At 42.2% G+C, this 57,671-nt stretch carries 53 protein-coding genes and 3 pseudogenes (1 of these 56 running past the window's edge); 19 read left to right on the top strand and 37 right to left on the bottom strand.

All coding sequences use genetic code 11. From position 1 onward, the window contains the following. Nucleotides 1-225, bottom strand: partial view of a ribonuclease H gene (gene rnhA / locus J2T13_RS22055; RefSeq protein ID WP_429374517.1) — the 5' end (the start) only. The gene continues 423 nt to the left of window position 1, outside the view; 225 of the gene's 648 nt are visible here — the first part of the coding sequence; its start codon is at nt 223-225; its stop codon lies beyond the left edge, outside the window. Between the two features lie 229 nt (nt 226-454). Between rnhA and J2T13_RS22050 the strand changes: the two genes are divergently transcribed. Then, complete coding sequence (locus tag J2T13_RS22050) at nt 455-643, top strand: sporulation protein Cse60 (RefSeq protein ID WP_429374516.1); 189 nt, start codon at nt 455-457, stop codon at nt 641-643. 262 nt (nt 644-905) lie between these two features. Here J2T13_RS22050 and J2T13_RS22045 read toward each other — a convergent pair whose 3' ends face one another. The 5 genes from J2T13_RS22045 to J2T13_RS22025 all read right to left on the bottom strand — a co-directional run bounded on the left by J2T13_RS22045 (nt 906) and on the right by J2T13_RS22025 (nt 3,434). Then, entirely contained in the window at nt 906-1,361 is a 456-nt protein-coding gene (locus J2T13_RS22045) for a GreA/GreB family elongation factor (RefSeq protein ID WP_429374515.1), read from the bottom strand. 177 nt (nt 1,362-1,538) lie between these two features. Then, on the bottom strand, nt 1,539-2,183 hold the full coding sequence (locus tag J2T13_RS22040; RefSeq protein ID WP_429374514.1) for a stalk domain-containing protein: 645 nt from the start codon (nt 2,181-2,183) through the stop codon (nt 1,539-1,541). Nucleotides 2,184-2,361: 178 nt separating this feature from the next. Further along, a complete protein-coding gene (locus tag J2T13_RS22035) occupies nt 2,362-2,568 on the bottom strand; it encodes a lipocalin-like domain-containing protein (RefSeq protein WP_429374513.1) in 207 nt (68 codons plus the stop codon). An 80-nt stretch (nt 2,569-2,648) separates the two neighbouring features. Further along, nucleotides 2,649-2,876 carry a DNA-binding protein gene (locus tag J2T13_RS22030; RefSeq protein ID WP_429374512.1) on the bottom strand — a complete coding sequence of 76 codons (228 nt, stop codon included), beginning with the start codon at nt 2,874-2,876 and terminating at the stop codon, nt 2,649-2,651. A 249-nt stretch (nt 2,877-3,125) separates the two neighbouring features. Then, nucleotides 3,126-3,434 (bottom strand): aspartyl-phosphate phosphatase Spo0E family protein, encoded by a 309-nt coding sequence (locus J2T13_RS22025; protein ID WP_429374511.1) that lies wholly within the window; start codon nt 3,432-3,434, stop codon nt 3,126-3,128. A gap of 243 nt (nt 3,435-3,677) precedes the next feature. Between J2T13_RS22025 and J2T13_RS22020 the strand changes: the two genes are divergently transcribed. The 4 genes from J2T13_RS22020 to J2T13_RS22005 are packed head-to-tail and all read left to right on the top strand — an operon-like array spanning nt 3,678 to nt 5,619. Further along, complete coding sequence (locus tag J2T13_RS22020) at nt 3,678-4,010, top strand: PadR family transcriptional regulator (protein WP_429374510.1); 333 nt, start codon at nt 3,678-3,680, stop codon at nt 4,008-4,010. Nucleotides 4,011-4,024: 14 nt separating this feature from the next. Further along, a complete protein-coding gene (locus J2T13_RS22015) occupies nt 4,025-4,708 on the top strand; it encodes a permease prefix domain 1-containing protein (RefSeq protein WP_429374509.1) in 684 nt (227 codons plus the stop codon). After that, the gene (locus J2T13_RS22010; RefSeq protein WP_429374508.1) at nt 4,698-5,258 is read left to right on the top strand and encodes a DUF4825 domain-containing protein; all 561 of its coding nucleotides are present in this window, start codon (nt 4,698-4,700) and stop codon (nt 5,256-5,258) included. Before J2T13_RS22015 ends, J2T13_RS22010 begins: the two co-directional genes overlap by 11 nt. A gap of 55 nt (nt 5,259-5,313) precedes the next feature. After that, the gene (locus J2T13_RS22005) at nt 5,314-5,619 is read left to right on the top strand and encodes an MGMT family protein (protein WP_429374507.1); all 306 of its coding nucleotides are present in this window, start codon (nt 5,314-5,316) and stop codon (nt 5,617-5,619) included. A 57-nt stretch (nt 5,620-5,676) separates the two neighbouring features. Here J2T13_RS22005 and J2T13_RS22000 read toward each other — a convergent pair. Both J2T13_RS22000 and J2T13_RS21995 read right to left on the bottom strand, forming a co-directional pair. Further along, nucleotides 5,677-7,770, bottom strand: a pseudogene (locus tag J2T13_RS22000) (alpha-amylase family glycosyl hydrolase); the annotation flags it as partial. 322 nt (nt 7,771-8,092) lie between these two features. Then, complete coding sequence (locus tag J2T13_RS21995; protein WP_429374521.1) at nt 8,093-11,347, bottom strand: SNF2 helicase associated domain-containing protein; 3,255 nt, start codon at nt 11,345-11,347, stop codon at nt 8,093-8,095. 264 nt (nt 11,348-11,611) lie between these two features. Here J2T13_RS21995 and J2T13_RS21990 point away from each other — a divergent pair, with 264 nt between their 5' ends. Both J2T13_RS21990 and J2T13_RS21985 read left to right on the top strand, forming a co-directional pair. Then, complete coding sequence (locus J2T13_RS21990; protein ID WP_429374506.1) at nt 11,612-12,559, top strand: phosphodiester glycosidase family protein; 948 nt, start codon at nt 11,612-11,614, stop codon at nt 12,557-12,559. A 1-nt stretch (nt 12,560) separates the two neighbouring features. Next, on the top strand, nt 12,561-13,571 hold the full coding sequence (locus J2T13_RS21985; RefSeq protein ID WP_429374505.1) for a GtrA family protein: 1,011 nt from the start codon (nt 12,561-12,563) through the stop codon (nt 13,569-13,571). Nucleotides 13,572-13,956: 385 nt separating this feature from the next. Here the strand turns inward: J2T13_RS21985 and J2T13_RS21980 are convergent, their stop codons facing one another. The 4 genes from J2T13_RS21980 to J2T13_RS21965 all read right to left on the bottom strand — a co-directional run bounded on the left by J2T13_RS21980 (nt 13,957) and on the right by J2T13_RS21965 (nt 16,623). Next, nucleotides 13,957-14,307 carry a hypothetical protein gene (locus J2T13_RS21980; RefSeq protein ID WP_429374504.1) on the bottom strand — a complete coding sequence of 117 codons (351 nt, stop codon included), beginning with the start codon at nt 14,305-14,307 and terminating at the stop codon, nt 13,957-13,959. 107 nt (nt 14,308-14,414) lie between these two features. Continuing rightward, nucleotides 14,415-15,044, bottom strand: a complete 630-nt coding sequence (locus J2T13_RS21975; RefSeq protein WP_429374503.1) for a copper amine oxidase N-terminal domain-containing protein — start codon at nt 15,042-15,044, stop codon at nt 14,415-14,417. A gap of 256 nt (nt 15,045-15,300) precedes the next feature. Beyond that, a complete protein-coding gene (locus J2T13_RS21970) occupies nt 15,301-15,621 on the bottom strand; it encodes a hypothetical protein (protein WP_429374502.1) in 321 nt (106 codons plus the stop codon). Between the two features lie 204 nt (nt 15,622-15,825). Further along, nucleotides 15,826-16,623 (bottom strand): S1 family peptidase, encoded by a 798-nt coding sequence (locus tag J2T13_RS21965; RefSeq protein WP_429374501.1) that lies wholly within the window; start codon nt 16,621-16,623, stop codon nt 15,826-15,828. Nucleotides 16,624-16,921: 298 nt separating this feature from the next. Between J2T13_RS21965 and J2T13_RS21960 the strand changes: the two genes are divergently transcribed. The 3 genes from J2T13_RS21960 to J2T13_RS21950 all read left to right on the top strand — a co-directional run bounded on the left by J2T13_RS21960 (nt 16,922) and on the right by J2T13_RS21950 (nt 22,202). After that, nucleotides 16,922-18,574 (top strand): SWIM zinc finger family protein, encoded by a 1,653-nt coding sequence (locus J2T13_RS21960; protein WP_429374500.1) that lies wholly within the window; start codon nt 16,922-16,924, stop codon nt 18,572-18,574. Next, on the top strand, nt 18,571-21,516 hold the full coding sequence (locus J2T13_RS21955; RefSeq protein ID WP_429374499.1) for a DEAD/DEAH box helicase: 2,946 nt from the start codon (nt 18,571-18,573) through the stop codon (nt 21,514-21,516). Before J2T13_RS21960 ends, J2T13_RS21955 begins: the two co-directional genes overlap by 4 nt. Before the next feature lie 428 nt (nt 21,517-21,944). Next, nucleotides 21,945-22,202, top strand: a complete 258-nt coding sequence (locus J2T13_RS21950; RefSeq protein WP_429374498.1) for a transposase — start codon at nt 21,945-21,947, stop codon at nt 22,200-22,202. Nucleotides 22,203-22,306: 104 nt separating this feature from the next. Here J2T13_RS21950 and J2T13_RS21945 read toward each other — a convergent pair whose 3' ends face one another. Beyond that, entirely contained in the window at nt 22,307-22,630 is a 324-nt protein-coding gene (locus J2T13_RS21945) for a hypothetical protein (protein WP_429374522.1), read from the bottom strand. A gap of 52 nt (nt 22,631-22,682) precedes the next feature. After that, a complete protein-coding gene (locus tag J2T13_RS21940; RefSeq protein ID WP_429374497.1) occupies nt 22,683-22,859 on the bottom strand; it encodes a V4R domain-containing protein in 177 nt (58 codons plus the stop codon). A gap of 196 nt (nt 22,860-23,055) precedes the next feature. Between J2T13_RS21940 and J2T13_RS21935 the strand changes: the two genes are divergently transcribed. The 3 genes from J2T13_RS21935 to J2T13_RS21925 are packed head-to-tail and all read left to right on the top strand — an operon-like array spanning nt 23,056 to nt 25,918. Further along, nucleotides 23,056-23,265: a heavy-metal-associated domain-containing protein gene (locus J2T13_RS21935; RefSeq protein ID WP_429374496.1), complete on the top strand. Its 210-nt coding sequence runs from the start codon at nt 23,056-23,058 to the stop codon at nt 23,263-23,265. 33 nt (nt 23,266-23,298) lie between these two features. Then, entirely contained in the window at nt 23,299-25,218 is a 1,920-nt protein-coding gene (locus tag J2T13_RS21930; protein WP_429374495.1) for a heavy metal translocating P-type ATPase, read from the top strand. Further along, nucleotides 25,190-25,918: a Crp/Fnr family transcriptional regulator gene (locus J2T13_RS21925; protein ID WP_429374494.1), complete on the top strand. Its 729-nt coding sequence runs from the start codon at nt 25,190-25,192 to the stop codon at nt 25,916-25,918. Before J2T13_RS21930 ends, J2T13_RS21925 begins: the two co-directional genes overlap by 29 nt. Before the next feature lie 5 nt (nt 25,919-25,923). Here J2T13_RS21925 and J2T13_RS21920 read toward each other — a convergent pair whose 3' ends face one another. From J2T13_RS21920 to J2T13_RS21905, 4 genes are all read right to left on the bottom strand, one after another. Then, on the bottom strand, nt 25,924-26,955 hold the full coding sequence (locus tag J2T13_RS21920; RefSeq protein WP_429374493.1) for a LacI family DNA-binding transcriptional regulator: 1,032 nt from the start codon (nt 26,953-26,955) through the stop codon (nt 25,924-25,926). A gap of 220 nt (nt 26,956-27,175) precedes the next feature. Next, nucleotides 27,176-28,012 (bottom strand): carbohydrate ABC transporter permease, encoded by an 837-nt coding sequence (locus tag J2T13_RS21915; protein ID WP_429374492.1) that lies wholly within the window; start codon nt 28,010-28,012, stop codon nt 27,176-27,178. After that, nucleotides 28,012-28,854: a carbohydrate ABC transporter permease gene (locus tag J2T13_RS21910; RefSeq protein ID WP_429374491.1), complete on the bottom strand. Its 843-nt coding sequence runs from the start codon at nt 28,852-28,854 to the stop codon at nt 28,012-28,014. Before J2T13_RS21910 ends, J2T13_RS21915 begins: the two co-directional genes overlap by 1 nt. Nucleotides 28,855-29,007: 153 nt before the next feature. Continuing rightward, nucleotides 29,008-30,420 (bottom strand): ABC transporter substrate-binding protein, encoded by a 1,413-nt coding sequence (locus tag J2T13_RS21905; RefSeq protein WP_429374490.1) that lies wholly within the window; start codon nt 30,418-30,420, stop codon nt 29,008-29,010. A gap of 331 nt (nt 30,421-30,751) precedes the next feature. Here J2T13_RS21905 and J2T13_RS21900 point away from each other — a divergent pair, with 331 nt between their 5' ends. Both J2T13_RS21900 and J2T13_RS21895 read left to right on the top strand, forming a co-directional pair. Continuing rightward, nucleotides 30,752-31,786, top strand: coding sequence for a hypothetical protein (locus J2T13_RS21900; protein ID WP_429374489.1), 1,035 nt, complete (start codon nt 30,752-30,754; stop codon nt 31,784-31,786). 160 nt (nt 31,787-31,946) lie between these two features. Continuing rightward, the gene (locus J2T13_RS21895; protein WP_429374488.1) at nt 31,947-33,620 is read left to right on the top strand and encodes a ribonuclease J; all 1,674 of its coding nucleotides are present in this window, start codon (nt 31,947-31,949) and stop codon (nt 33,618-33,620) included. A gap of 157 nt (nt 33,621-33,777) precedes the next feature. Here J2T13_RS21895 and J2T13_RS21890 read toward each other — a convergent pair whose 3' ends face one another. Next, nucleotides 33,778-34,032, bottom strand: coding sequence for a hypothetical protein (locus tag J2T13_RS21890; protein ID WP_429374487.1), 255 nt, complete (start codon nt 34,030-34,032; stop codon nt 33,778-33,780). 244 nt (nt 34,033-34,276) lie between these two features. Here J2T13_RS21890 and J2T13_RS21885 point away from each other — a divergent pair, with 244 nt between their 5' ends. Together J2T13_RS21885 and J2T13_RS21880 are read left to right on the top strand one after the other, a co-directional pair. After that, nucleotides 34,277-36,247, top strand: a complete 1,971-nt coding sequence (locus J2T13_RS21885) for a VWA domain-containing protein (RefSeq protein WP_429374486.1) — start codon at nt 34,277-34,279, stop codon at nt 36,245-36,247. A 38-nt stretch (nt 36,248-36,285) separates the two neighbouring features. Continuing rightward, on the top strand, nt 36,286-38,718 hold the full coding sequence (locus tag J2T13_RS21880) for a zinc ribbon domain-containing protein (RefSeq protein ID WP_429374485.1): 2,433 nt from the start codon (nt 36,286-36,288) through the stop codon (nt 38,716-38,718). A gap of 192 nt (nt 38,719-38,910) precedes the next feature. Here the strand turns inward: J2T13_RS21880 and J2T13_RS21875 are convergent, their stop codons facing one another. The 8 genes from J2T13_RS21875 to J2T13_RS21840 all read right to left on the bottom strand — a co-directional run bounded on the left by J2T13_RS21875 (nt 38,911) and on the right by J2T13_RS21840 (nt 46,258). Beyond that, nucleotides 38,911-39,108: a hypothetical protein gene (locus J2T13_RS21875; RefSeq protein WP_429374484.1), complete on the bottom strand. Its 198-nt coding sequence runs from the start codon at nt 39,106-39,108 to the stop codon at nt 38,911-38,913. A 142-nt stretch (nt 39,109-39,250) separates the two neighbouring features. After that, entirely contained in the window at nt 39,251-40,123 is an 873-nt protein-coding gene (locus J2T13_RS21870) for an N-acetylmuramoyl-L-alanine amidase (RefSeq protein ID WP_429374483.1), read from the bottom strand. 17 nt (nt 40,124-40,140) lie between these two features. After that, complete coding sequence (locus J2T13_RS21865) at nt 40,141-41,892, bottom strand: VWA domain-containing protein (protein WP_429374482.1); 1,752 nt, start codon at nt 41,890-41,892, stop codon at nt 40,141-40,143. Nucleotides 41,893-42,302: 410 nt separating this feature from the next. Beyond that, nucleotides 42,303-43,649, bottom strand: coding sequence for a DUF4179 domain-containing protein (locus tag J2T13_RS21860; RefSeq protein ID WP_429374481.1), 1,347 nt, complete (start codon nt 43,647-43,649; stop codon nt 42,303-42,305). Beyond that, nucleotides 43,642-44,181: a sigma-70 family RNA polymerase sigma factor gene (locus J2T13_RS21855; protein ID WP_429374480.1), complete on the bottom strand. Its 540-nt coding sequence runs from the start codon at nt 44,179-44,181 to the stop codon at nt 43,642-43,644. The genes J2T13_RS21860 and J2T13_RS21855 overlap by 8 nt, the downstream gene beginning before the upstream one ends. A gap of 380 nt (nt 44,182-44,561) precedes the next feature. Further along, nucleotides 44,562-44,747, bottom strand: coding sequence for a hypothetical protein (locus tag J2T13_RS21850; RefSeq protein WP_429374479.1), 186 nt, complete (start codon nt 44,745-44,747; stop codon nt 44,562-44,564). A 181-nt stretch (nt 44,748-44,928) separates the two neighbouring features. Continuing rightward, nucleotides 44,929-45,864, bottom strand: coding sequence for a hypothetical protein (locus J2T13_RS21845; RefSeq protein ID WP_429374478.1), 936 nt, complete (start codon nt 45,862-45,864; stop codon nt 44,929-44,931). A gap of 196 nt (nt 45,865-46,060) precedes the next feature. Further along, nucleotides 46,061-46,258, bottom strand: a complete 198-nt coding sequence (locus J2T13_RS21840; protein ID WP_429374477.1) for a hypothetical protein — start codon at nt 46,256-46,258, stop codon at nt 46,061-46,063. Nucleotides 46,259-46,489: 231 nt separating this feature from the next. Here J2T13_RS21840 and J2T13_RS21835 point away from each other — a divergent pair, with 231 nt between their 5' ends. Together J2T13_RS21835 and J2T13_RS21830 are read left to right on the top strand one after the other, a co-directional pair. Continuing rightward, entirely contained in the window at nt 46,490-47,305 is an 816-nt protein-coding gene (locus J2T13_RS21835) for a class I SAM-dependent methyltransferase (RefSeq protein WP_429374476.1), read from the top strand. 148 nt (nt 47,306-47,453) lie between these two features. Next, nucleotides 47,454-47,987: pseudogene (locus J2T13_RS21830) on the top strand (nucleoside hydrolase); the annotation flags it as partial. Nucleotides 47,988-48,062: 75 nt separating this feature from the next. On the opposite strand, the gene J2T13_RS21825 reads toward J2T13_RS21830, so the two are convergent. The 10 genes and pseudogenes from J2T13_RS21825 to J2T13_RS21780 all read right to left on the bottom strand — a co-directional run bounded on the left by J2T13_RS21825 (nt 48,063) and on the right by J2T13_RS21780 (nt 57,583). Continuing rightward, nucleotides 48,063-48,143 (bottom strand): hypothetical protein, encoded by an 81-nt coding sequence (locus tag J2T13_RS21825; RefSeq protein WP_429374520.1) that lies wholly within the window; start codon nt 48,141-48,143, stop codon nt 48,063-48,065. 260 nt (nt 48,144-48,403) lie between these two features. Then, nucleotides 48,404-49,213, bottom strand: coding sequence for a sugar phosphate isomerase/epimerase family protein (locus tag J2T13_RS21820; RefSeq protein WP_429374475.1), 810 nt, complete (start codon nt 49,211-49,213; stop codon nt 48,404-48,406). Beyond that, entirely contained in the window at nt 49,213-49,944 is a 732-nt protein-coding gene (locus tag J2T13_RS21815) for a Gfo/Idh/MocA family protein (RefSeq protein ID WP_429374519.1), read from the bottom strand. The genes J2T13_RS21820 and J2T13_RS21815 overlap by 1 nt, the downstream gene beginning before the upstream one ends. Nucleotides 49,945-49,986: 42 nt before the next feature. After that, a pseudogene (locus tag J2T13_RS21810) lies at nt 49,987-50,322 on the bottom strand (Gfo/Idh/MocA family protein); the annotation flags it as partial. Nucleotides 50,323-50,433: 111 nt separating this feature from the next. Continuing rightward, the gene (locus tag J2T13_RS21805) at nt 50,434-51,336 is read right to left on the bottom strand and encodes a sugar phosphate isomerase/epimerase family protein (RefSeq protein WP_429374474.1); all 903 of its coding nucleotides are present in this window, start codon (nt 51,334-51,336) and stop codon (nt 50,434-50,436) included. 39 nt (nt 51,337-51,375) lie between these two features. Then, a complete protein-coding gene (locus J2T13_RS21800; protein WP_429374473.1) occupies nt 51,376-52,482 on the bottom strand; it encodes a Gfo/Idh/MocA family protein in 1,107 nt (368 codons plus the stop codon). Between the two features lie 80 nt (nt 52,483-52,562). Next, nucleotides 52,563-53,453: a carbohydrate ABC transporter permease gene (locus J2T13_RS21795; protein WP_429374472.1), complete on the bottom strand. Its 891-nt coding sequence runs from the start codon at nt 53,451-53,453 to the stop codon at nt 52,563-52,565. 22 nt (nt 53,454-53,475) lie between these two features. Further along, nucleotides 53,476-54,405 carry an ABC transporter permease gene (locus J2T13_RS21790; RefSeq protein WP_429374471.1) on the bottom strand — a complete coding sequence of 310 codons (930 nt, stop codon included), beginning with the start codon at nt 54,403-54,405 and terminating at the stop codon, nt 53,476-53,478. A 93-nt stretch (nt 54,406-54,498) separates the two neighbouring features. Further along, entirely contained in the window at nt 54,499-55,998 is a 1,500-nt protein-coding gene (locus tag J2T13_RS21785; RefSeq protein WP_429374470.1) for an ABC transporter substrate-binding protein, read from the bottom strand. Nucleotides 55,999-56,143: 145 nt separating this feature from the next. Then, nucleotides 56,144-57,583: a response regulator transcription factor gene (locus tag J2T13_RS21780; RefSeq protein ID WP_429374469.1), complete on the bottom strand. Its 1,440-nt coding sequence runs from the start codon at nt 57,581-57,583 to the stop codon at nt 56,144-56,146. Between the last annotated feature and the right edge of the window lie 88 nt (nt 57,584-57,671).

Here is a 57,671-nt window from a genome sequence, read left to right as displayed (position 1 = left end):
TGAGCCTTTTCTACTTGTGGATTGCTTCTGCTTAGCGTCAGGCTGCTTCAGACCCCAATGCTTCTTCCACCCCTCCTTGTAAGCTTGTTCAGCATCCGCTTTTGAGCTATAAGACTTGAATTTTGCATCTTTAAATTTCGCTGTATGTTCTTGGCACTCTGCCCAAGTCGAATAAACTCCTGGTTTATTCCCTACCCATACCACATAATACTTTTGCTTAGCCACTTATGATTTCCTCCCGAACGTCTCTTATTCCTTACATTACGCAGGCCTGTTTAGTCCGATTATACCACAAGAAAATAACCTAATATATTTCAGTTGTTGACACCTCTTACCTTCAGTGTTATGTTGAACACAGATAGGCATTCCATGAATTTTTCATGGGGTGCCTATCTCTATTTTGAAATATTTTTTACATTTAATGTTAAAATGGTGGGAAGGAGGGCGATGCATCATGATTCAGGTGAAAGAGTTCACGGATACGGATACAGCTTATGCTGAGAAAAGAGCTAACGATTTCCTAGCCGATCTTGCAGATGATCAAGTCATTAATATTTGTTACGGGTCTACTATCAAATCAACACCATCTGGTACAGCCTATCAAAGAAGCACCATTCTCATTGTTTATAAGATAAATAAGTAAGACCTAGTAAGACGTGAAAGGGATGTAAACACTTGAAATTGCAATATAATTTACGAAAGATAGTAACGAATGAAAGATGCGAAAGTTTCTTCAAATTCATTTCTATCGCAGCTACGGCCTGTATTATCATTATCGCCATCGGTTATGCCATATATTATTTGAATAAATAACGGACATGATCTTAAACGCGTTAACCAATAACGGTCATTCACACAACAAAGCAGCCTTTGCCACAATCGCAAGGCTGCTTTGTTATCCTCATTTACATCTGTTTCTCAATTGAACCATAGTTCATATATTTGATTTCCTTTATCTTTACCGCGATCTTTCCAGAAGGAACATGAAGTTGGTAGGCTGCATCCTTTTTCTTCATCAGTAATTGAAGTCCTATTGGAGACAACCATGAGATTTTATTCTCATTCGGGTCTGACTCATGAGGAAAAACAATGATATATGATTCTGTAAACTTGTCCTCTACATATTGTAATTTCACCTGGCTGCCGATCAGGATAGTAGAATTTAAATGTTCTGGAATAAGTTCAGAAAGTATTCTTTCTAACGTTGCGCAATAGTCTGAAATAATCTGCTCCAGATGTTTTCTTTCCGGACTGGGCTCAGGGTAATATTGTTTCAAGACATGTTCTTTCTCTTCATCAAAGAAACAGAGTTGATGAACGAGTTGGCTCCTTGAGCCTTCTAGCAGTAAACTATGGCTCATAGTATATCTCCTCCCCTGTATGAGCCTTTACCACTAGAGCGTTCAAATTATGCTTTCTCATCCCTTTTCCTCCTCATAAAAATATAGACCTCCGTATCAGGAGGTCTATAGTTATATTATCAAATCCTATCTGTTATAGCTAACATGGAATTCTAAATAGTTCCAAATCTGACGGAGCTATCTATTGATAGCATAAATATAAAATGTATGCGGGTCCTGGTTAGATACATTAAACCAAATCTCCCCATCTCCGACCATTACTCCTTTATAATTTACAAAAGTATTCTGAACCTTCTGATTCTTCAATGCCTTCTTCACCTGGTCTGTCATAATCTGATCATACTCGTTGATGAACTGTTGCTTGGTTTTAATGATCGCCGTCTTACCATTGCTATTCACATTAATAGGATAATTAACAAGCTCTGCAACCCCAGATTTATTCCCATCGGCAACACGTTTTTGAACTTTACTAAAAAAGGATTCAAATTCCTGTGGATAGTCAATCCCCGCTACCTCGTAACGATTCGTTGTTGTTACTCCCTCTCCAATCTGAACTGTTTTTGTGACATTATCCCATTTTACAGGTTGATCTAATGCCTTAGCCACAGCTCTGAGAGGTAAATAAGTCGTATTTTCAACCATAAAAGGTTCATTTTGACCTGTTAATTGAACATTTTTCCCGTTTACAACTACTTTGATATCGTTATATAATGCGTTAATTTTCTTAGATACTGGGCTAGCCCAAGCAGCAGATGAAGCAAGAATTAAACTCGTACCTATAACACCGACTACAAAACCTTTCACTTTATCCTTATTCATCATGAATGTCTCCTCCAAATATAATACTCTTATCCATCTGAGATATTAGGGTGTTGTGCGTTCAATCTATTTATAACCTTAGATCCATTTACCTAATCATCTTACTCTTAGACAACGCGAAGAACATACCCCCAATCAAGGTATGTTCTTCGCGTTTCATGGGAAAATAATTTAATCTATCTTAATCCGCTAGCCGACTTCCCCAGACAGCCACTCCTTCATCTGATAAAGCGCTGAACGTTAATACTTCAGCTGCTGATGTAAGTTCCCACTCACGTAAGAACACACCATAATACACTACTCCGTCTAGTGTTAATTCGACGCTCTGATCACCCATAAGCGTCCGAGTGCCACTAGCTTCACCTGAAATTTCGCCCTTATTATTCAATTGTCATCTAATTGTTTTCATAAAAAAAAGACACCCGATAGGTGTCATGTTATCAATCATACTTGCAATATCTGAAAAGGTTATTTGTTCTTTACGATCTCATCTATTTCACTTTTTAACAGCAGGTACCTATGAGCACTTCTCATGATCTGCATTTTGGTTAGGTTGTTTTTATCCACGTAAACTTTCATTTGGTCCTTAGATAAACCTAACAGATTCCCTGCTTCTGTAACTGTCAATACAACTTCATTACTTGTTTCGTTGAAAGTCTTTCTTAGCTTTTGATTCCAATCTTCGAATGCATGCATATATTTGCAACCTTTCTTGTTAGATCTGTATATGTCTATTATATCACGAACCACGTTTTCACGTTTCATTAACTTATTTAGATTTTATATATTTAAATAAAACCCTTTATAGGGGTTCATATCTCAATCAAACAATAAATAAGAGTATCGGCTATGGTAGTCGCTACTCTTATTATGAACGGGGAAACCCGCTTGTATTCTATTTGTTCATTTTACAGCTTCCATCTCTTTTTCCGAGGTTGAGGTTGTTCATAAGGTCATCTGTTCATCGCGCATTACCCTAGTGAATTGATTAAGCATTTGATCGAGCCTCTTGGACTGGTCTAGTACACGCTCATCCATAATACCACGCCTGATCGCCATCTGATTGAGTTTCCCTCTTTCCATTTCTGACTGTGTATCTGTATCTGTTACTGCTGATGTCGTCTTAGTCATCTCAGTCTCACTATTCATGGACTCATTATTGGATGAACTTACATTCTCATTATTTCCACAAGAACTTATTAGAAGCATCAATGACACGGTGGCAGTCATCATTCCCATGTTAGTCTTTTTCATAATGATACCTCCAAGTTTCGTTAAATCGTTAGTGACTATGAGGTGGTTCCTATTGTCTAACCGATCTGTACTTAGTATAGAGAAGCAAGCTTAACTGTATATGAATACCCACTGAATATTTGCTGAGTATTTGGAATACTCACCTCAAAGTGTATGTTATCCGATGGATAATCACAGTTAAGATACACATTACATTGACACACATAGTAATATAGTATACATTGTAATCCAGAGGTGAGCAACGTGAACAGCGGCAATATTAGTCCCGAATTAATCCGCGGACATGTAGATACGATTATTCTCCGTGTACTATGTGAGAGCGATAACTATGGATACGAAATTATAAAAGCAATCTCCAAATACAGTCAGGGAAATTATGAATTGAAAGAGCCCTCACTATACAGCAGCTTAAAAAGACTTGAATCACAGAAACTAATAACATCTTATTGGGGCGACGAGAGTCAAGGTGGGCGAAGAAAGTACTACGCAGTAACGCCTCTGGGAATTGAAACCTATGAAGCCAATGTTGCAGCTTGGAAGATCGCCAGAATCTTAATTGATCAACTTATAGAATAGGAGGATAAATCCTAATGAAACCATTACAACAACATGTCGAGCATTTATTCTCAGCATATAAAGAAAACCAACAGATAAAAGAACTGAAATATGAAATCTTATCGAATCTCGAGGCTAAAGTAACGGATTTAATAGAAGGTGGAATGACAAGAGATCAGGCGATCGCTATAGCCATCAGCAATATGGACTCCATTGAAGGTCTAATTGATGATCATCCCCAAATGTATATCCATCGATTTCAAGTCGAACTTGTACAGATCGCATTATTGTATACGCTAGTTGCGTGGATATTCACGATACCTCTTGGAATATTAGGTACAATAAGACCTATTAGCTATTTCTTGTTAGTGATCGTTCTTGTCCTTGGTGTGGTTTTCTTACTTTTAAATCGAATCAAAAATGATCATTGGCTGAACAAAGCTACTACTTATTCTATAGAATCCTGCTTACGATACAGAAGAATCACTTGGATTCTGTGGGGACTTTTCATGATTGTATCATTTACCGCTACAACGGCACTTCGGTTCGGAAGCAACATCTGGTTTATGCGACCCATACGCTTCGATGGGCCCTATCAATTTGCTGTCATGACCCTTCCCTATCTATTGCCTTTGATCTCCATCATCATTCCCTTAATATTCAACAGTGCTCTGAGAATCTTCCATAAATATGAGGTAGGTACGTCTTATGAAGATTAGAAATATTGTGATCCTTTGCTTGTTGTTTGTCGGTGTGGTGTCATTTGGAATCGTACAGGGGATAGTTACACCACAGCTGGCTGAGAATGCGGAAAAATATGCTGCAGATCAACAAAATCCTCTAACACATGATGTAACATCCGTGCTGAAATATCGTAGTAAATACATGGGCAACTTTTCAAATATTGCGAACCTTGTTGGCACATTGCCCTTAGGAAATATAGACAAAACGTTTCAACTGTTCCCCGACGTATTTACGTTAGAAATCAATTTCAAAGAAAGTAGTTCAACCCTCGATGTGAAGTACTTAGAGACATCATTGATATACAATGCTACTGTCCTGTTCTCTTTAATTGATAACCTTGATGCCATTCACTTTAGTTTTGAAGGAGACTCTTATAAAGTTATACGTAGTGATGTTGCACAGTGGTATGACGAGAACTTATCTACGCTAACTGATGAAGACACTTGGTATGAACGAGTTCAAAGCAAGCTTACGGATGAAGATTATGTATTCGATGGTATGGAGACCCTTTTCCTAAAGGATTAATAATAGGGTTCACTCAAGTTCACATCATTCCCAATTAAAACACTAGGAGAACCTCATGCAGCCATTTACGCAACAAGTCATTGATATAATACGAACTATACCTAAAGGCAAGGTCATGACCTACGGTCAGATCGCCAAATCTGCTGGAAGCCCACGTGGGGCCAGACAAGTTGTCCGCATTCTACACACGATGAGTCACACGTATGACCTCCCCTGGCATAGAGTGATCAACATCAAGGGTGAAATATCTATTCCGGATGATGAATCCCGTTTTCTCCAAAAGATATTACTCGAGGAAGAGGGCATTGAGACAAATACGGCAGGACGAATAGACCTATCCATCTATCGTCATGATGGATAGGTCTGTAACGTCGTTATAATTGGGTACGATAAATGATCTAGCCAAGTTCGCCGGAGTTTACCTATCCTTTGTATTAATGATGACTGCTGTTAGTGGATCAAGCGTGATCGAATGAGGTGTAAGTTTAAAGCCTAATTTCTTAGACACTTCTACCGTTCCCGCTTCGTTCTGATCTACTAAGACTTTTCCCACCGTTAAATCCTCTTGTAGTGTGAGCGTTCTTGTTCTGCTATCTGCATTCACAAATACATAGTAGTTACCTGTTCCATCTGTTGCGTGATTCTTATACCCGATCACAAGATCGCTTTCTTCCATTTCAGGCGCCTTGATCAAGGTAACGTTCGTGTTGATTAGTGTCTGATCACCTAGTCTAAATGCATTCGTAGACTTTCTCAGTGCCACTAACCCCTTTGTATATTCGCTCGTTGCATGGTTCACGGGATACCGAACGGCATCCGTCGCCTTCGCCCAATCAAACATATTAATCGCATCAGATGAGTCGAATGAATCATGAACGAAATATCCGAATATTTGACCCTTCTCATCATCAAATGCATCATATTTCTGTTCTGGCACACCAAATGTCTTCCATTGTTTCGTTCGGCCGTATTCTTGTCCAGCATGGAGGAACGCCGTTCCTTGAGAAGTTAAGATCAAAGTATTACCCAGTCTTATTCGTCTATGTATTTCTAGGTCGTTGCCTGGTATCGTAGGGTCTTTCTTGGTCGATTGTGCAATCACATCATACAACGTAAGATTGTCATGAGCCTCAATATATTGCACGATATCCCCCGGACTATCCGTGGGTATATTTGACGGCTGTGCTTTAATATTATTGAAAATGACAGAGATGTCTCTGGGTCCATCTGTAAGAAATCTGGGTTCACCTTCGAGCCCGTAACCTGACTTCAATTCATTTCTAATCTCATCGGAGAATACACCTACACTATCCGTTTTATCCATCCAGTCTTGGTCGGCAGCTTTACCTACAAGTGTTGGATCTGACAGATCTCCCTGGAAGGTCCGCCAGCCTTCCCCAATGAATAGAGCGTTGGCGTTGATCTCCGCTGCTGCATCGCAGGCTTCCTGCACAGCCTCGTAGGTTGCGTCGCCCATCATATCGAAGCGCATGCCGTCTATTTTGTATTCATCAAACCAATACTTCACGGAATCCACCATCAGTTTCTTCGCCATCTTACGATTGGTCGCTAGATTGTTTCCAAAACCACCAATAAATTTCCCCTCTGCATCTTGCCATGCATAATAATTCGGAACGATATCATTCAGAAAGTCTGCTAGAGCCATATGCGTGTATATTACGTCTAGGACGACACCCATTCCCGCTTCATGGATGGCATGAATCATTTCCTTCAGTTCTTTAACTCTTAACTCGGGATTTGTAGCGTCCTCAGAATATGCGCCATCGGGAGAAAAATAATGATGTGGATCGTATCCCCAGTTGTATTCATTATCTACAGCCGAGTACTCTAGTTCTCGATTCCCCATCGCAGCCTCGTCCCCATAATACCAAGCCATCACAGGAAGTAATTGAACATGGGTAACACCCAGCGTTCGGATATAATCGAGCTTATCTTTAAAAGCATTGAAGGATCCCCACCTCGCGTTCAAATCACCTTCAATAGAAGGATCTGCCGTAAAGTCCCTGATATGTATTTCCCAGATAATCGCATCGCATCTCGACTCGTACCCTTCAATACTCGCATAATCGAACTGATCAGGATTCGTCTCACTCAAATCAACGATTGCAGCTTTCCCAATAACATCTCCATCAGGACCCGGCTTCCCTGTTGTGTCCACTCTGCATATCGCCATTGATTTCGCATATGGATCGAGAACTTGTCTAGTCTCTCCGTTGTTGGTTACTTCATATTGATAGAAGAATCCTCGCAGATCTGTAACGCCTAGATCCACGGGTGCTAGCTCTACAGACCACACGCCCTTGTCTCCCAGCGTTAAATTAACACTTCCAATACGTCGTGAGGCATTCCCTTTGTCATAAATATTCGCTATAACCTTGCTTGCAATAGGAGCCCAAATTTTAAACGTTACCCCATCTTTCCTATACGTTGCTCCAAGATCGTCTCCCTCATAATGATACAATTCGTCGAGCAACTTCCAACCTTTAGAGCTAGGTACAGCTGTCTTATCAGTATCATGTGACATTTGCAATTCACTTCTCAATGATTGCCCCTCCATTCCATCGATCATGTTATCCCCCAAGTAAAGGTACTTTAATTATTTGAACTATACTCCTGTTCTATTCTTCAATTTAATGCAATCGTTTGCATTAAATTGAAAATCCCTGCTCCTAAAATAACATAATCAACACCAAATCGTCTGTAATTTCTACAACAATTTGAATATTTTTTTGTTTTTTTCTATTTCAGGGAAATTTTAATGATATAGATGCAAGAGCCTCCTACGGTGCTCTTTGCATCTATATAAGAACTCTTCATTCTATCATTAGAATTTCTCGAATCTCTTGCTCCGATAGCATCGATGATGCCTCTTGCCCCGAGCTAATCACTTCCTTAATTAAGTTCTTCTTATTCTGTTGGAGTTCATACATCTTATCTTCCATCGTTCCTTGGGCCACAAGGCGTATGACTTGGACAACTTGGGTCTGCCCGATCCGATGTGCACGAGCTTCAGCCTGTGCCTCCACAGCCGGATTCCACCATAGGTCATACAAGATTACCGTATCCGCCCCTGTTAAGTTAAGTCCTGTGCCTCCAGCTTTTAAAGAGATGAGGAACACGTCATGTTCACCTTCATTAAATCTATGACATAGTTCTACTCGTTCAGATCCAGGAGTCTGACCATCCAAATAGAAATAAGGCACCTTTTGCTTAACCAATTCTCGCTGTATTAACCCTAACATTCCTGTAAACTGCGAGAATATTAACATTCTTTTCCCAGCATGACGGCATTCGTCTATCGTCTCCAGCAATTGCTCGAACTTAGCAGAACTTCCCGTATAACCTTCTACGAATAGAGCAGGATGACAGCACAACTGGCGAAGCCTTGTCAGACCAGCCAGGATCTTGACCTTATTTTTGTTAAAAGATTTATCATTCAAATGCTTCAGTGTCTCATGCTTTAACTTGGCAAGATAAGCCATATAGAGCTTCTTCTGCTCAGGTAACAATTCGGAAACCAACAACGATTCGATACTTTCAGGCAACTCCTTCAGCACATCACTCTTAAGGCGGCGTAATAAAAACGGTCGAATTCGCTTCGCTATGTTATCCCTTGTTAAAGTAGCAAATTCCTTTCTAGTCGAAAATAGAGCAGGAAAGACCACATTAAAAATAGACCACAGTTCGTCAATTGAATTCTCAATTGGCGTACCCGTAAGGGCAAACCGATGCTGAGCTTGAATCTGCCTCACCGTCTGAGCTGTTTGTGTAGCGTAGTTCTTAAACATCTGTGCTTCATCCAGAATCAGCGTGTGAAATGACAACTTCGCATAAGCCAAGATATCCTTACGTAATAACGGATAGGAGGTAATGATGATGTCTACTTCAGATGCATTCTTCAACACACCGATGCGTTCCTCCCGGCTACCGTCAGCGATGCGGGCACGAACCTCTGGCGCGAACTTCTTCAGTTCATTCATCCAATTATACGTAAGGGAAGCAGGAGCAACGATCAAGGCTGGCACCTTCTGACTTCGGATCTCAGGTAATACGGAGACGATAAATGCAATACTTTGCAAGGTCTTTCCTAACCCCATATCATCCGCGAGAATACCCCCAAATCGATAGTGCGCGAGCGTCTTCATCCATTGATAGCCATACTGTTGATAATCACGAAGTACAGGAGCAAGGCTCACAGGAACAGGGAAGTCCAGAAGATCTGGATTTCGCATATTTTCGAGAAGATGACGTATTGATTTGCCTAATTTAACTGTATTCTCTTCCTTGTGAACATCCATGAGATGAAGTCCGTGGACAAGGGGTAGCCGGAGGGTATTCCCTGACACATCATCTGACCCAATATTCATGTCATTCATGAACCGTATAATCTTCTGGAATTCCTCACCCTCTAATGGTAATAATGCACCATTCGGTAATCGATAGTATTTACGCTTAGTCTCCAGCGACTCTAATAGATCACGAACTTCCGTTTCTGGAATCCCTGCGATATCAAATTGAAACTCCAGCCAATCATTCCGCGAATCGGCATTTACCCTTATTTTCGGAGCGCTATGCCCCCTATGGATTTTTTCTTTTACAGCCGTAGTAACATAGATTTCCACTAACTTCTCTAACTGCGGAACAACATAGACTAGAAATTCATATTCCGCATCTTCATCCGTTAGGAAATAGCCCCCTTCCGTCTTATAAAAGGAACTATGATCCATCAAGTCCAAGATAGCCTGCTCGTGATCCCCATCACGTACAAGAATACGTTCATCGCCACCACTTTTGTTGATGTCCACTTCGAGTGGATTAATCATGATATCGCCATAATGAAACTCCAGACCCGCCAATAATCTGGTTTTGATCCTATCCAAATATAGCTTGGCTTTAAGAGGCGTATGTACCATCCGATCAGATACAGATTTCGCAATGTGTACACTTCCCAGCTTCATCAGACCTGGAATGACAGTATCCATGAATCGTTCTAACTGTTCACGTGGAATCAGAATGCGATGTTTCTGGGAGATTTCTAGTCTATACTTCAGTTCACTGAGTCGCTTACATTGTTCAGATGATAACTTTATCAGCCTACCTTCGAATACCGCTAGTCCATAGGATTCCATCACAACGATGTTGTCTAATCCTTGGATATCCAATTCATAGCCACCCATCTGCGTTTGGTCGAACTCAAAATGAATGGGCATGGTTTCCTCGGATACCGAAATACCATCATATATCACTTGATCGTGTTCGAACTTTACTGACGGAGCCTCGGCAAGCAAGAGAAGTAACTTATCCCAGTACATCGGAGGAATCCTTAACATTCTATCGTGCGTCTTATTTCTCGGTGTGGAATTCTCATGTGATGACTCGCGGTACATTTCCTCACTGTTATACATATGGAGAAGCTGGCGGATCACATCATCATTAGCTTTTGAGAAGCTATGGGTATCGGGATCATAAGTAAAATGCTTAGAGAACACATAGGTCTCCCCGCGGTCTATCGCTTCAAGAAAATCTCTTATTTTCTGCACAATATACAAACGTTTAAGACCCATCTTGATTTCGATGTTGAATATATACCTGTTATAGCCGTTAGCAACAAGCCTACAAAGAAACTCCACATGCAACGGAGTCCGAGAATCAAAATGCGAACGAGCTCGACTTGATCGTATTGACTTATCGGTGAACAACTCCAGCATAAAATTCGATAATTCATATTGCCGCTCTGAACTACCTAGAAGCTCGTCCTCTATATGATCATTAGTGTTATTCAAGGTCATCAGCGAACTCCCATGTTCCTGAATATCATGGAGACTCAGGAGTACAGCAGCTATATGTTGGCAGTAGAGTGAATAAGAGGATAATGTCGGACAAGTGCATTCCGCTTGCACCTCTCCGTCTAGTTCTGAACTAATCGTTACCTGTTCACTACTGTTTCCTTTGACGATTGCTTTGTAGAATCCAGCTTCAGAATCCGAATATATAAAAGTCACTTTTCCGTCTAGGTAGTAAGCATCTCCTTTGTCATAAGAGGCTCTACCACACCAGAGCTTAATCATGCTTGGGGTTAACTGAACATTCACTCATGTAATCCTCCTCATGAAAAGGCTTTGTATTATTTTATATACTACCAGATATTCATTCAAGTTTCTGTGGAGACCTCATTTCACCGAGAAGTTCAACACATCATAACCCTTCCTTCAGCGAAGATTCAACTTACATTCAGGTTCAATTCAGCTCCCCAAAGTATGATGGTCAATAAACATAAAATGTGAACTCTCAACTTAAGAGAGATAGAAAATAATTAACGGAGTGTGACCTCTATGGAATTTAGAAAAAGAAAGTCTCGACGGAAGTTAGTCATCACCTTAACCCTAATCTTAGTTGTCATTGGAGGGATACTATACGGGCTTGCTGATCGCTATTTGATTGAACATGTTGAAGTTGTCGTAACCCCTGATGAGACGGTAACGGGAAATACGAAGGGAGGTAACATCGTTGCTTCCAATGCAGCGTATGACGATTGGAACTATACCAGTAATGATATACAGATCAAGATTGATCAAGTTCAGAGCGGCTCTGGTTCCGATCAAATCACCTACTATGTCGCGGATGTCACACTCAAGGATTCAAGTCATCTATCCTCTGCCTTTGCCGACAATAGCTTCGGACGCAATATTATCGAGAACACTTCGACAATTGCCGCAAATAACAACGCTATCTTTGCCGTTAACGGCGATTATTACGGTTTCAGAGACGATGGTGTGATCATTCGAAACGGTACTTTATACCGTGATAGCCCAGCAAGAACTGCCCTCGCATTATTCGATGACGGTAAGATGGAATCTTTCGAAGAGGAAGAACTCTCCTCCTCTTCCTTACTTGAGTCTGGAGTGATGAATACACTTTCCTTCGGACCGGTACTGATTCAAGACGGAGCGATGATTGATAATTATGACAATCTAAAAGTCGACACTAATTTTGGGAACCGCTCCATACAGTCCTCGAATCCTAGAACTGGGATTGGCATGATTGCTCCCAATCATTATGTCTTCGTCGTCGTTGACGGGCGCAAGCAAGGTTACAGCAAAGGAATGACGTTGTCTGAATTCGCTAAAGTGTTTGCGGATCTCGGTGCTACTGAAGCTTATAACCTGGACGGTGGAGGTTCATCGACCATGTACTTTATGGGCCGAGTCGTCAATAATCCTTTGGGCAAAGGTAACGAGCGGGGTGTCAGCGACATCCTTTATATAAGCGAGGTGAACTAACATGCCCATACTTATTCCCGCATTTCAACCGGATAAAAGACTAATCCATCTAATCATTCAGCTAAAGGACTTGTCCAATGTAAATATAATCGTAGTTGATGATGGTAGTGGGGAGCATTATCGGGAAATTTTCAAGTCTGTGGAAGCATACGGATGTACCGTCTTAACCCATGACACCAATCGTGGCAAAGGTCGTGCCCTCAAAACAGGCTTTCACTATTTAAAAGAAATGAACGAGCATGGTAGTGTCATATGTGCGGATAGCGATGGTCAGCATCTACCGATGGATATTATGAAAATCTCCCACGCGCTTAACGAATCCGAGCATAAGTTTGTATTAGGGAGCCGCCGTTTTAACGGAAAAGTTCCTTTCCGTAGCCGCTTCGGTAACACGATTACCCGAAAGGTGTACTCCGTAACAACCGGAATCAAGGTACATGATACACAGACGGGACTTCGCGGCTTTGCAGCCCCAATGCTGGACTGGCTATGTCAGATTCCGGGAGAGCGCTTTGAATACGAGATGAACATGCTGTTAAGAGCGCAAAAGGAGGGATACTCCATTCATGAAATTTTTATCGATACTGTCTATTTGGAGCATAATAAGTCATCCCATTTCCGTCCCTTGGTAGACTCCATCAAAGTATATCTCCCTATACTCCTCTTCAGCGGTTCATCCGTTCTATCGGCTATCATAGATTTTGCTCTGCTCATCCTAATTCAGCAATTCACAGATAACCTCTTCTTTTCCGTGCTGGTAGCGAGAATATGCAGTTCCATCTTTAACTATACGATGAACAGAAATTTTGTTTTTAGCCAAGGTAATCGTTCATCTATCCATAAGTCTATGCCTAAATACTTCACACTCGTCATGATTGTTCTTCTATTAAATTACGGATTCCTGTATGTTTATCATGAAGGAATCGGTATACCCCTTATTGTTGCCAAGTTGTTGACTGAAGCCTCCATCTTCCTATTCAGTTATTGGGCGCAACGCAAGTATGTATATTAAGCAGAGCAAGAGGAAGCTACCTGGCCATGGCCCGAGAACTCCCTCTTGCTCTGCTGTGCTAACTATGGCGTTATGATTCCTCGATAACGTCTGCAAATGATTAGAGGCTAATTGATAGTTTTTAGCGCTTTTTTAAGGTTTTGAAAAGGTCTTATTAGAAACATGTGTGTGGGTTGCAATTTGGTATGATATGTTCCCCGGTATAATAGAAGAAGAGATTGCCGACCAACTTGAGGGAGCGTGGGATGATGATTAGGAGGAAAAAAGATGGTACATGCAAACGGAAAAGAGATGAGCTGATATTGACTTATGTAGCAGAAATAATTGAATTGAAACTCGTCAAAAATAAATATAGTAAATAAAGGTATATACCGTTATGGCTTTATTATTGAAGCGGATAAAGCTTTTTCCCATTTGAGGTATAGACATTACCTCGAGGTTCTGCAATATTTGGATGTAACTCAGAAGAGCTATTCCATACTACTTCATTATAATCATCAACACTGGTAATTTCCTTCCCCTCAGGAGTATACACTCCTACACGCGTATGATAATATCCCCCCTGAAGTCCATTTACTCTATCTAGGTCAGTACCAACTACACTAAGTAATGAACTTTTATAAGTAAGATGGTTAGACAAGGATTGAGAATTATTTTCTTTAGAAGATTGTTCATTGCAGCCAATTAACAGAATTAATATACATGTAGATATCACTATAAGTGTTGTATGTTTCAAAAAAACCCTCCCTTTACAATTTACAATATATTCCTAATATTATAACATGTTTACCTGTGGATATAAAGATTAAGCTTTCCTCATCTGTACTTTTGAAGGAATCCTTACTATTCGTTTTTGTATGAAAGTCCGGGGAAAACAGTATAACTATTTACATCAAAGGACTGTACTCGTTTCCATGTTTTTATTTTGCCTTGAGCGATTTCATAATCCCAAATCTCTCCAAATAATTTATCTTCGTAAGTTATGACTTTTACTCTCACCTTGAGTCCGTTTTTTGTGCGTTGAGCATCTACAATCTCATAATCAAGTATTGCTGGATACATGCCACCAATCGGTATCAAATCAAACCCTTCCACGGCAACGGACTTGATTAACTCATCATCACGATTATCAAAACCAGCTATATGGATCGCAATGAGATTTCTAACACCGGCCCAACTGCTGCTACCTATATTGAGTTCTTCTTTCCATATATCTTCTTGAGAAGATACATTGTTATCTTTAATTGTAACTGTCTGATTTTTTTGATCCCAACTCACATTTGCACCTAAAGCTTTTGAGACATAACTTATAGGTACCATGACTCGATTATCAATCATTCGTGGTGCTACATCTGGAGAGACTGCTTGACCATTTACTACGATTTTAATTGTTCCCTTCGCAAAGGCTATACCTACGACTGCACTTAGCGAAATTACGACTGCAAAAATTGAGATCATGAGCTTTTTTTTCATTTAAATTATCCTCCTTTAAGTGTCTATAAATTAAAGACGATAAAAATTGGAAATATTCTCTACTTATTACAACAAAAAAATAATTCGATTGCTATAAGGAAATACACTATTTGGGCTTGAAACAATTTTACACGGAAATGGCACTTCCACTTGCATTGGTTGCAAAATGGTAGCACAACAAAAATAACCCCCTTAAAACCCTTATAAAATAAGGAATTTAAGGGGGTTAAACTCTATTCCCACTCGATAAACTTCGTCAATTCTTCGTTGAATTTATCACGTTGCTCGTAGAACAATCCATGACCACTGTATTCGAACCACACGAGCTTGGCGTCTTGATCGCTTGTTTCTGTACTAGAGCCAATTGTGGAACACAAATTTTATCGTGTATTCCATGAAGAATTAAGGTGGGTACATGAATTTGGTCAAGATCTGTAAACAGACTTTCATCTCTAAAGGAAACAGCAACCTTAGCCGTCGCATTCCCAGATGCCACAAGCCCCAAATGGAAAAACCATTCAGAGAATGGCTTACTTACATACTGAAAGAAGAATAAGTCCCTTATTCCTCGTAACATATCCGGACGGTCAGTATATGTTCTCTAACATAGTATCCCCTCTTCATTCCCCCAATTCGTCAACATCTCATCAGAATTAGGATACTCACTGGGGCAAAAATAGGTGAATGCCTATTTGTCGGAACATCAGCCATACACATGGAGAAGGATCATGTCGCATTGAATCATTTAGAGACCCTAACCCTACTCATGACCAGCAACCGTCTACTTGTTAGCCTGTCGATATCGTTCAATGAAGATTTCCAACGTATCTGCGGTAAGAAAATATGTCCGCCCGTCGTAGACAAATGTCATCATACCTACAACATTCATATTCTGGTCCAACACTGGTCCACCGGAATTACCATGAGCAAGTTCTATTGGAACACTGCCGATATAATTTTTACCAAATAGCCTCTCATGGCTTTTATAAATTCGTGTTTTGGTGACCGTATTCCACAAAATTTGGGTATCATCCAATTGATCAAGAAGAATAAGTTGGCCTGTCGGATTGGCTGGATACCCGATGGTAATGACTGATTGGTTATCACGCGCTTGTTCAAATGTGATGGGTTGATATTTGACCTTCTGATGTAACTTGAGAATGGCAGTATCGCGCTTTTTGTCAGTGAAAACAACGTCAGCTTCAATCCACTCTGATAGATTGGCAGGACTCGCAACACGTAATGTAGCTTCATCTGTTGCCTTCATTTCCGCATAATCCTGAATCACATGGTAATTCGTAATCAATTCGTCTTCTGAGATCAAAATTGAAGTTCCTATACTGTAATAGGCACTTTCAGGGTCATCTTCATCGCTTAAGGTTACATTTACCACGAAAATAGAGTCTGACGTCCTTGCAAGCTTTTCTTGGATAATCTTAGTAAATCCACCCACAAAATACATAGAGTCTAATGACTGAGCATTCGCCGTTACCCCTACCCCTGTAGTGAGCATAACGACTATAGTCATTCCCACAACCCATTTCTTCATCCACTCACTTGCTTTCTTCTTTCTCTCCAAGTTGTGTCGCTCCTTTATTAGTTCATTGCTAAAACCGACCATCCGTTTATATCTATATCTATTTATCGTCATCCGAGTTTTTATTTGTATAGCAAATTAGGAAAATTTAACATTATTATCCTTCTATTACTTAGTCGGGTCGCATGTACTGTCGCCATCGGAGTACAACTATTACATTCATTGTATGTACTAACGCATTTAGAAATGTTCTTGCGCCTACCCTATTGTGATATGATAGATTAGGTTCGAATTACTCGTTCATTCTAGATAAGACTATACTCTCTCTGGAGACTAAACAATGATGAAAATAACTCAACCCATGGATGATATGCAATGGCATACACTCATTCACAATGTCGCACAATATTATAATGACCTGACCATAAAGCGCGGATTTCAATATTTCAAACAAGGGCGTGTCCATCAGTTGATGATGCCCGATGCTACGCGGATTGAAGCCGTGGTCGAAGGGACAGAGAACTACCAAGTTGATATCCTATTAGACTCCCTTTCCGCCAGTCAATGTACGTGTCCTGTTCATACCAACTGCAAGCATATGATTGCAGCTTTACTGAAGTATGCAAATCTACAAGAGCGCGCACTTCATGCACTCATTAATGCTCATTCCACAGCCACGTTTAAGCAAACGGTGAAAGACTCTCCCTTTGCTGCATCCAATCAGACAGCAATTCAGAGAGCTGATAAGAAATCAGAAGCTTTGGCCCAGTTAAAAGAACAAGCACAGCTTATATCTACTTTACCTATTCCAGAATGGCATAACCTATTTGAGCAATGTATCCTCCCCTTAGGAGTAAATAGTCAGAATACTCATTACACCAGAGACGCGTTGGCATCCATATATACAATAAAACCACCTCTTTTACCTGCGCTAGAGCAACTGTTCAATCTTCATGCTCATCTATTTGTGCTTGGTAAACTGGTAACGCCCTCGAAGTATCAAGGACATAACTCCAACTTGTATATGGGATATCATATTCAGGTTGCTGCGGATGATATTCAGGAAGAGATTCAACAGATTTTCGCACATGAACTGACCGATCCAGTTGAACCCGAGCTATGGGCACGCTTTATGGAGACGTTAGCTTACCTACGCAGTCACATGTTGACCGAATCTCAGAACCTTCAATACTATACAGATAGCTATTTTCAGTTCTGGTACCATTGGATTCATCCCAATCCATTAGACACGGACATATACTTGGAAGAATTACAGCATCTAGACTCTGCCAAGGATGAACTTGGCACTGCTCTTTCACGGCTACCGTGGATGTTAGCTCAGAGCTGGATGCACTTCTATCTGCTACAAGATCATCAAGCTTGGACAATCCTACAAACAGCAAACAAAGCCTTCACTCTCCCTCCTGATCATGTACTGCATTTCTTGACTATTCTATATAAGGCTGAAGAGTGGCCACGAATGACAGACTGGCTAATGGAAACGGGCCCCTTACTTGGTAGCCACCGGAAGGCTAACCTAAGTCATTATTTAGTCTATTGGGAAGCATTAGTTCAACATCACCCTGAAGCTGAACCACACATGTGGGATACACTTATCCAAATGCTTCCTTATTCCAGTGTTATTTATCAAGATAAATTACTGACCCATCATAAATGGCGGCAATGGATGGACTATCAGCTAAGTATCGGAGTAGAGCCGCTAGATTTTCGTGTTCCTGTATTACAACCGATCGAGAAGAATGCTCCTGAGTTGTTGCTGCCATTCTATCATCAAGCCGTTGAACGATATATTCTCCACAAAAATAGAGATAGCTATAAAGCAGCAGTAAAACTGTTGAAGCGGCTATCCAAACTATATAAAAAAATGAAACAAGAAGCGCGTTGGGAAGAGTTCATAACAGCATTCACCAGGCGCCATAGCCGACTTCGTGCCTTGCAAGAGGAGCTTCGGAAAGGAAAACTAATCTCATGAGTCAATATACAGAAACCATCACTGTCCACGTCACTTTAACCGCTTATGGAGATGCCCTTATTTATGGAACGATCAATACACATAATTACGTATCCGGTCAATATATGAAGCAGCGTTTGTTCGCATGGCATGAAGCCTCTTTCTATGGTACAGATCTGGAGATTCAGACGATTCAAGATGTCGAAGTTGTCGTTCTCCCCTCAGAGTACGTTATCCCCTTCTTTGCCGAACGTAAGCTTCTGAGTCATATCGAATGGGCGTGGAGCGACAATGAAACGCAATGGATTGGACTTACTCCTCTGTTGGCAGCATGTATAGATGAAAGAAAATATACCCCAGACTTCTCTGCTTTTCAGTCAAGCAAGCTACAGTGGGTCTGGGATAAACGGGCATTAGATCCTCAAGACCAGATGCTATTAGATCAGATTGATATGGACACTAGTCTAACCGACAGTTTATGTGCGGCTTTCTCAGCTACTGTATTTAATCATTATTATGGAACAGAAATGACTGCATCCGATTTGCAAAGAGAGTATCCCTCGCTATTTGTTACAGACGTCACACCTACATTGGGTTTAGATGAGGAATCATGGCTTATTGCCATTGGTTGGAAAGCAGATACGGCTCCATTCCGCCCTCTTCTGCAACTATTAGAGCCAGACGATGACGAACCCTCTTGGCGTCTGCAGCTTGTTCTGCAAGACAAGTTCGACCCCGTTGTACTTGTACCTGCTCATCTGACCGAAGAGGGTCAAGTATTGGGCTCATGGCCAGAGCTGTGGGCTAACCCGATACATGAGAGATCTGCAGGCTGGCTGGAACATTTACGTGCGAACCTGCCTAAAGAACGTCTGTCTGGCAGTCACGAGGATATACTGGATAGATCATTAACTGACGAAGCGGCTTGGCAATTCTTGACGGCAGACAGCCACCGTTTACTCGCTGCCGGATGGCAGGTTCTACTTCCAGCGTGGTGGGAAGGAGCAAGCCGGAAGAAGCCCAAGCTTCGAGCCAAGGTCCGTTCCAGCGAAGGCAGTTCAGGCGACTCTCTATTCGGGTTAGACTCCATTGTTAACTTCGATTGGCGCATTGCGATTGGTGAGACCCAACTTAGCGAGACTGAGTTCGCTGAACTAGTCGCGCGTAATGAACGCTTAGTCCGCTTCCGTGGACAATGGATCTCACTTGATCCAGCATTACTGGCGCAAATCCGTCAAGCGATGGCGGGAATAGATAACACACAAGGGTTATCCTTTCAAGATATACTCCATCTCCATTTACTTGGAAACCAAGATGAACCTGAGAGCAATACATCAGAAGAGCTGCAGGTAGCTTCAGAACGTATTCAACTGGAGGTTGAGCTCAATGAGCATCTGCTGAATATTATGAGTCAACTTAGAGGACAGACGGAGTGGCCGACACTCGCCGTGCCAGCCGAACTGCAAGCAGAGCTACGCGCTTATCAACGTGATGGCTATGCCTGGCTTGCTTTCTTACGACGTTTTGGCTTGGGTGCCTGTCTGGCAGATGATATGGGGCTAGGCAAGACCGTGCAGTTTATTGCTTACTTATTGCATATTAAGGAAACTACTACGGATATGGGTACACAGTTTCCTTCTCTCTTAATCTGTCCCACTTCGGTTCTGGGGAATTGGCAAAAGGAATTGAGCCGCTTTGCTCCATCCCTGAGGATTATGCTCCACTACGGAGGCAGACGCTACAGCGGGGAGGACTTTCACGAGCAGGCAACACAAGCAGACGTCATTCTAACATCCTATGCTACGGCGACTTTGGATCAGGAGTTGCTTCAAGGATTTACATGGGCATCTCTTTGCTTAGACGAAGCCCAGAATATTAAAAATGCTCAAACCAAGCAATCCATCGCCGTTCGGAGTTTCCCTGCCAGACATCGGATAGCACTTACAGGTACACCTATAGAGAATCGACTTTCAGAGTTATGGTCTCTCTACGACTTCATCAATCCAGGTTATCTGGGGAGCTCTCGCGCCTTTAACAATCGATTCATTAATGCCATCGAAAAAGAACATAATGAGCAAAAAACGCTTGATTTACAGAGATTGGTTAAGCCGTTCATGCTCCGGCGTAAGAAGAAAGATCCATCTATACAGCTCGATTTGCCCGATAAGAATGAGATGAAGACCTATATTCATCTGACAGCAGAACAAGGCGCGCTCTATGATCACACCGTCAATCATCTCTTGGAGCGTATGCAGAAGCTCGAAGGTATTGAGCGCAAAGGAGCTATCCTTTCGGCACTCACTCATCTTAAGCAGCTCTGTGATCACCCCGTACTGTTAACTAAGGAATCCTATCATATTGCTTCGAAAGATAAGGATGACCCCTTAGGTATAGAGACATTGATCAGCCGTTCGGCTAAGTTGGAACGCCTTCTAGCAATGGTGAGGGAATTGCGGGAAGAGGGGGAGCGTTGTCTAATCTTTACACAGTATATTGGTATGGGTCAGATCCTGCAGCAGGTGCTTCACCAAGAACTTCAAGAACCTGTACTCTATCTGAATGGAAGTACGTCCAAATCCGCACGTGATACGATGATTGATCAATTCCAATCTCAGACATTGTTACCTGCTGAACAACCCTCTGTGTTTATTCTTTCAATCAAGGCAGGCGGCGTAGGCCTTAATCTTACAGCCGCTAACCATGTCTTTCACTTCGACCGTTGGTGGAATCCGGCCGTGGAGAACCAAGCAACAGACCGAGCCTACCGTATGGGTCAGACCAAAGACGTACAGGTACACAAGTTCATCTCTCTCGGCACATTAGAAGAACGGATTGATGAGATGCTAGAGAACAAACAGCAGCTTAGCGATAACGTGATTTCAAGTTCTGAAGGCTGGATTACGGAACTATCAACAGATGCACTGAAAGATCTGTTTACATTGCGTCGTGATTTGGTGGGTTAATCCCCCTCTTAAAATAAAGGAGAACATTGTGGGAGATAAGTATAGGAATGTTTCGCTTATCCCGCCCCTTCAAACAATTAAGGGGCTGTCCCATAAGTCATGAAAATGGCTAGGGGCCCCCTTTTTTTGTAGGAGGAAAATTAGTTATCTGAGAGGTCGCTCCGCGAACGGATCGTTTCTCCAATCGCTGTGGTCTCCAAATTTCTGGATTGAAACCGCTAGCGGTTGAAATTCGGAGACAGCATATGCTTTCGAAGTAGCTTTCCTTTGGAAAGCTTTAGGCGACCGCTATCGCTTTTACGAAATCGTTCCGTCCTCTGCGCTACTTTAAGCATATTTTTGCAACTTTTTAACCAAAAACAACAAAAAAAAATCGCTGTTTTTGGTAAAATGGAAGTACGACCAACCATTCCAAAGGAGCGATTTCTTTGTACATTCAATATACCATGGACCAACTTTTCTTGCCAATGGATTTACAAGAAGACATTCCACAAAGTCACCTCGTTTGTCTTGTCAATGCTGCCGTAAATCGGCTGGACGAAGCTTATCCCGGTGGTGGACGTGATAGCTACCACCCTAAAATGCTTACCAAAGTCATCATTTACGCCTACACTCAGCGAATTTATTCCTCCCGTCAAATTGCAAAATCCAAGATCTCGCTGAACTTGGTGAGTCTTCCGAAATAAACAGCGAAAAACTCGAACAAGTAACACTAAAACTTGAAGCCCAGCTATTAGAGAAACCCAAAGACAAATCTCTGAAAAAAGCTGTTCGGAAGCTGCGAAAGGACTTACTCCCCAGGTTGCAAAAGTACGAACAGTACCAATCGCTGCTGGGTGATCGGAATAGCTTCAGCAAGAGCGATCCGGATGCAACCTTCATGCGGATGAAAGAAGACCACATGCGAAATGGTCAACTCAATGTCAGTTTGGAACGACTGCGGTACCAGAACCAGGCCCGGGAAATTCTGCGAAGCGAGGAAGGTTACGCCTTGGCCGTACGCCGAATGACGGAACCAGAAAGTGTATTTGGACAACTGAAAACAACCGGGGATTCCGGAGATTTCTGCTTCGCGGCATGAAAAAAGTGACGCTTGAGGTCGGTTGGCTTTCACTTGCCCATAATCTACTGAAACAAGCCGCAAGTATAGAAGATGAATCTAGAACTCAATACCTTACTTCATATTCACAATATTCGTCCCCATGGACATTGCACTTTACTTCGCGAACGGAAACCCGTTTACCCCGCATTTTAGTGAGGGCTCCCTCCCTAATAGCGCCTTCCAAGCCACAGACCATTTTCTCCTCCATAACCAGCAAAACTTTACAGATGCAATCATGCATGGCAACAGTCATCCCCTTCTCATCTTCTCTGATTATGCTTGGATTCCAATTTTAAAACTTTCAATTAGCTCAAATCATTCATTAACCGTTGAGCCAGACATCTACAATTATCCCGAATCTTGATCTAAGTCAATTTAAGTTCTCAAGTTCCGATCTATAATGAAGTTAGAAAGAAGATACTTGAGGAGGAATTACCATGAAGACAGCTACTTTCCAACTGGAACAACTCACTTGTCCCAGCTGTATTAAGAAAATTGAAACAGCCTTAGGCAACAAAAATGGAATCTCTGAAGTAAAGGTTCTATTCACCGCCAGTAAGGTAAAGGTAAGTTACGATGGGCATATTCTAGATCCATCAGATATTGGTAAGGTCATATCCGATCTAGGCTTTCAAATTCTAAAATGATAATTAGGTCTCAAAAAATTGTAGGAGGAATGCATGATGTCAAGAAAGAGAAAAGGACAACTGGTTACGATAGCAGGATTGCTCATTGCCATATCCTTTCTGTTGAAAACCTTGGATACTGTCACCATTATCTCTGATGGGCTAATGATTTCAGCAGCTCTCATCACAGGGTATCCTATTCTAAAAAACGCTATTCAAGCCATACGATATCGTATCTTAGGAATAGAAGCCCTTGTTACGATAGCCGTGGTCGGCGCCATCCTGATCCATGAGTATTGGGAAGCAGCAGCGGTTACCTTTCTGTTCGTCTTTGGTTCCTATCTTGAAGCGCGAACGATCGAAAAGACCCGTTCATCATTAAAGGCCTTAATGGACTTAGCACCCACCCTAGCCTCTGTCATACGCGATGGGGTGGAGATCAAGATATCACCTGATGAAGTAATTCAGGGGGAGATCGTTCTAGTACGTCCCGGTGAGAATATCCCGGTAGATGGTACAGTATTCAAGGGAAAGGCAACAATAAACCAGGCTGCTATTACGGGTGAGTCGGTCCCAGTGGATAGAGAAAAGGACGGAGCCGTGTTCAGCGGGACCGTCATTGAAAATGGTTATTTGGAAGTCATCGCAGAGAAGGTCGGCGAAGATACGACATTCGCACGTATTCTGAACATGGTAGAAGAAGCACAAGAATCCAAAGCAAAAACGCAGAAGTTTATCGAGAAATTTGCTAATTATTATACGCCCGGCATTTTTATATTAGCCATTATCGTTTACATCTTCAGCAGAGACATCGAATTAACACTTACACTGTTAGTGATTGCCTGCCCAGGCGCGATGGTTATTTCTGCTCCAGTCTCCATCGTCGCCGGGATCGGAAATGGTGCGAAGAATGGCATTCTGTTTAAAGGTGGAGAGATTCTAGAGAAGACTGGGAAGGTTCAAGTTGTCGCTTTTGACAAAACAGGTACACTCACGGTTGGGAAACCACAGGTGACTCATATACGCGCCCTCCAGATGAGCGAAGATGAACTACTTCAGATAGCAGCCCGCGTTGAATATTTGTCAGAGCATCACTTGGCTAGAGCCATCCTGACGGAAGCGAAGAAAAGATTCGGGTGTGAAATAAAATCTGTGAAGGAGTTTGAGACTTTACCCGGCAAAGGAGTTCGGGCTATGGTTGATGGAATTGAGGTTTATATTGGGAATCGCAAACTCATGTCGGATTACAATATTCTTTATAATCAAGAGGTAACTGACTATGTAGCTCAAGAGGAAAATAAAGCACATACCGTTATCTTTGTAGCCAATCATAAGCGGGTCTTGGGTCTGATCTCTATTGCTGATGTTCTAAGAGAGGATGCCTATGAGCTTGTCCGTAATCTGAAGAAATCTGGTGTAAGTAAGGTTGTTATGTTAACAGGGGATAATCAACGAACGGCTGCTGCCGTCTCACGCGAACTGGGCATTGATCAGTATTATGCAGAACTTCTTCCCGAAGATAAAGTCCTGAAGTTAAAAGAGTTGCAAGAGAAATATATCGTTGCCATGGTTGGCGATGGCATTAATGATGCGCCTGCTCTAGCCATTGCTGATGTGGGAATTGCGATGGGAGGGTCTGGAACAGATGTAGCGATAGAGACGGCAGATATGGTTCTCATGTCGGATCGACTAGCGAAGCTCTCTTATGCCTTCGGACTTAGTCATGCTACAATGAATAATATGAAGCAGAATATCTACTTTGCGGTAGTGGTTGTTATGACCTTGTTAATAGGCGTGTTAACTAGAAATGTATTCATGGCTTCCGGTATGCTTGTCCATGAATTAAGTGTGTTGTTAGTTATTATGAATGCTATTCGTTTAACACGCTACAAAGGTGTGACATTTAACGAATCACAACAATCGACTAAGAATAGAGGGATAACGGATGGAGTGCAAACATCACCAAGTGAATGAGCAACAACGTATGGAACATCCCCCTTCATTATGTATCGACAATGTGCCGATTCTGGACATTCTATCGCCTACAGAGAAAATAGATGTCATGAATAGTTCTATTAGCAAGAAATACAAAAAAGGGGAAGTTATCTTCTCCCCTGGGCATCCATCAGCAAATCTGTGGATTGTCCATAAAGGCAGCGTGAAAATTTCCCGCTTCTCATCGGCTGGCAAGGAGCAAATTTTACGTATTCTCGAGCAAGGAGATTTCACAGGGGAGTTGTCCTTATTCAGTCACACGATATTAAATAGCACCGCAGAGGCATTAGAAGCTACAGAGATATGTCTGATTCAAGGAAAAGTAATCAATGATTTGATGTTACAATCGCCTCAGATTGCTGTCAAATTCCTCGAAAAATATACTGAACGCCTTGAACTGGCAGAAGACATGCTTGAACAACTCACGCTTTACGATGTCGAGCAGAGAATGACCAAAGTCCTCTTAAGGATGTTACGAGACCAAAAAAGCGATCATACAGAGGATAACAATTTAATCTTACCCATAAGCAAAAAGGACTTTGCAGTAATGATTGGAACATCCCAAGAAACCTTAAGTCGCAAGCTCTCCTTTTTTCAAGAACAGGGATGGATTAGACTGATCGGTCAACGGCAAATCACTATCCTTGATCAGGAAAGCCTTAGTCATTTCAGTGACTAAGGCCATTACAATAAGGACTTTGTAGACTCTCTAACGATTAACTCTGCCGGATAGATTTTGTGTGCGTGATTAATTTTTTTGTTAATTAAGTCGAAGAGAATTTTTATCGTCTCTTCTGCGATCTCTTCCACCGGTTGTCTAATTGTCGTGATTGAAGGATTATAATAGAATGATATATCTATGCCATCGAACCCAGCTACGGAGTAATCTTCGGGCACTCTTTTCCCAGCTTCAAATATAGCTTTACAAGCACCAATAGCCATACTGTCAGAAAGAGCATAAATAGCTGTGAATTCTTCATTCAACGCTAACAATTCCTTGGTAACTAAATAGCCATTCTCCATACTATAGCCTTCAACATCTTCTTTCATACACCGAACCAACTGCTCATTATAGGCTATTCCATGGTCTTGTAACGCCTTTTTATATCCATCATATCTTAGTTTTCCGATACTTACATCTTCCAAGGGTGCCGTGATCACTGCAATTTTTTGATGTCCTAGAGTGCATAAATAATCTACTATCTTATAACTCTCTTTAAAGTCATCAACGGCTACAGAGGAATAATCACTCAGATCAAACTCATCTGTCATCCCTATTGTACTAAGTACGAAGGGCACAGTTAATTGATCCAGTTTTTCTTTGGAGTGTGAGAACAGTCCCCCTAGAAATACAATCCCTTTTAAACGCTTCTCTTTCTCGAGTTCAATCGCAACTTCGACTTCATCTTGATTTTCATCAACTCGTTGAAGAATAAAAGAGTATTTCTTTCTTTGAATTTCCTGCTCGAATACTTCGATCATTGGATTGAAAAATTGGTTTGTTATCCCTTTAATCAATACCGCTATGGTTTTTGAAGCAGAACGTTTCAAGTTTCTTGCGCTGTTATTTGGAACATAATGATTTTCTTTAATTACACGCATGATCATTGCTTTTGTTTCTTCATTAATATCTGGGTGGTTATTTATGGCTCTAGATACAGTTGTCACGCCAACTCCGCACATTTTCGCAATATCTATAATTGTAATTGTATCCACCTTACTTCTTCCCCTTACGGTAGTTTTATCCATTTAACTCCTTAATTCCCTTATTTATTCTCTACTCTGTGAGATCAATATACTTCATTTGTTGAATATACACAAAAAGTAAAAGTAAAGCAGTATGCACAAAAAAAGACAGGGCATTCTTGAAATGTAAAATTAATCAAGAAATCAACCCTGCTCTGTACTCCATCTTAAATTAGTTTATTAAGAAAAATCACCCTTTTACAGCTCCTGCAACAACACCCTCGATAATATACTTTTGACAAGACAAGTAGAATATTATAATAGGTACAATTGCTAATACTAACATCGCCATCATGGCTCCCATATCTATGGATCCGTATCCACCCTTTAGATACTGTATAGCGATAGGAATTGTTTTGTACTCGGTACCGATAATTAAGTTTGGTAACAAGTAGTCATTCCATATCCACATTACATTTAGAATAGCTACTGTTATAGCTGTTGGCTTAAGAATGGGAAATACTACTTTAAAGAACGCCTGTACTGGATTACATCCATCGATCAAAACGGCTTCTTCTATCTCTATAGGTATTGATTTTACAAATCCACTAAACAAGAAGACTGATAATCCAGATCCAAACCCTAGATATATTAGTATGATTCCAAATGGATTATCAAGATGAATCATGTTAGCTACCTTGGACATCGTGAACATGACCATTTGGAACGGCACGATCATTGAGAATACAAATACATAGTACAACGCGCTTGTAAACTTACCCTTCACTCTTGTGATATACCATGCTGTCATAGCTGTAAATAAAACAATAACAGCAACAGAGCATACGGTGATAAACAATGACATTCCAAAAGCACTCCAGAAATCTATCTTGGCAATACCACCAATATAGTTTTCCATTCCTGAAAATGTGGTGCTATTAGGAAATACAAATGGCGTATCACTAATGTAAAATTTACCTTTGAAGGAGTTCATAAGAACGATAAGTATCGGTGCTAAAAATGTAATAGCTAATAACACCAAAATTATGAATATTAAACTATCCTTTAACTTTGTCGTCTTCTGCATTAATTCTCAATCTCCTTTCTTCTAGTAATGACAAGTTGTATTAGTGCAATTAGAGCAACCAGAACAAAGAACACAACGGCTTTGGCCTGCCCTACACCTTCCCAACCGGTTTTACCATAGAAAGTGTTGAAAATATCGAGTGCTAACATCGTAGTCTGTTTAGACGGTGCACCCGCAGTTAAAGCTAAGTTTTGGTCAAATAGTTTGAATGAATTAGATAATGTCAAGAATAGACATATTGTAATAGCTGGCATGATTAATGGTAAAGTCACATTTCGCAATACTTGAAAACGAGTAGCGCCATCTATTTTTGCTGCTTCAACTATATCTTTAGGAACATTTTGAATACCTGCAATGTAGATAATCATCATGTAACCTATTAATTGCCAATTCATTAGAATTACTAATCCCCAGAAGCCATAGTCAGCATCAAAGGTTAAAGTAACATCAAAGTAATACAAAATACCGTTAAGAATTAATTGCCAAATGTACCCTAGTACGATACCACCAATTAAGTTAGGCATGAAAAATATTGTTCTAAATAAATTTGTACCTTTTTTTCCTCTAGTTAATAACATCGCAATGATGAAAGCAAATAGATTTATTGTGATAACGGATAACACGGTAAATTTAACGGTAAACCAAAGTGCATTTAGATATTCTTGGTTTGAAAATGCCTTGACGTAATTGCTTAAACCAACCCATTTAGAATCTGTTACTGTAGTAAATTCTGTGAAAGACAAATATACACCTAATAAAAATGGTATTAAAAATGCTACCGAAAAGGCCAGTATAGTTGGTAATGCAAAAAGAGCAAAATATTTTTTTATCGATTTTTGCATGTGGTCTTCTCCTATCTCAGTATGGAAAATAAAAAAAGTACATTTATGCCACTACTCACCATGAAGGTGCGCAGTGGCATAAAGTATTAATTCATGAACAACGAAGGGTTACAATGCATATCGCATGTTTTACTTGTAGTTCATAGGGAACTATTATTTAGCTTTTTCAGACTTCCATGAATCTTTTACAATCGTTGTAACTTCATCAAACGTTTTGCTACCTTGAGCATATTCTAACAATGCATCACCAAAGTAATTTTTGAATTCTTCACTTGGGAATGCTGCGAATGTCCAAACTACGGAACTAACGCCGTCTTTTGACATCCAGTTCAATACTTCTTTAGCTAGAGGATCAGCTGGTTTTTCATCTTCTTTAAATGTATTAAATGGTGCCATAAAACCTAGGTCGTTAGTTACATAAGCTTTACCTTTGTCACTAGAGAACAACCACTCTAAGAATGCGATAGATGCTTGTTGCTTATCAGCAGAAACTTTGCTGTTGATTGAGAAATAGTTTTCTGTTCCTACAGCTAGACCTTGTTTTTCTTCACCAGCCATACCTGTATAGATTGGTAAGTATTTAATATCATCAGCTTTTACTACGTTTCCTTCAACTTCATTAATTTGTGACCAAGCCCAGTTACCATTTTGAACCATAGCTGCTTGACCAAGTGCAAATTCAGCCATAGAATCTGATACAGTTTTACTACCTAACATTGTTGGTTTTGAAACCGAGTTGTTGATGTATAGATCAAAGATATTTTTGAAGTTATCAGCATATTTGAATGAAATTTCATCAGATGCTAGACCTGCTAGAATTGGGTTTTCAAATGCTGTATTATCTTTGAACTCATAGAAGAAAGGAACGTTTGCTAAGTGAGACTGCCATCTCCAATGTTCACCCGCAGCTAGAGAAGTAGAAGCGAATACACCTTTAATTCCTAGTTGGTCTTTCTTTGCAGTCATATCTTCAGTTACTGCTTTTAATGTAGCAAAGTTATTAATTTCCTCAGTTGAAGAAATCGTAACTGCCTTATCTGCCAATGCAAAGTATTTCTTCATAATAGCGTCATTGTAGATGATACCATAACCTTCTACAACGTAAGGAATACCATAAACGCCTTCACCATCAGTTACTGCTAAACTCTTATCAGTCAAATAGCTGTAAAGTTTAGAATCTTTTACATCTAAAATATAATCTTTCCAAGCGTTATAACCTACAGGTCCATTAATTTGGAAGATCGTAGGAGCATCCGATTTTGCGATTTCAGACTTCAAAGTCGTTTCATACGTACCTGCAGCTGCAGTTACAACTTTGACTTTAACGCCTGATTCAGCTTCATAATCTTTAGCAATCTTGTCATAAACCTCTGCAATTTCAGGTTTAAAGTTCAAGAAATAAATTTCTCCACCGTCACCTTTTGCTGGTTCAGTCTTTTCCGTTGGTTCAGTAGTTGGTTCAGTCGGTTTTGCTGGTTCTGCAGTGTTACCGTTACCACAAGCTGCTGCAACGAAAACCATAGATACTACTAACATAAGTCCTAAAAGTTTCTTAATGTTTTTCATTCTTTCTTCCCCCTCGTTCTTCTAATTGTTTATTGCTTAAGTTTGAAAGACGTACCTAGTTTTCCATAAAAAGGATGATAGCGCTTTCAGTGTCGTCATTTATGGTCAGTATCCTTCTTGGTATCCTTCTCGGTAACGTTTTCAATTGAATATTAGCATATTGAATTATACTTTTCAATAGTTTTCTTCAAGTATTATTTTTATTGAAAAAGAAGTCCCGCGTTCTCACAAAAATCAAATGACACAAACATCCTTCCGATCCATACAAGTTCCACTTCTTTCCCTAGGTGAATAGGCTATATCATCAAATTAATTTTGGAGGTTTCCCACAATGACTACGAATGGATATCCGTATGGTCCTTATTATCAACATAATCATCCATACCAGTTAGCTTACGATCCGCGTACATCTCAACCCTATATCGGTCACTACCCATATCCTCACTATTTCTATTATTATGCTGCGCCCTATCGAACAGACTATCCATATGAATATGAATATGAGTATCAGCCCTACCCATCTAATCCATTCGATAGCGTAGAATTTGTTACGCAACCGCAAGAATTTGAATTCGAACGTCTTGAATCCACCCCTCAAGGATTCAGCATTAAGCTCGATAATACACAGGAAGATGACGATGACGATGATAATAATGTTCAGCAGAACAACGAAAAGTCGGAAAATGAGCAAGGACTTCATATGGATACCGGTGGAGAAATCGGTGGTAAGCACGGTGTTGGTTTTCACGCAGATGGACATATTGATGAACATGGCATAAGCACTCATGCGAATAGCCACCTCGGAGAAGAAAAATATGGCCTTGGCGTTCATGGTGAGGCGGGCCTGAACAATAACAAGGGTCTTAACTTCAACACAGGTGGTCAACTGGGTGGGAAATATGGCATCGAAGCTCACGCAGACGGCCACGCGGGACTCAGCCAAGGCATTGGCCTTAACACAGAAGCTCATATCGGCGGGAATCATGGACTTGGCGCTCATGTCAATGGTCAACTTGGGGGCAAGGGAGCCGAAATTGTTACAGGGGCCAACTTAGGCGGCAATCATGGGGTTGGTATCCACGCCACTGCTCATTTGGACAGTACCCAGGGACTGGGATTAAAGACGGAGGCTCAAATCGGCGGAAATAAAGGCCTCGGCGCTCATGCAAATGCACAGATCGGCGGAAATAAAGGTACTGGGGTTACTACCGGAGCTCAGATCGGCGGAGATAAGGGTCTTGGCGGTCATGTCGGTGCTCATCTAGGCGGTGGCAATGGAATAAATTTTAAAGTCGGTGGCAATGTTGGCAGTCACGATGGCCAAATCGGAGTAAACATAGGCGGCAAGAAAAAAGTAGAATCCTAATAGCTCTATTCATGAATTGGATTCTACCGTTCTTATCATTATTGTTCAAATCGAGAAGGACCCTCTGTTTCATAAGAGGGCCCTTCTTAGTTATCTCATATTTTTCATAAAAAATTGGAATAAGGGTAGACTACTTTCATATTTATTGGAGGTGTCAGGCTTGAATACAAATGAAACAGCGCTATCTATTGTCGCCCTAGGCGGTGTCAATGAAATCGGTAAAAATATGTATGTACTCCGATATGATGATGATATCATTGTCATCGACTGTGGTTCAAAGTTTCCTGACGAAACCTTATTAGGGATTGACTTGATTATTCCTGATATTTCTTATTTATTAGAGAATCAGGATAAAGTTAGAGCTTTAATAGTCACACATGGGCACGAAGATCACATCGGGGGCATCCCCTATATTTTGAAACAATTGAATATGCCCATCTATGGAACACGATTAACTTTGGGTCTAATTGAAATTAAATTGAAAGAGCATGGTCTTCTAGGCAGTACCGATTTGATCACTATTGATTCAGAATCACAATTAAAGTTAGGCACGATTAGTTTAAGTTTTTTCAGAACAAACCACAGTATCCCCGATTGTGTAGGTATTGTTTTTAATACTCCTGAAGGAGCTGTCGTACATACAGGAGATTTCAAATTCGATTTAACACCTGTGAATGAAGAACATCCAGATCTATACCGGATGGCGGAAATCGGCAAAAATGGCGTGTTGGCTCTTTTGTCAGAGAGCACTAATGCAGAACGTCCGGGCTTTACCCCTTCGGAACGTCTCGTAGGGGCTCACATCGAAGAGGCATTTATCAAGGCTCAGCAGAAAATATTCATTTCCACTTTTGCTTCAAATGTTCACCGACTTCAACAGGTGGTTGATGCTGCAGAGAAAACGGGTAGGAAAGTTGCTTTGCTAGGGAGAAGTATGGTGAATGTGGCTTCCATTGCAAGTGATCTAGGTTACTTGCATATTCCTGAATCTATGTTAATTGAGGCGAATGAAGTAAACAACTATGCTCCCCATGAGATTGTTGTCCTTTGTACTGGAAGTCAAGGAGAACCCATGGCTGCCTTGTCTCGTTTAGCCAGTTCCAATCATAGACAAGTAGAAATCCAACCTGGTGACACGGTTATTCTAGCTGCAACATCCATTCCTGGGAATGAACGAAATGTATCACGGATAGTAGATAATTTATTTCAACTGGGAGCTAATGTCATTTATGGATCAGCCTCAGTAACGGGAATGCATGTATCCGGTCATGCTAGTCAAGAAGAGATGAAATTAATGCTTGCGTTCATGAAGCCCCGATACTTTATTCCGATTCATGGTGAATTTCGAATGCTTCATCAACATCGTCTGTTAGCGGAATTGATGGGTGTAGCTAAAGATAATATTTTCATTGTTAATAATGGTGATGTTGTCGATATTCGTAATCAAGAAGCGCGTCAAACTCGCAAAATAACAAATGGAAATACCCTCGTTGATGGATTAGGCATCGGTGATGTTGGAACGATCGTTTTACGGGACCGTAAACTATTATCCGAAGATGGAATTCTTATCGTAGTAATCACACTTAGTAAAATGGACGGCAAGATACTTTCTGGACCTGATATTATTTCTCGTGGGTTCGTGTATGTTCGTGAATCAGAGGGGTTAATTGATGAAGTAAGCCGAATCACAGTGAAAACGATCAGTGAATTACAAGGAAAAAACATTATGGCATGGGGTATTTACAAACAATCGATTAAAGAATCGGTTGGAAATTACCTATATACTCATACTAAAAGAAGACCTATTATTCTCCCCCTTATCATTCAAGTCTAAAGATATTGTTCAGGACTGATCCGTTGTAAACTCTCTTACTCGGACAGCTCCGCTTACAACTCACATAATAAGACTAAGTGCGCCGTCCTTAGTCCTATTATGTTGCAATGAAATGTAAGATTCCTGTGTTGTATTTTCCATTTCGCAATACAGGTATTTACTGCTGCAATTCAAAATTAAGATTTAATGGTAACATCGGAAGTTCATCTTGAGAGTCATTATCCGTTGTCGGAGTCTTCCTATTTACCTCCTCAAAAGGAAAATTGTCTACCCATATTCTCCCTTCCCCGCCTAACAATAGACCAAATGCAATGGCATGACTTTCCTTAGGAATATCCAAAACGATAGCAAATTGATTCCAATCGCAATCGCCCTGTGATGCCTTACGATACAACTGAACATTTATACCCATCGGTTCACCCCCTTCCCACTTCAAAGTTATCATGAATGCGCGAGGTCTTTTTGATTTATTTTTCCATATCTGATGAAGATATAGAATCTCAGGCTCTCCACGATCTTAATATGTCGAAAAAAGGGTTTTTACGGAAAAGTATGGCGTATGACTCTAGAACTATATATACTAGGTTCTAATGAGTGAATTGGAAAGTTTGGGTATTTCGCCTTACTTATTATTTTTACATCTGGGGGCTTGAATATTGATATGTACACATTGTGGTCAAGACAACGAGGAGAATAGTAAATTTTGTGTTCACTGTGGGAATTCTATGATCGAGCAAGATTCTCCCAACAATCAGCAGCCATTGGTGCAGGAAACAGAGGAACTTCCTGTAGCTGTTGTAACAGAAAGCGTCCCGTTAACTCAGGAAGAAGAAATACATACGATCACAGCAAAACGTCCTTTGAACAAATGGTTGTTCATCGGTTTGGCATCTGTATTGTTAATTTCAGCAGTGATCGTGATCTTCACTGTACAGTTATCAACAAAAGCGATTCCACTTTCAGAGAACTCCGTAGCAGCGAACGTTGATACACCAACGACTGCTGATGCTGACTCTGTAACCCATGAAATACAACCGATTAAAATTAGCACTATTACTAACAATGATTACCCTGTAATTGAATTAGTGCTTGAGGCAAAGAATATTGAATCTTTGGATTTATCACTGCAAAACTTCACAGTCACGGAAAACGGAGTGTCTCAAACGGTTTCTTTGGTGGAACCCTCTGGAAGTAGTCAACTGACAGTTTCTTATGAAACTAACGTTGTTAACGTCAATCATAACAAAGCAGAGCCGCGGAATATTGAACTGCATTATTTAGATCAGACAACCACAGCTCATTATGACGCTCCACAGCCACAAATGCTTACTATTGGAGATGTCAGCTACAACACGGACCAATATCCGCAGGTTAAATTGTTTTTCTCGTTATATGATTCCAATCAGCAACTCGTTGAGGATATTTCCACTCAGCCATCATTCCTACAAGTTAAGGAAGGGAATCAGGCGTTGCAAAGTTTGGATCTAGCAAAAATGTCAGAGGTCAAAGAATCACTTAGCACCAATGTTGTCATTGATGTAAGTACAAGTATGGATGGGATTATGGAGCTGGTAAAGAGTCAGGCTATTCAATTCGTCAATCAGTCGGATATCTCTGGGAATGACCAAATGGCACTGATGAGCTTTGCCGGAGCAACGGAAATTTCCCAGAATAAATTTACGAATAACAAAAATGCGATTACATCGGAAATTTCCCAGTTGGATTCCTATGGACAATGTACAGCATTGTATCGTTCTCTGGAACAAGCCCTATATAACATAGCCTACAATGATGCAAATGGCTCGAAGTATGTCGTTATTTTTACAGATGGCGGAGAGAACTGCAGCAATGACATTAGCAATCAAAGCGCTGTCAGCGCAGGAACCGTTATTAACACTTCACTTCAGCTAGGAGTACCTATTTATGCAGTAGGTATAGATCATGATGATGAGCTACAGCGGATTGCTAGGGAGAGCAACGGAGATTACATTTCTATTGGCTCGGATATAGATAGACTTGGCGAATTCTACAACTCTATCTATACCAAGAAAAAAGCTCAATATGTAGCTACATATACTTCAGCCAATCCGAAAAAGGCAGCTCGTACTGCCGGAATCTTTGTAAACTCACCTAAATATTATCTCGAGCATAAACTACCCGTTACACCACGGTTGCTGGATGACCCTGCTGTTGCCACTGCGATGGAAATGTATCAGATCAATTGGTCAAACGCGATGAGTTCAGGAGATATGTCCTACCTGTCTCCCTATGTAACCGTCAATAGCAGCTCACCCACATCTGTGTACAAAGTTGTTCTTAATCAGGTCAATAGCATAAATGAGGCACGAGTTTCCGGATCTTATTTTGAATTTGATGTTCCCATCTATAAGCTCGAAGATGCTACAAAAGTAGCCGAAGACGAATATCAACTTAAGGTCAAGAAACGATTTAAACGAACTGTATGGGAGAATGGCAGCGTAGAGAGCATCGCCTTTAAGGAAACAGCCTATACATATAATCTTATCAGTCAGAATAATACATGGCTTGTTGACTCTACCGTCGAATCTACAGTTCCTGACATCTGTTATGTCGATGATACTTATGCAACAAAGAAGAAATGCAACTAAAAAGAAACAACAAGAAGAATTAAAAGGAGAATGTAATCATGGGTATGGCTAAATTCTGCTCTAACTGCGGTGCGGCTCGCGCAGAGGGCACAAAATTCTGTAAGGATTGCGGTCAGCTTCTGCTTCCGGCAAATCTTACTCCCCTTGAAGATAAGGAGGAGTTAATAGCTCCAACGCAAACGGGGGGTGCGGTCGAAGAGACGACAGTGCACGTCGTCGCTGCAAAGACTAAGATCGCTCTTGAAGAGACAACAGATCACGCCGTCGATGTCGAGACAGAGATCGTTCTTGGAGAGACGACAGCTCACGTCGTCGATGTCGAGACAGAGATCGTTCTTGAAGAGACGACAGCTCACGTCGTCGCTGCAAAAACTTCTGCACCGGAACTCATGATTTTAACAGAGAGCGCAGCTTCAGCAGAAACTCCAGCATTAAGCGAACAAAAACAGCCATTGGGTGGGCTCAATCAACGATTAGAGGGCATAGTTAATAAACGTACCAGAAGACCTCTTATCTATGCATCCGCATTGATTGGAGTTGTACTTCTTTCTGTAGTTGCGTGGTCCATTTTTGGCTCAACTTCCTCTAAATCTTCTCCGCTTGTATATGTTAAGGGTTTCGAACTTATGCTCATGACTAACAAGCAGGATAAGCCAATAGAAGCAACAAGAAACTGGCTAGATGCTGATAAAGAAGAATTGACAGATGCACTTGATTTATCTTCCGACGAGGAAACCACTCTTCAGGGCACCTCATTCTACCAAATGGGAGAGAGTGCTCAACAATGGATTAAGCTGAATGCAAGCGGAAATCGCATGTTCTATCTAAACAAAATTAGTGACGATGGCACAGCTAATCTGTATTATAGTAACCCGACAAAAGTAGCTAAGGCCGGGGACAATAGCACGGATCAGGGAGTTCGTATCGCCTCCAATCTTAGTATAGGCCAATATAGAACATTTCAGATTTCTGCTTCCGGAGACTATGTCATTTATTTGAAAAACTATGAAGACACAACTGGCGGTAGCTTATACCTCTATAACATGAAAGAGGAAATTCTAATTGATAATAATGTATCCGACGGTTATTCACTTTCAGAGGATGATTCTTCCATCATCTATATGAAGACGCCTGATGATGAGACATACGACCTCTACACCAAGTCGGTAGAGAGCAAAAGTGAAAAAGTGAAAATTGACAGTGATATCAACAACATTGTCAATTACTCCAGCGACTTAAAAACGATTTATTACACTAAATCTAATGATGTTGATGATGATGAGTCCGAAAATCTAAACATCAACTCACTTTATGTAAAACAAGCCGGTAAAGATAAGCAAAAGCTTATCTCCGATTACCACAGCTTAGAATCCAATAGTTCGACAGGTCAATTCTACTTCACCCGGACAACGATGAACAGTTCTAACTTAATCGATTGGGTTGAAGATGATATGGCTGCCGAAGATCTCAAAATAACTGAACCCAGCTACAGCGATTTTGAACATGAGACAACCAACACGGACTATTGGGGAGATACCTATACCACAGATGAAGTAGACTATGATCAGTATTATGCAGCAATGGATTTATATGATGATAAATTGCAACGTGACAGTCTCAGAAGTGATTTGAAGAACGAGGAGTTATCGACTACTAACCAGAAATTATTTCTATATGCCGAGGGTAAAGAAACGGAAATTTCCAACGAATTTGGTCATATCACTTATGCGGATGCCGCTTCGAAATCCATCATTTATGTGAAATCGGTTGATGGCAAAGTCGAGAAGGTCAAGCTATCCGAAATCAGCAGTACTTATGATGTTCAAGATCTTTTTGAGAATAATACCAGTGAAAGTAAGGGTAGCTATATCGTGTTAAAGGGCGCACCGGAACAGGAAATGCCCGAGGATGCGAAGGACTCCAACAACTTCACGTTCAGTGACGATGGCAAAAAAATATACTATACTGAAGGCGATGCAGATTCTTCTACCGGTACGCTAGTCGTATGGGATCTCCTTGAGGGCAAGCTCAGTAATCGCAAGGTTATTGACGAGAATGTGGATCAATACATGATGGTCAACGATGATCTCTTGTATTACAAAGATGTAAAGGATGACCAAGGTGAGTTATTAACATATAGTGACGGTAAGAAGGTCAAGATTGCTTACGACGTACAGCTTGGATATACTACCTTTTATCCTAATGATGATGTCCTCTTATATATGACCGAATTCAATGACAAACGTCTGATGGGATCCCTATTCATGAAACGGGGAGAGAAAAGCGTTAAAATCAGTGATGATGTCAACTTCTACAACTATAATAAAGGCACCCATTTATTCTACTTATCCGAGTATCGATTAAAGAACGGAGAAGGCGATCTGTGGGAGTATCTTGGTAGTAATGATAAGAAGTTAATCGACAGTGGTGTACAAGCTATGCTTCCGATTAGGTACGGTCTTACATTCTAAATTATAGACCCAAAAGAAAAGTCTACCCTCAGATCATTTGACTGAGGGTAGGCTTTTTAAATTAAAAGAGGTTGTTTAAACTTAAAGGAATATTTATCTTACATTAATACTCTCTAAGGCGTAACTTTTACTATTTAGTGTTTTGAATACTAATTCTGCTTCTAGCGTCTGATCCGAACCATTCACCTTAGTTTAATAAGAATAGATGAAGGTTACTTTCTTGTTGTCATCGGATTTCATAATCTTGGCTGTAAGCTTATTAACTAGCTTGGTTGAGTTTAACTCTTTCTCTAATGCCTTCAGAATCGGCTCCTCTTGTTGATCAAGGAACCCTGTTTGACGCATAGAAAAACTTTCTTTGGTAGCGTCTCTTCCCGCGAAACCTGCCACGTTCGCTACGTTCTTATCAACAAATTTATTGAATTTTTTAATAACGCCCTCCTCATATACGGATGATCACTTCATGCCCACTCATACAGAAAGCATAGTAAACATATTAGCAAATAAAAAGAAGTTCCAACATCGGCCATCCTTATAAATCAGCGTAATAGGCCTTTAATCCTTTTTGTATCCCCCTCACAATGAGATCCTGATATTCAGATGTGCTCATGAGTACATCCTCTTCTATATTCGTCATAAAGCCCATTTCAATCAAAATCGAGGGCACCTTAAGCCAGTTGAATCCCGTCAGATCATCCCGCGATTTCAGACCATTGGACTTAGCCCCTGTTTCCTTAATGACATACTTCGAGATTATCTTAATGGCTTCTAGACTCTCCGGAGCAATTTCCTTTGTGTATTTACTGTCTAATAAGGGATACAGAAAGGACATCCCCTTTATTTGATGGTTATCACTCCCATCCGCGTGTAGCCGAACCATCAAATCAGCATTAGCCTTATTGCATAAGATTGCTCTCTCACTATTAGAGATATTTACATCGTTTGTACGTCGAACCATAATCACCTTGTAATCTTTGTTTAGTGCCTTTTCCAGCTTCAAAGCCACCTCAAGGGTCAATTGATACTCTGGTTTTTTAGTTTTGATACCTTGAGTTCCGCTCATTACCTTCTGCTTCATTATTTTACTACCTGGCGCATTCGGCTCTAGACTCGAATTTCCCTTACCCTGGTGCCCCGCCTCTATACAAATGATAGGCTTTTTAAGCTCTAGTTCCTGCTTTTGTGACTCCTTGTTCTGATTCGGGACGACAATGGAGGCCGTCTGTACCACAGGAGCAGACTTTCCCTTCTCCACTTCAGTTCGGATTATATCGGGAGAATCTGATATTGTAATGCCTCCTCCTGAGGATAATGGATCTTCAAGGGCTTTCTCCGGTGCTGTACTGCTACAACCTGACCATAATACCGAGAAACATAGACAAATACTTACCGCAATAGATTTCATTATTGATTATACAACTCCTAATTTTTAGTCCAAGGGTCACCACTATATAATGTATCCACTGCATTCTCAGTACATAGGGAACCCGGGTCTGATAGGTCACGATAGATCGAGCACTCTTTTCTGCCAAACTCACTGATTTGCCACTTATTCGTCATCTTGTCCTGAACTAATGTGTATGTATTAAGATCCGCCTCATACACATCCTCGTTATTCAGGCGTAACGGAAAGAACTTAAAGAACACAATTTGGTATGATCCATCAACTTGGTGTGAGATAGACTCTACGCGATAATTGTCCAAGGGATCAATAATTTTAGGTTTTCCTTCCTTGTTAGCTTTAACATAATCCACCTCGATCCGTTTCCGCAGATTATTGTAGAATGAAGAGTCACTCCTGATGTTATCGCCAACTAATTTAAAATCCAGACTATTTACAGCATTCGCATAGTTGACCTGATATTCAAATAACCCGTTCAAAACATTGATGGAATTGGTATCCATTTTGCGTGTAAAGGTTAACGCTTCAGTCTGCGCTTGTTGCTCCGCTGTTTCCATCTCCATGGTTAGATCGAACTCACTCCCTGGCGATACCTTCTGTTGGGGGGTGTACGTTATTTTGTATTGCTTCACATACCTCTGAAACACCTTGCCGTAGATCTGCTGTAACTCTTGCTGCAAATTATCATCTATGCTGATTGCAAAATATTGTCCCCCGGTCTCCTCGGATATCAACTGTAAATCTGTTCCCATGTCTCCAAACCCAACACAATAGATCGGAATACCCAATTGTCTAGACAACTCAATGACAGATTGTACGGATGAGCCATAATTTGAATCCTGTCCGTCAGTAAAAGCAATAATGTATTTAGGCCCATCCTGCATATTAGTATCGTACAAGGCTTTGGTCAAAGAATCATACAAGGCAGTTTCACCACCATCGGATTCTAAATTCTCTAAATAGGAGCTAACGCTGCTCCGATCCTTGGTGAACGAGATATCTGCGACGGTTGGAACGTAACTAGAGAATGACAACACCTCAAACTGCCCTTTGGCAGTGGCAGGTACATTCTCTATAAAAGCAACGGCAGCTTGTCGAACTAACGCCATTTTCTGTTGTGACACTGCACTGCTTGGGGAATCGGACATACTCCCACTTTTATCGATCACTAAGTTAACGCTTACGGTATCAACATTCTCTACTTGAGAGATTTGTTCAACCGGCAACTGATTAACCTTAAACATTTCCTTCGTCAGCGGCATACTCCCCAATTCATTCTCGTAATTCTGATCGGCAAATAAAGAAAAGTAAACGTCTACCTTTCCCTGTTCATATTTCGCGGAATCAACTTGATTTACTTTTATGTATACAGGTTCTGCTTCAGAGGTAACGGGTCTTGCTGGTATTTGTTCTGTTCCTTCATTTGTTACTTCTTTTGTTAATTTCGTGTCTCCTTTTTCACTTTCCAGAAGTCCCGGTTGCTCATCTACGGCCTGTTCACTAGCTCCATGGGTAGCCTTTGTGGGGGCTTGTACTAACTCTTGATTATCTTCTCCTCTAAGAAGCCAGTATCCCAATCCTCCTAGTAGGATAAGCGCCAAGACAGAGGCTCCTATGATCCACTTAAAGGTAAACTTTCCCTTTACGGAATTTGATTCCGGGATATCCTCCACTTGCTGTATTTCTGCTTCCCCCCCTCCTAATTTGTGGCCACAATTTTCACAGAAACGGCCTACTGACAAAATATTTGCACCGCAGTTCGTACAAAACATAACGTTGTCTCCTCTGATATAATTTACAGGGTTCTAGATGACAACTACATACCCCACCTAAAAATTAACATTTATATACCCTAAGCACTATTCTACGATGAAATTCATAATTATGCATCCACAAAATTGGGAGTACCCGCCTACGACTTTGTGATATTGACATATCTGACACATATGCGAATTAGATTAACAAGTAGAAACCGCAATGCCGTCCTTTTTCAAAGACGGCACCCGTTTCAGCAGAAATATAAGGAGTAAAGTATCAAGAATCAAGAATCAATTTCATAATTACGCAAATCGATTTAGATGCATCGGCGATTATGAAATTGATTTAAGTGAAACTTATACTTTCTTATATTTTAAAAAAAGAAAGAGCTGGTCCATCACTGGATCAGCTTTTTCGCATGCCATTATTTGATTCTCAGGTTGATGTCGCCACGGATCCGTGAAGGGTAATCGGAAATCGTGAGCTTCAGCGGGCTTGTATAGTCCGCTTTCTCGATATAATAATGCACCTCACCGGTGGAAGTTTCCCCCGTCTGGTTCGATTCGAATGATTGGCCCGTCGCGTCCTTATAACGGGTATCGAATAAGCTGAATATACGATTCTCGTCAAGCGGATCTTCATTCTTCAGGTGGAAGACGAGCGCTTTCTTACCTTTTTCTCGGCTGACGCCAGCAGGATCAAATGTTAGCTTGTCGTCCGGGCGAGTGAGCAATACCTTACGATCGAGATCCACAAGTACTTCAAGCTTACTTTTATCGAGTGCCCTTATGCTGCTAGCGCGTAAATAAAGCTGATCGGGCTTGCGGAAATAGTTGCTCTGGAAATAGAGCACCTGTCGATTATCATCCATTAGCGAACTAGATATGCCGTTGGTAATCGTACCGAATGTCTCTCCATGTTCGTCTTCGATCCGAATATCATCGAAGGAAAATAGTTTCTTCGTATTGGATGGATCATAAGCTACTTCGAGTCCAATTCGGGTCGGATAGATGGTCATTGTTCCGAAGCTTATCCGCTGACCTTCCACTATGACCGTCTGATCGATATCATACGTTTCCTTCAGCCCTGCAAATTTCTCTTTGTCGACAGGGATTTCAAATTGAAAGACTGAACTACTCTCGGTCGCCCTGTTACCCGTACCGACCCTAAGGTTCAAGTCTAGGTTGTCTGGGATATCGATTTCATTGTTCAAACTAATGTCGAACGTTCCTTGCTTACTTTCCCAATCTTCTTTAAAATCTGAAATCCCGAAAGAGGTAGACGTCTCAGTGTAATTAAGCAGCTTCACATCTACAAGATTTATAGCACGCTTTCGCCCGTCCATGTTATCCAACGTGTAGAATACGATAACTCGCGATTTATCGATGATAAGACTATCCACCGTTAGCTTAATGCCGTCATGCTCAATAGATTGGTCAACCGACTGCATAAAGTCATTTTCCAACGCAAGCTGGAGACCCTTGTCATTGTTAATAAGCTGAACGAGTGAGCGGAGACCGGGTATATCGCTGACATATGCGGCGACAACGGGCGAAAATCGAACCGAAGCTATCGATACAAGTACCAGGAGACACGCAGTGAAGGAAACCATTCTTCTTATCACCCGGCGCCTCCTACGTACCCTACCTTGACCCATGCCATTCTGGACTGCCTCACTGATTTCCCTAGGGACTACAAGCTGGTCGATATGTCCCTTCATGGCCTCCAACTGCGGGAACTCCTGCTCCTTATCCTCATACTTCTCATCCATTCGATTTATCCTCCTTCTCCAGCTGCTGCCTCAACCCACCGAGAGCCTTGTGTAACCATGTTTTGACCGTACCTTCTGGCTTCTTCAACGTTCTTGCAATCTCGGTAATGGTTAGATCGTGATAATATTTCAGTTGAATTACCTTCTGATAGTTGCCTTCTAGCTGTTCGACTGCCATTTCGAGTAACACCTTCTCTAGTAGCGCAGATTCGCCGCTCGCCAAGTCTTGCTCCACAGCAGTAGCTACCAGCTGTGGCCTACCGTTTCTCCGTGATCTTTTTTTGACCTCATCAGCGCAATAATTCATAAGAATGCGGATCAGCCAGCTGCTGAAATAATTCGGATCTTTCAATCTGTGGATCTTCAAGTAAGCGCGGCAGGTCACCTCCTGCACGGCTTCAAGAGCATCGGCCTCACTCTTCAAATATGTATAAGCAATCCTGTACATTTTCTCCTGTTGCTGTGTAATGAGGCTGTAGAAGGCGGCATCATCGCCCTGTTTAGCCGCAAGTGCCAGCAAATCGTTATTCATGCGTTTCCTCCCCTGCCTCTTTGCTTCTATATCTATTAGACTCCGCAGACCACCAAACGGTTTTGCTTATTTCATGACAAATGCTATTTGCCTATTTCAACAAACAATTTTTAGAGTTTAACTTCCGTTATATAAATCATTAATTATAATACACCATATATTACCATGCGCGAGATATTACAGAAAATAGCAGCGTGTCGAATACTAGTCTAAATACAAAAATATAAGCAAAAAGACCAGTCTACAAGCAGACTAGTCTTTCATACTGAGAACCCCTCTGTTATGCGCTACGTTTTCTTGAAAACGCTTGATCAATAGACAATGGCGTACGATCCGAGACACTCAAGTAAAGCGTCACTAAGATAAAAGCCAAATCCATTTCATATCCACCTCCTATTCTCCAATAAAAACAGGTGAGGCTCTACATGCCAATGACCTTGTGTATCTCCGAAGCCCCTGGAAACTGATGACGGGGCAGAGGTTGCCGCAGAAATTGCAGATGTGAATGGAGACATGACCATGGCAACTGCAAGGATACTACCAATCCACTTTTTAACTTTTTTCATTCCTAATCCTCCTTTAGATATACATGGATTAAATGATAAAAATGACGCACCTTATTTTCTGTATCCCAAACCAAACGAATAGACCCACAAATAAGTAAAAAATAAAGAACAAAAAGAAGGAGTACACGGTTTCAGCCGGAGCCCCTTCTTCTTGCTCTACTAAGCTATGCCTTTCAACAGATTACATCTTCAACTTAGTGGTGTTGATGATATACATGTTCTTAAGCGGATAACTTCCATTCGAATATTTACGTGCACCGGATTCAAAATTCGTGTATAGCTTGCTACCAAAAAGTGCTATACCTTCCGACATCGGTGGCATGGTCAAGGAACTAACCTGTTTACCCCATGCACCACGTTTATATATAAGCAATTTACTAGAGTTGTTACGTCCACAGGATTGGCTGTATATTGCACGGTTCTTGGTTAAAGCCATGCCCTGAATCCGATCAGGTGTCACCCAAGAGAAGTCAGCTTTCGGCTTCGATGCAAGCCCGTCCTTACTGTTCAACGTATAGGCATACACCCTGCCATACGAGCCTGCCGTGCATGCCATTTTACCACTATCTTCGCCATCAATGTATTCTCCAACCCATAGTTTACCTTCGGCATATGTGGCATATGAAGCCTTATGTCCCAAAGCATATTTTGTCATGACTACATTACTATAGTCTTTTTTACTTGATAAGGAGCTGAGTGCAATTTTATACACGCTTTTGCCAGAGGCAACCCATAAATGACTTTTACTAACCGCAAGTCCTCCAGCATGTCCCGTATGTTTCTTGCTACTAGTCTCATATAAATAGAATGTTTTAAGACGCTTTTTGGTTGTAGTACTTGTAATGGAAATAGAAGTGGCCTTATTACCGCTCCCTCCCCAATAATGAGATGCAATGACCCAATTCTTGTTGGACACGACTGCAAGTCCTTGGGGTACCCATTCATTTTTATTCGAGAGACCTGGAATAGCTGGCCCTTTCACGGATACCTTCTTAAAAGCACTATAGTCTGTCGCAGCTTCGACTGTATTTGGAGCAAACACACCGACTAAACCTGATACCAACACGATACTGAGTAAACTAGCCACACCTTGCCTCATCCAATTCTTAGTTGTCATACAAAAATCCCCTTTCTATACGTATATAAGTCGCAAATAGAAAGTTGAACCATTCCTTTTTCCCAAGTTCTCTTCAAAAATCATCATCGAAGGTGAATTTAGTAATTGTCATCGCACCTTGTAAATCTGATGTAGCACCCTTATTATTCGAAAAATAAGCCATATTATGCACAAATAGATTGCGCAAACGATGGCTCTAAACGAAAGTTTGTACCTGTAATGCTGTATGACTTGCCTCATGGAGAGACTGTTCGTATTGTGTGAAATGCTTCATATCCTGAAAGGTAATTTCAACTTCCTTATCAGCGACCTTCTCGGGGACCTTCAGCGACATTTTCTGTCGTCTTCCCACTCTCAGAACTTGCTGTATTACCTCCGTTGTTTTTCGTGCCATTTCCACATGCAGCTAAACTAATTGCCAGTCGCTGTAAGAGTGAGACTTAACATTTTTGATATTTTTGCCACTTTATTACCCCCTTATAGTGTACAATCTTATTATAAGTGGGATATTTTCCCATTGGGAGGTGCGATATTTAGGAAAGAGGTTTGATTTTTTCAGATAAAGTGGATGGGTTGATGGATAAAGCTAATTTACATCATTTATATAGGGGAAGGTGTTCTGCAAATGAAAGATGAAATCATTGATTACTATTCCAGTTTTGATGAGTGGGGCCGGTTGGATAGAGAACCCTTAGAATTCACTATTAATTGGCACTTCATGAAACAATATTTACCTCGCTTAGGTACGATTCTGGACAATGGCGCTGGCCCTGGGAAATATGCAATGGAGTTGGCTAAACTCGGACATCTTGTCACGCTTTCCGACATTACCCCCACATTAGTTGACGTTGCTAGGAACAAAGCGTCTCAACTAGACTTGCTGGATCATTTTAATGGGTTTCATGTTTTAGATGCTACACATCTAGAGGGAATACAAGATGAGACCTTCGATGCTTCGTTAATGTTAGGTCCTCTATATCATTTACAACAAGAAGATGAACGACTTAAGGCAGTAAAGGAACTATACCGTGTAACCAAAAATAACGGAATTGTTTTTGTTGCTTTTCAAACACGTATTCGAATGTTACTGATGTCTTTACAGAATCCACATGTATGGAAACCTAACGACAATATAGAAGCGATCAATCAATTTCATGATACCGGAATTTTTAATCATAGTGATCAAGGGAGATTCACAGGAGTTTACTACTTTAATGTTGAGGAAATAAAACCTTTTATGGAGAGTAACGGGTTTGAAACGATGGAGCTGATTGGTTCTACAAATATTGGTGCAATATTGACTAACGAACAACAACAATATTGGGCGGAACAGTCCGAGGAAGAGTATAAGAAATTTATTGATTTGTTAATTAGAACGGCTAAAGACCCCTCCGTCTTAGGCGTCTCATCTCATTTATTATATATAGGAAGAAAAACGTAAAAACCAACAGATAGGTGCTTTTTGCTAAGCACCTATCTGTTGGTTCAGCTAGCTAGCATAAGATCGAATCTTGGTAGTCCATGAATCATAGAGTGATTCTACTTCATCTCACACTACGCGGCTCAAAAAGTAGGTTAAGAAACATCCCCATGAAATTACCATTATTGCTGTAGGTCCACTGACGAACCAAGCACTGGCGATACAGAAAGCGCCTGAAATCGTTACGCTGGTCGGTGAAGTCGTTGTTATGGGCGGGGCGGTAAATGTTCCAGGAAACGTGACGCCTTATGACGAAGCTAATATCGTAGCTGATCCTGAGGCGGCGCAGTATGTGTTCTCTTCTGGTGTGAAGCTGAAATTGGTTGGTCTAGATGTTACGATGCAGACGCTCCTACCGAATTCACAGCTTAAAGTGTAGCGCTCTTCTGGCCAGGAAGCTGCGATGTTCTTCGCGGAGATGGCAGAATTCTATATGGGAGCTTATGAATCATTCTATCCCGGTATCGGAGGTTGTGCACTCCATGATCCACTTGCCGTTGGAGCGGTCATCGACCCTACCTTTGTGACAACTGTTCCGATGAGGGTTACGGTGGTTACGGTGGTTACGGTGGTTACGGTGGTTACCGAGGGAGAAGAGGTAGGACAGACCATCGGCTCTACAGAAGGTGAACCTAAAATTTCCTTGTGTACGGAGTGGATGGATAACGCTTCTTGCAACACACCTATCTGCTCTGTAGCAAATGTATGCTTAATTAGTTTATTGTTTCAGATGTTCGATAAGATATTCACGCTGATTACTTATCCCTCCACCAACAATGATAACTTGTAGACGAAATATAACAATAAGTGTTGAAAGTCCTGCTGCTAGATAATTGATATACTAATCTATAAGTTGAGTGCCGTCGCATCACCAAGATGTGGTGCATCAAAAGCTATTTTTGCATCCACAGCGTCCCTATTATTGCTGGCCGATTCAAGAGTAATTTGGTTATTCTGGTCAAGGGGAGGCTCCCCGCTGTTCAACGCATGACCAAGCTCCTGTTTGACATGTTGCGTATCACTTCTTGGAGTCAGGTCAGGCACAGTAAAAGCAGGGGATTATTGATGGTTCCGATAGAAGTTTTCGGTAAAAGCAACCGACCGTTTGGTCGCCTCCGCTACGCTCAAGGCAGACGATGTCTCAAGCAAATGGTACAGTTCAAACGTCAGCCAGCCGGAATAACCGATTTCACTCAGCGTCGACAACAATTCAGCGGCATCCAATTCCCCTTCATCGAATTGAACCGAAGGCACGGGACCACGTTGATTGCGCAGATGAACAGCGTGTACCCGATCTGAATAGGTACGTATCCATGCTATAGGATCAAACCCCGCGACATGTGCCCACCCCGCATCTATGCACAGTTTAACCTCTTTTCCAGCGAATTCCGTTACTGAGCGAAGATCGCCTTCGGCGAGCAGCCTTGTTGCGCCGTGATTGTGAAAGCAGCATACGATGCCGTAGGCTTTGGCTATTTCATCAATCCGGGCTATATTTTCTCCTTGTCGCTTTAACTCATCGTCCGTCTTTACTTCCGGCGAAGACCATCCCCCTTTAGGATTAGCATTCAGCAGAAGTGTGGGAACTTCGTGACAGGCCATGCGTTCAAGCAGCGGCAGCAGATTATTGTCCAGTTGGAGCGAATCAGCGCTTTCATGGAGGTTCATGCCCACATATGCGGCCGAGATGGAAAGGCCATATTCTTTTGCCAGGGAAACAAGCTCGTCCGTAGGGTCGCTCTCGAACGCACTTACCCCCGATTCCGCAATTTTTCTCATCAAAATCTCCAAAGGAATAGGGGTGCCGTTCAAACGCTCGTATTCATGCATGAAACCGTAATGCGCTGATGAATATCCTTTACTGTTCATTATTTAACTCCTCTATCCTTAATGTTATCCATCGAATCCATGTCGATGGTCTGGGGCGCTCCCGTCTGGACGCAAGCGTAGATGGCATCTATGATCGCAAAGTTGAATAAAGCCTTGCGATTGACTACGGAGGGTGCATCCTGGCCCCTGATTGTTCGGTCGAAGAAGACGAGTGGTTTGTCCATTAGCGTCAACATTGAGGCTGGCGCAGAGAAGGAAGTCGTCTCTTCTTTCGCCTTTCCATCCTCGTCATACACGTGCGTAAGGTCTCCCTCGCCTGAATAACAGAGCCAGTCCCAGTAAACAGCACCCTGCGTACCTTCCAGTTGAGCATTTGCATATTCTTTACCATGCGTACAGGCCGCTCGCTCATAATCGACAATCATGCTGCTGCCGTCATTTCTATGATAGCGGAGGGTTGCCCCGACATGCTCCTCCACATCAAACACTTCAATTTCTTGTGCAAGCACCGTCTCTGGATTGGACATCCAGGCAGACAGCACGTCAATCCGAACAGGTCTGAGAACCTCATTCAATGTCGTGAAATCATAGGGACCCCAGTCCATCAGGCAACCGCCCCCACTAACAGCCCGGTTCAGGAACCACCTCAGGGAAGGCAAATGTTCAACCCCGGGTCGGGATCTCCTGGCTTTGCGAACGAACTCTACGCGGTACACTTTCCCAAGCGCTCCGTTCTGAAGCAGTTTGATAGCGTGCCCAGTCGTTTCCACATCGAGAAAGCGCGAACTGCAGCAAGCGATAAGGAGACCCAGCTCTTCAGCCTTGCGCACCATATCTTCGGCTTCTTTAAGGTTCATAGCAAAAGGCTTCTCGCAAAGCACGTGCCTACCCGAATGGAGCGCCTTTATGGCCAATTCATGATGGGTACGGGGCGGTGTTGCCACTACCACGATATCCTTGTCGTCAACGGGAAGCTCCAGCATCTCGTCAAGTTCCCGGCATAGCCGGGCCTTGGGAATTAGAGTGCAGAAATCCCGGAGGGCCTGATCGTTCAGGTCTGTTACGTATAGTTCCGCTTCTTCAGCCTGAGAAAGCTTATTGAATGCTTCTGCATGATGTCTGGCAATCGTTCCGGCTCCAATAATCATTATTTTTTGTGTCACAGCTACTCACTCCGTTTGTTGGTCATAATTTGAATTTCTCTATTCCCCTTGGATCACATCGTCAGTCAGTCCGACAATGCATATAGGCTTGAACGTTTAGCAGCCGACTTCCTTAAGCTTGCCATCTAGGAAACGCTTGGCTCGCAGAATGTCCGTCTCGTCTAGATGTTCAATAATGATCGGGATGTTAGGATGGAGCTTGTATAGACGCTGAAGGTACAGATCATAGTTTAATATGCCTAGCCCTGGCGCCGGCAGCTCCACCGCACCAGCACCACGGAACGAATGCGCTTCGGTGGCGTCAATATCCGCATGCTTCTCAGAAGTGTCTTCCGCCGGCTTGCAGTCTTTTGCATGGGCAAGTTTGATTCTCGGTCCCAGCGTGTCAAAGATACGGTTGATTTCCTGATCCACTCTTCCAATGTTATTGTCCGTGAAATAGTTGGTAGGGTCCATCAGCAGGCCAAGGCCGGGATGGTTGATATCTCCGAACAATCTGGTCAGCCGCTCCACCGAACCGATCACATTATTCACATAGTTTTCAACTAGGAATACGGAGCCATGGTCATATGCAAATTTCGCCAAGTCTTCGATGATCTCCGCTGTTTCTTCGTAGGCCTCCTCCGTTCCGTTCTTCTCATCCCACACCCAGTCACTATCCGTATTGTACGTCCCTGTTTCGCTGACAACGTATGGAGAACCCAGTTCACAAGCGAATTTCAGAATGGTTTTAAGACTGAACAGGTTCTGCTCGCGCTTTTTCTTATCCGGATGAATGATGTTGGTATAGCCGGAGATGGCTACAATCGGAAGGTTCGCTTCGCGGAATGCGTTTCGAATCTGCCGGCACTTCTCTTTGGTGAGCACCTCTGGAGACAAATCCATCCCCTTGAATGTAAGATCAAGCTGCACACAACTGAATCCGTCTTTCTTGATACGAGCTATAGACTCTTCCAGTGAATACGGGTAATATCCATTAAAAATACCTACAGAAAACATGCGTCGATTCCTCCATTTTTTGTGAGTTGTCTCTATGAATCAAACGCCGATAAGCGCGAGTTCATGAGCAAATTCGACTGTACGTTCTTCCTGAAGCGACCGATAACATGCGTCTACGAGGGCCATGGTTTTCAGATTGTCCCGCCCCCCGATCTCCGGCTCGGTATTGGTTTCCACCGCCCGCAATAGTTGGGCCATCGTCCCCTTGAACGCATCCGGGAACCATGCTGTATCCCACGCCGGCCGATGCCATCCACCAGGCGTATGTTTGGATGTGAACGCCAATGTACTGGGAGTCCGGGCCGGATAATCGGGCCAGCCAATAGTTCCCTGCGCCATCCCGTCCAGACCTTCGACGCGCCACTTGATGTAGATGTCCTTTTCAGTCCCTTCACCTGGCCACGCCCAGACATCGTCAAGGCTTGTCGCCATCAGCTCATTTGCGAACTGAAAGGTGTACTGGGTGATCCCGTCCAGATGACGGAAAGAGGTTCGCGGATCACGTCTGGCCAACGCTGTTACCCGTTCCGGATCACCAAAGAGATAGCGAAAGATGTCGATATGATGGATGCCCATATTCAGCAACTCCAGATGATCGTACTTGCGCAGAAACTCCTGCCAGTGCGGGATGGTACGCATTTCAATCGTGGCCAATACCGGCTCCCCGAGATAGCCTCGCTCCAAAATCGTCTTGAGGGTACGCATCGACTGGTCGTAGCGCATATTGGAATTGACGGCAAGCTTGACACCCGCCTCTTCACAGAGAGCCACGATTTCGCGGGCTTCTTTGCTGTTCATCGCAAGGGGCTTTTGACACAAAATCCCCTTGATATGCTGCTGCGATACGGCTCCTCTTACAATCTCAAGCTGTCGATCAGGAGGGACCGCGATATCCAGAATCTCCACTTGCGGATCGGCCACGAGCTGTTGCCATGTTTCGTACACCTGATGTATTCCCCGCTGCTCAGCGACTTCACGCGCGTTCGCCGGCGTGCGCGAACTGATAGCGTACGGATTGAATCCGGCATCACGATAAGCGACAAGGTGGCAATCCCTCATGATGAAGCCCGAGCCGATACAGCCAATCCGAAAGTCTTTGCGGTTGGGCAGCTCTGTCTCGATGTTAAAATCCAGACTCACATTCACGTTATTCTCACCTCCTACTGAACTGGTAAACTTGATAGTTCCTTTTTTTTCGCTGATTGGCCGCAAGTGATATGGCTCAGTTATTTTACAGCGCCGATAGTGATCCCTTTTACGAAATATTTTTGAAAGAAGGGATACGTAATCAGAATTGGCAAGACGCCAATCGCCGCAATCGCCATGCGCACGGAGGTGCCTGGAATTTCGGCAATCGCTTGCCCGGCACCTGAACCGACGGCGTTGCTGTTGCTGGTCAGAAACTGGATGTCCATAATCATCTTGGTCAGAATCGTCTGAATGCCGAACAATCGGGAATCGGTCAAATAAATCAAGCCGTTAAACCAATCGTTCCAATAGCTGATGGCCTGAAATAAACCTATGGTTGCCATAATCGGCAGCGATAAGGGAAGTACGATTCGGTAGAAAATTTTGATCTCACCCGCCCCATCGATGCTTGCCGCCTCGATTAATGCAGAGGGAATGGAAGTGAGAAAAAAGGTTCGGACAAGGAGCACATTAAAGCCGTTCATCAGTAGTCCGGGTACGAGTAGCCCGAAAATCGTATTTTTGATATCAAAAATTTGCGTATAAACCAAATACGTCGGAACAAGTCCCCCGTTAAACAGCAAGGTGAAGAATACAAGGAAGGTCCAAAAATTACGATGTGGCATATCCCTTCGGGACAACGGGTAGGCCAGCATGGATGTTATTGCCAGACTCACCGCCGTGCCAACAACCGTAATGAACACAGTAATTCCGTATGCACGTCCTAGATCCATATGATGCAGCCACAGATATTCGTAGGCCTTCAAACTGAAGGTTTCAGGAAAAAACGTATAGCCCTTCTGAATAATGCTCGCTTCGCTGCTGAGTGAGGATACAATCAGCAAAACAAAGGGGACGATGCATGCAAGAGAAAATAATCCAAGCAAGATATAAGCAAGCCACTTTATCAATTTGTTTTCGAGCGCCATTCGGATCACCTCTCTTTCCATCTTAGAACAACGCGTTCTCCCGATTGATTTTACGTACGATATAATTGGCGGCCAGAACGAGAATGAACCCTACAATAGACTGATAGACTCCCGCAGCCGATGCCATCCCCATATCTCCTGTTACCATCAAGCCCCTGTACACATACGTGTCAATGACACTGGTCGTGTCCGAGATCGCACCGCTGCTCATGGGAACTTGGTAGAACAACCCGAAATCGGAATAAAACATGCGCCCGATTCCAAGGAGCGTCAGCATCACGATGACAGGCGTTATCAGCGGGATCGTAATTCTTCGGATTTGCGCCCATTTCGACGCACCGTCCAGTGTTGCGGCCTCGTAATATTCCGAATCGATGCTGATAATAGAGGCCAGGTATACAATGCATGAGAATCCAATCGATTTCCATAAATGGACCAGGGTCAAAATATAAGGCCAATATTTTGGCTCCGTATACCATGAAATTTCGCCAATCCCAAGCATCGGAAGAATCGTTTTATTCATAAACCCGGTGTCCATGCTGAAAGCGGCATAGGCCAGGTAGCCGACGACAACGAATGAAATCAGGTGCGGAAGCACGATAATGCTTTGAAAAAACCGGGAGGCGATTTTCTTGGTAATTTCATTCAGCAGAATCGCAAAAGTAATCGCCAGTATCGTGCCGAGAATCATAAAGACCGCATTGTACAAAATGGTATTTCTGGTAATGATATAGGCATCGCTTGTCTTGAAAAGATACTCAAAATTTTTAAAACCTGCCCAATCACTTCCAAGAATTCCTTGAGTAAAATTAACGTTTTTGAACGCAATAAAGATTCCGAGCATGGGCAAGTAATTATTAATCAGCAGATAAGCCAAACCGGGAAGCATCAATACCATAAGCGGAATATATTTAGAGAACGGTTTCCTCGCTCTGTTGATGTGAAGTTTCATGAAACGACACTCCTTTTCCGTTATTCATTTAGGCCGAAAGACACGATCCAATTGACCGGTGGTTAGGCCGATTGGATCTCGTCTTGTCTTATCTTATGACTTACCGTTAGCAGCGGCCCATGCATCGAGTTGCTTCTGCTTCTCCGCGATGATTTTATCGATCCCCGCGTTACTCAGCTTCTTAAGAAATTCGGGAAGCGCCTTATCGACATCGACCGCACCACTCTGCAATACTCTTTGGTACTGAGTGAGCACCGCACTGCAGGCAGCAATTTCTGTCTTGACGGATTGTCCGTTGAAGGTAAAGCCGAGAGCCTTGGACTTGTTGGCGGATTTATTAAAGGCCTCCAGCTCTTTATAAACTTCAGGATCTTCTCCTTCAAATACATAGGACAGGAATTGATTTCCATGCATCCAATTATAATTTTTGTATCCTACGTTTTCGGCGGTAACGCCGTCCGGGTATTTGATTACGTTGTCTTGGCCTTCTATTTCCACATAATGTTTCCCTTCGATTCCCCAGTCGATCAAGTTGACGATATCCTTATCCGTGTACATTAAGTTCAGGAACTGCAACGTTTTTTCCGGGTTTTTCGATTGGGCGGAAACTCCAATGGTGACGTTTGTCACGGTATCTGTCTTGGCCACCGGCTCAATCGTTCGTACTGCAACCATTTCCGTGCCGTTCATCAAGCTTTCCTGAGCCTCGAACCCGGGCTTCATTTGCGAGAAATACCCCGCGGCTTTGCCGGATTTGATAACCGCTGCATTCGATTCCGGATTCGTGGTCGCATCCTTAAGCAAGTAACCTGCCAAGTACCACTCGCGGAGCTTGCGGAGCATATGCTCGTATTCTTCCGTAGCGAACCAGTTAACCACCTTCAGGTCGTTCAACCCACTGTTAAGCAGAACCCCCAGTTCATCGCCGAGCGGGTCATCCGGCTCGTAGGACCCCAGAATAGAGGCATTGGTTTGGTTGGTGGCCGTTACCATGTTAGGCTCTTTCTCTTTGAGAATCTTAAATATCTTCTCATAGTCATCGAACGTTTTAATCTGGCTAAGATCAATATTATATTTGTCAACCAGATCTTTGCGCAGTACAAATCCGTAGTCCTGCGCCAGGTCGCGGATGCTTGGCACCCCATGGCTTACACCGTTGATCTTGGTGGCATTGTAGTATTCCGGACCAAGCGCGTCAATAATGCCTTGCGCATTCTGCTCCATTATGTTACCAATCGGATACAATGCGCCATTGGAAACTTGCGTACTGTAGTTAAACATGGCCATCATATCCAGTTTCTCGCCGCCGGACAGCATCAAGTTGATCTGGTTTATGAAAGCGCTACTGCTGATCGGCATGAGTTTAACCGTAACATTAATTTTTGCTTTGGATATTTTATTGATTTCTTCTTGGACCAACTGAATATCCGGCGGCACATTGTCGAACGTCGGGTATGCATACACGACTTCGTAAGGTTTTTCATTGGAAGCGCCTTCATTTTTTGCTGTGTTGTTCGTTTTGCTGCCTGAGCACGCACTCAGTGCGAGTGTAAAGGCAAGCATCAAACTTACCCAAGCAACTTTCCTTTTCATCTTAAATCCCCCCCTGTATTCTTCTTATTCGTTTTATATTTAAAACGAATCTGAATTCATTTTACTAAGGGGCAGGACCGCACACTACTCCATTTTCGACATTCGACTTGGACCTGTTCGACTTCTTGTATCCAGTTCATGACCTTCAAGTCATGCGCTTACGAAAAGCATTAGGGTTTGTTCCCTCAAATCGCTTGAACCTCCTTGAAAAGTGTGCCAAGTTGGAATACCCGACCTGCGAGGCAATCGTTCCCACCGGCAAATTCGTCATGAGAAGCATCTCCTTGGCCAGTTGCATCCGCATTCTCACGATATACTCGGTTACTGAGCACCCGACCTCTTTTTTGCAAATCCGGTCCAAATAATCTGGGCTCAAAAAGACATGTCTGGCCACATTCTCACGAGTTAACCCATCGTTCTCCAAATTACAGGTCACGTAAGCGTCCACACTTGCCATGAACGATTGCGATTGCTGAACGGTGCCTGCATACTCCATCGACTTGTTTACCGTATGCTTCATCCAATCGATCATATCGGTCACGGAACGAATCGCGTGCTGGAATAAATCTGCGGACGCATGATTATCAAAAAGAAAATGCGCGTCTATGCCGTTAAGCTTCAATACATAATAAACTATTTGTAGGAAATTATGATGAAACCGGTATAAAATCTCTGCGTTGATTTGATCCGAGCCTATTAAACTGTTCAGGAACGCTTCCGCTTTCGCTATCACATCATGTCCGCGTCCCTCTTTCAACAGTACGTTCCAGAGCGTCATGTCAGGAAATTCAACAGGCTTCTGCCTGTAGTTCCTGTCAGCACATACAAATACTTTATTGGCTACGGCAACATTGCTCTTATCCCAATCCTCGAGCCAACGTACCGCTTCGCTTAGTTCATGACTGTTAACCTCGTTGCCAACGTAAATCGATACGTCACAGTAAAAGTAACTGGCGGCCGAAGAAATGAAAATGCTCCCGCGCTCCTTTAACACTTTCCGAAGTTCAGGAACGTCTTGTTCAATCGGAATTAGAGCCAACAGCTTCCTGTCTTCCAGCCTGAACAACAGTCCATTGCCCTGGAGACCGAGCAGCTCTTCGCTGCTGTTTTTAAGCGCATACTCGATGATCTTCTCATCACGCGGTGAAAAAGTCTTGTGATATCGTTTGATGACCAGCAGGAGCGGAAGAACACGCAAGTTAACGTCAAACGTAATCCGGCGTTCAGCGGCCTCCTTCCGGATCATCCCCATGCTGGAAGGAATCGTAAGGTTAATGATGTCCATCCAGAATCGCTCCGCAAGCAAAGGCTGATGACGGTACCAATATTGGCCGATCGGGCTGTATTGTTTGATTTCGTTATCCTTCTTTATTTTATTGGCTACTTTGCTTACCACCTGGCATAACTCATCGGCTGGTACCGGTTTCAGCAAAAAGTCAAAGCTGCCGAGCTGCATTGCGCGTTGCACCAGTTTAAACTCGGCATGGCAGGTCATAAACACCGATTCCGTTAACGGGTAATGCTCCTTCGCCCATGCAAGAAGCTCAAGACCATTGCCCTGCGGCATCTCGATATCGCATAACACTTTGGATTGGTTGCGCAGTTGCCCGAAAAAAAGGCCTTCATAACGACGGTATGAAGGCTACCACGATCGTGAACATATGAGCAGAAAA

Source organism: Paenibacillus sp. DS2015 (assembly GCF_050433705.1).
Classification (GTDB): Bacteria; Bacillota; Bacilli; order Paenibacillales; family Paenibacillaceae; genus Paenibacillus_AQ.
This window is presented reverse-complemented; position numbering and strand designations above follow the sequence as displayed.

Coding starts and splice junctions, on each gene's coding strand:
- J2T13_RS22050 (WP_429374516.1), top strand. CDS start 455: ATGATTCAGGTGAAAGAGTTCACGGATACGGATACAGCTTATGCTGAG.
- J2T13_RS22045 (WP_429374515.1), bottom strand. CDS start 1,361: ATGAGCCATAGTTTACTGCTAGAAGGCTCAAGGAGCCAACTCGTTCAT.
- J2T13_RS22040 (WP_429374514.1), bottom strand. CDS start 2,183: ATGATGAATAAGGATAAAGTGAAAGGTTTTGTAGTCGGTGTTATAGGT.
- J2T13_RS22030 (WP_429374512.1), bottom strand. CDS start 2,876: ATGCATGCATTCGAAGATTGGAATCAAAAGCTAAGAAAGACTTTCAAC.
- J2T13_RS22025 (WP_429374511.1), bottom strand. CDS start 3,434: ATGAAAAAGACTAACATGGGAATGATGACTGCCACCGTGTCATTGATG.
- J2T13_RS22015 (WP_429374509.1), top strand. CDS start 4,025: ATGAAACCATTACAACAACATGTCGAGCATTTATTCTCAGCATATAAA.
- J2T13_RS22010 (WP_429374508.1), top strand. CDS start 4,698: ATGAAGATTAGAAATATTGTGATCCTTTGCTTGTTGTTTGTCGGTGTG.
- J2T13_RS22005 (WP_429374507.1), top strand. CDS start 5,314: ATGCAGCCATTTACGCAACAAGTCATTGATATAATACGAACTATACCT.
- J2T13_RS21995 (WP_429374521.1), bottom strand. CDS start 11,347: ATGATTAAGCTCTGGTGTGGTAGAGCCTCTTATGACAAAGGAGATGCT.
- J2T13_RS21990 (WP_429374506.1), top strand. CDS start 11,612: ATGGAATTTAGAAAAAGAAAGTCTCGACGGAAGTTAGTCATCACCTTA.
- J2T13_RS21985 (WP_429374505.1), top strand. CDS start 12,561: ATGCCCATACTTATTCCCGCATTTCAACCGGATAAAAGACTAATCCAT.
- J2T13_RS21975 (WP_429374503.1), bottom strand. CDS start 15,044: ATGAAAAAAAAGCTCATGATCTCAATTTTTGCAGTCGTAATTTCGCTA.
- J2T13_RS21970 (WP_429374502.1), bottom strand. CDS start 15,621: ATGTTACGAGGAATAAGGGACTTATTCTTCTTTCAGTATGTAAGTAAG.
- J2T13_RS21960 (WP_429374500.1), top strand. CDS start 16,922: ATGATGAAAATAACTCAACCCATGGATGATATGCAATGGCATACACTC.
- J2T13_RS21955 (WP_429374499.1), top strand. CDS start 18,571: ATGAGTCAATATACAGAAACCATCACTGTCCACGTCACTTTAACCGCT.
- J2T13_RS21940 (WP_429374497.1), bottom strand. CDS start 22,859: ATGCATGATTGCATCTGTAAAGTTTTGCTGGTTATGGAGGAGAAAATG.
- J2T13_RS21935 (WP_429374496.1), top strand. CDS start 23,056: ATGAAGACAGCTACTTTCCAACTGGAACAACTCACTTGTCCCAGCTGT.
- J2T13_RS21930 (WP_429374495.1), top strand. CDS start 23,299: ATGATGTCAAGAAAGAGAAAAGGACAACTGGTTACGATAGCAGGATTG.
- J2T13_RS21925 (WP_429374494.1), top strand. CDS start 25,190: ATGGAGTGCAAACATCACCAAGTGAATGAGCAACAACGTATGGAACAT.
- J2T13_RS21915 (WP_429374492.1), bottom strand. CDS start 28,012: ATGCAGAAGACGACAAAGTTAAAGGATAGTTTAATATTCATAATTTTG.
- J2T13_RS21910 (WP_429374491.1), bottom strand. CDS start 28,854: ATGCAAAAATCGATAAAAAAATATTTTGCTCTTTTTGCATTACCAACT.
- J2T13_RS21905 (WP_429374490.1), bottom strand. CDS start 30,420: ATGAAAAACATTAAGAAACTTTTAGGACTTATGTTAGTAGTATCTATG.
- J2T13_RS21900 (WP_429374489.1), top strand. CDS start 30,752: ATGACTACGAATGGATATCCGTATGGTCCTTATTATCAACATAATCAT.
- J2T13_RS21890 (WP_429374487.1), bottom strand. CDS start 34,032: ATGGGTATAAATGTTCAGTTGTATCGTAAGGCATCACAGGGCGATTGC.
- J2T13_RS21880 (WP_429374485.1), top strand. CDS start 36,286: ATGGGTATGGCTAAATTCTGCTCTAACTGCGGTGCGGCTCGCGCAGAG.
- J2T13_RS21870 (WP_429374483.1), bottom strand. CDS start 40,123: ATGAAATCTATTGCGGTAAGTATTTGTCTATGTTTCTCGGTATTATGG.
- J2T13_RS21865 (WP_429374482.1), bottom strand. CDS start 41,892: ATGTTTTGTACGAACTGCGGTGCAAATATTTTGTCAGTAGGCCGTTTC.
- J2T13_RS21860 (WP_429374481.1), bottom strand. CDS start 43,649: ATGGATGAGAAGTATGAGGATAAGGAGCAGGAGTTCCCGCAGTTGGAG.
- J2T13_RS21855 (WP_429374480.1), bottom strand. CDS start 44,181: ATGAATAACGATTTGCTGGCACTTGCGGCTAAACAGGGCGATGATGCC.
- J2T13_RS21850 (WP_429374479.1), bottom strand. CDS start 44,747: ATGAAAAAAGTTAAAAAGTGGATTGGTAGTATCCTTGCAGTTGCCATG.
- J2T13_RS21845 (WP_429374478.1), bottom strand. CDS start 45,864: ATGACAACTAAGAATTGGATGAGGCAAGGTGTGGCTAGTTTACTCAGT.
- J2T13_RS21840 (WP_429374477.1), bottom strand. CDS start 46,258: ATGGCACGAAAAACAACGGAGGTAATACAGCAAGTTCTGAGAGTGGGA.
- J2T13_RS21835 (WP_429374476.1), top strand. CDS start 46,490: ATGAAAGATGAAATCATTGATTACTATTCCAGTTTTGATGAGTGGGGC.
- J2T13_RS21820 (WP_429374475.1), bottom strand. CDS start 49,213: ATGAACAGTAAAGGATATTCATCAGCGCATTACGGTTTCATGCATGAA.
- J2T13_RS21805 (WP_429374474.1), bottom strand. CDS start 51,336: ATGTTTTCTGTAGGTATTTTTAATGGATATTACCCGTATTCACTGGAA.
- J2T13_RS21795 (WP_429374472.1), bottom strand. CDS start 53,453: ATGGCGCTCGAAAACAAATTGATAAAGTGGCTTGCTTATATCTTGCTT.
- J2T13_RS21790 (WP_429374471.1), bottom strand. CDS start 54,405: ATGAAACTTCACATCAACAGAGCGAGGAAACCGTTCTCTAAATATATT.
- J2T13_RS21785 (WP_429374470.1), bottom strand. CDS start 55,998: ATGAAAAGGAAAGTTGCTTGGGTAAGTTTGATGCTTGCCTTTACACTC.